Annotated in this window: 56 protein-coding genes; 30 read left to right on the forward strand and 26 right to left on the reverse strand. The window is 62.2% G+C overall.

Annotated features, from left to right (window positions below):
* The 3 genes from VJ698_RS11810 to VJ698_RS11820 all read right to left on the reverse strand — a co-directional run.
* On the reverse strand, positions 1 to 714 hold a 714-nt coding region (locus tag VJ698_RS11810), incomplete at its 3' end, for an acyl-CoA dehydrogenase family protein (protein WP_324102959.1).
* Positions 715 to 730: 16 nt separating this feature from the next.
* Positions 731 to 1,933: a 3-oxoadipyl-CoA thiolase gene (locus VJ698_RS11815; protein ID WP_324102960.1), complete on the reverse strand. Its 1,203-nt coding sequence runs from the start codon at positions 1,931 to 1,933 to the stop codon at positions 731 to 733.
* Between the two features lie 3 nt (positions 1,934 to 1,936).
* On the reverse strand, positions 1,937 to 3,478 hold the full coding sequence (locus VJ698_RS11820; protein WP_324102961.1) for a 3-hydroxyacyl-CoA dehydrogenase: 1,542 nt from the start codon (positions 3,476 to 3,478) through the stop codon (positions 1,937 to 1,939).
* A 361-nt stretch (positions 3,479 to 3,839) separates the two neighbouring features.
* On the opposite strand from VJ698_RS11820, the gene VJ698_RS11825 reads away from it, so the two are divergent.
* From VJ698_RS11825 to VJ698_RS11875, 11 genes are all read left to right on the forward strand, one after another.
* Positions 3,840 to 5,393, forward strand: coding sequence for a class I adenylate-forming enzyme family protein (locus VJ698_RS11825; protein WP_324102962.1), 1,554 nt, complete (start codon positions 3,840 to 3,842; stop codon positions 5,391 to 5,393).
* A gap of 31 nt (positions 5,394 to 5,424) precedes the next feature.
* A complete protein-coding gene (locus VJ698_RS11830) occupies positions 5,425 to 6,594 on the forward strand; it encodes an ABC transporter substrate-binding protein (RefSeq protein ID WP_324102963.1) in 1,170 nt (389 codons plus the stop codon).
* Positions 6,595 to 6,856: 262 nt separating this feature from the next.
* Positions 6,857 to 7,729 carry a branched-chain amino acid ABC transporter permease gene (locus VJ698_RS11835; RefSeq protein ID WP_324102964.1) on the forward strand — a complete coding sequence of 291 codons (873 nt, stop codon included), beginning with the start codon at positions 6,857 to 6,859 and terminating at the stop codon, positions 7,727 to 7,729.
* Positions 7,730 to 7,733: 4 nt separating this feature from the next.
* The gene (locus VJ698_RS11840; protein WP_324102965.1) at positions 7,734 to 8,678 is read left to right on the forward strand and encodes a branched-chain amino acid ABC transporter permease; all 945 of its coding nucleotides are present in this window, start codon (positions 7,734 to 7,736) and stop codon (positions 8,676 to 8,678) included.
* Positions 8,671 to 9,384 carry an ABC transporter ATP-binding protein gene (locus VJ698_RS11845; protein ID WP_324102966.1) on the forward strand — a complete coding sequence of 238 codons (714 nt, stop codon included), beginning with the start codon at positions 8,671 to 8,673 and terminating at the stop codon, positions 9,382 to 9,384. Before VJ698_RS11840 ends, VJ698_RS11845 begins: the two co-directional genes overlap by 8 nt.
* Positions 9,377 to 10,084, forward strand: a complete 708-nt coding sequence (locus VJ698_RS11850; RefSeq protein WP_324102967.1) for an ABC transporter ATP-binding protein — start codon at positions 9,377 to 9,379, stop codon at positions 10,082 to 10,084. Before VJ698_RS11845 ends, VJ698_RS11850 begins: the two co-directional genes overlap by 8 nt.
* 79 nt (positions 10,085 to 10,163) lie before the next feature.
* Positions 10,164 to 10,967 carry an IclR family transcriptional regulator gene (locus VJ698_RS11855; RefSeq protein ID WP_324103194.1) on the forward strand — a complete coding sequence of 268 codons (804 nt, stop codon included), beginning with the start codon at positions 10,164 to 10,166 and terminating at the stop codon, positions 10,965 to 10,967.
* Between the two features lie 187 nt (positions 10,968 to 11,154).
* Complete coding sequence (locus VJ698_RS11860) at positions 11,155 to 12,813, forward strand: methyl-accepting chemotaxis protein (RefSeq protein ID WP_324102968.1); 1,659 nt, start codon at positions 11,155 to 11,157, stop codon at positions 12,811 to 12,813.
* Between the two features lie 421 nt (positions 12,814 to 13,234).
* Complete coding sequence (locus tag VJ698_RS11865; RefSeq protein ID WP_324102969.1) at positions 13,235 to 14,410, forward strand: acetyl-CoA C-acetyltransferase; 1,176 nt, start codon at positions 13,235 to 13,237, stop codon at positions 14,408 to 14,410.
* A 176-nt stretch (positions 14,411 to 14,586) separates the two neighbouring features.
* Entirely contained in the window at positions 14,587 to 15,327 is a 741-nt protein-coding gene (gene phbB, locus VJ698_RS11870; protein WP_324102970.1) for an acetoacetyl-CoA reductase, read from the forward strand.
* Positions 15,328 to 15,524: 197 nt separating this feature from the next.
* Positions 15,525 to 15,737, forward strand: coding sequence for a hypothetical protein (locus tag VJ698_RS11875; RefSeq protein ID WP_324102971.1), 213 nt, complete (start codon positions 15,525 to 15,527; stop codon positions 15,735 to 15,737).
* Positions 15,738 to 15,870: 133 nt separating this feature from the next.
* Here the strand turns inward: VJ698_RS11875 and VJ698_RS11880 are convergent, their stop codons facing one another.
* Positions 15,871 to 16,527: a DsbA family protein gene (locus VJ698_RS11880; protein ID WP_324102972.1), complete on the reverse strand. Its 657-nt coding sequence runs from the start codon at positions 16,525 to 16,527 to the stop codon at positions 15,871 to 15,873.
* A gap of 270 nt (positions 16,528 to 16,797) precedes the next feature.
* Here VJ698_RS11880 and VJ698_RS11885 point away from each other — a divergent pair, with 270 nt between their 5' ends.
* Complete coding sequence (locus VJ698_RS11885; RefSeq protein ID WP_324102973.1) at positions 16,798 to 17,508, forward strand: hypothetical protein; 711 nt, start codon at positions 16,798 to 16,800, stop codon at positions 17,506 to 17,508.
* A 94-nt stretch (positions 17,509 to 17,602) separates the two neighbouring features.
* Here VJ698_RS11885 and VJ698_RS11890 read toward each other — a convergent pair whose 3' ends face one another.
* A complete protein-coding gene (locus VJ698_RS11890) occupies positions 17,603 to 18,607 on the reverse strand; it encodes a hypothetical protein (protein WP_324102974.1) in 1,005 nt (334 codons plus the stop codon).
* 347 nt (positions 18,608 to 18,954) lie between these two features.
* Here VJ698_RS11890 and VJ698_RS11895 point away from each other — a divergent pair, with 347 nt between their 5' ends.
* Positions 18,955 to 19,506: a phasin family protein gene (locus tag VJ698_RS11895; RefSeq protein ID WP_324102975.1), complete on the forward strand. Its 552-nt coding sequence runs from the start codon at positions 18,955 to 18,957 to the stop codon at positions 19,504 to 19,506.
* 170 nt (positions 19,507 to 19,676) lie between these two features.
* Complete coding sequence (locus tag VJ698_RS11900) at positions 19,677 to 20,033, forward strand: helix-turn-helix domain-containing protein (protein WP_324102976.1); 357 nt, start codon at positions 19,677 to 19,679, stop codon at positions 20,031 to 20,033.
* Positions 20,034 to 20,037: 4 nt separating this feature from the next.
* On the opposite strand, the gene VJ698_RS11905 is transcribed toward VJ698_RS11900, so the two are convergent.
* From VJ698_RS11905 to VJ698_RS11935, 7 genes are all read right to left on the reverse strand, one after another.
* Positions 20,038 to 21,369, reverse strand: a complete 1,332-nt coding sequence (locus VJ698_RS11905; RefSeq protein ID WP_324102977.1) for an exonuclease domain-containing protein — start codon at positions 21,367 to 21,369, stop codon at positions 20,038 to 20,040.
* Positions 21,370 to 21,492: 123 nt separating this feature from the next.
* Positions 21,493 to 21,711, reverse strand: a complete 219-nt coding sequence (locus VJ698_RS11910) for an RNA-binding S4 domain-containing protein (protein ID WP_324102978.1) — start codon at positions 21,709 to 21,711, stop codon at positions 21,493 to 21,495.
* A 44-nt stretch (positions 21,712 to 21,755) separates the two neighbouring features.
* Positions 21,756 to 22,628: a KPN_02809 family neutral zinc metallopeptidase gene (gene ypfJ / locus VJ698_RS11915; RefSeq protein WP_324102979.1), complete on the reverse strand. Its 873-nt coding sequence runs from the start codon at positions 22,626 to 22,628 to the stop codon at positions 21,756 to 21,758.
* A 73-nt stretch (positions 22,629 to 22,701) separates the two neighbouring features.
* On the reverse strand, positions 22,702 to 24,066 hold the full coding sequence (yegQ, locus tag VJ698_RS11920) for a tRNA 5-hydroxyuridine modification protein YegQ (RefSeq protein ID WP_324102980.1): 1,365 nt from the start codon (positions 24,064 to 24,066) through the stop codon (positions 22,702 to 22,704).
* A gap of 148 nt (positions 24,067 to 24,214) precedes the next feature.
* Positions 24,215 to 25,186 (reverse strand): GGDEF domain-containing protein, encoded by a 972-nt coding sequence (locus tag VJ698_RS11925; protein ID WP_324102981.1) that lies wholly within the window; start codon positions 25,184 to 25,186, stop codon positions 24,215 to 24,217.
* Positions 25,187 to 25,233: 47 nt separating this feature from the next.
* Positions 25,234 to 25,611 (reverse strand): SirB2 family protein, encoded by a 378-nt coding sequence (locus VJ698_RS11930; RefSeq protein WP_324102982.1) that lies wholly within the window; start codon positions 25,609 to 25,611, stop codon positions 25,234 to 25,236.
* 153 nt (positions 25,612 to 25,764) lie between these two features.
* The gene (locus VJ698_RS11935; protein ID WP_324102983.1) at positions 25,765 to 26,166 is read right to left on the reverse strand and encodes a hypothetical protein; all 402 of its coding nucleotides are present in this window, start codon (positions 26,164 to 26,166) and stop codon (positions 25,765 to 25,767) included.
* 366 nt (positions 26,167 to 26,532) lie between these two features.
* On the opposite strand from VJ698_RS11935, the gene VJ698_RS11940 reads away from it, so the two are divergent.
* Positions 26,533 to 26,784 (forward strand): hypothetical protein, encoded by a 252-nt coding sequence (locus VJ698_RS11940; RefSeq protein WP_324102984.1) that lies wholly within the window; start codon positions 26,533 to 26,535, stop codon positions 26,782 to 26,784.
* Between the two features lie 91 nt (positions 26,785 to 26,875).
* On the opposite strand, the gene VJ698_RS11945 is transcribed toward VJ698_RS11940, so the two are convergent.
* The 4 genes from VJ698_RS11945 to VJ698_RS11960 all read right to left on the reverse strand — a co-directional run bounded on the left by VJ698_RS11945 (position 26,876) and on the right by VJ698_RS11960 (position 28,990).
* Entirely contained in the window at positions 26,876 to 27,505 is a 630-nt protein-coding gene (locus VJ698_RS11945) for an alpha-ketoglutarate-dependent dioxygenase AlkB family protein (RefSeq protein WP_324102985.1), read from the reverse strand.
* Positions 27,506 to 27,578: 73 nt separating this feature from the next.
* A complete protein-coding gene (locus tag VJ698_RS11950) occupies positions 27,579 to 27,998 on the reverse strand; it encodes a PaaI family thioesterase (RefSeq protein WP_324102986.1) in 420 nt (139 codons plus the stop codon).
* A 49-nt stretch (positions 27,999 to 28,047) separates the two neighbouring features.
* Positions 28,048 to 28,512 carry a cupin domain-containing protein gene (locus VJ698_RS11955; RefSeq protein WP_324102987.1) on the reverse strand — a complete coding sequence of 155 codons (465 nt, stop codon included), beginning with the start codon at positions 28,510 to 28,512 and terminating at the stop codon, positions 28,048 to 28,050.
* A gap of 52 nt (positions 28,513 to 28,564) precedes the next feature.
* Positions 28,565 to 28,990, reverse strand: coding sequence for a MarR family winged helix-turn-helix transcriptional regulator (locus VJ698_RS11960; RefSeq protein ID WP_324102988.1), 426 nt, complete (start codon positions 28,988 to 28,990; stop codon positions 28,565 to 28,567).
* Between the two features lie 178 nt (positions 28,991 to 29,168).
* On the opposite strand from VJ698_RS11960, the gene VJ698_RS11965 reads away from it, so the two are divergent.
* Positions 29,169 to 30,221 carry an alpha/beta hydrolase gene (locus VJ698_RS11965; protein ID WP_324102989.1) on the forward strand — a complete coding sequence of 351 codons (1,053 nt, stop codon included), beginning with the start codon at positions 29,169 to 29,171 and terminating at the stop codon, positions 30,219 to 30,221.
* A gap of 14 nt (positions 30,222 to 30,235) precedes the next feature.
* Here the strand turns inward: VJ698_RS11965 and VJ698_RS11970 are convergent, their stop codons facing one another.
* Positions 30,236 to 30,934 carry a general secretion pathway protein GspB gene (locus VJ698_RS11970; protein ID WP_324102990.1) on the reverse strand — a complete coding sequence of 233 codons (699 nt, stop codon included), beginning with the start codon at positions 30,932 to 30,934 and terminating at the stop codon, positions 30,236 to 30,238.
* Between the two features lie 3 nt (positions 30,935 to 30,937).
* Positions 30,938 to 32,656: an ExeA family protein gene (locus VJ698_RS11975; protein ID WP_324102991.1), complete on the reverse strand. Its 1,719-nt coding sequence runs from the start codon at positions 32,654 to 32,656 to the stop codon at positions 30,938 to 30,940.
* Positions 32,657 to 32,863: 207 nt separating this feature from the next.
* Here VJ698_RS11975 and VJ698_RS11980 point away from each other — a divergent pair, with 207 nt between their 5' ends.
* Together VJ698_RS11980 and VJ698_RS11985 are read left to right on the forward strand one after the other, a co-directional pair.
* Positions 32,864 to 33,397, forward strand: coding sequence for a DUF3617 domain-containing protein (locus VJ698_RS11980; RefSeq protein ID WP_324102992.1), 534 nt, complete (start codon positions 32,864 to 32,866; stop codon positions 33,395 to 33,397).
* A gap of 25 nt (positions 33,398 to 33,422) precedes the next feature.
* Positions 33,423 to 33,749, forward strand: a complete 327-nt coding sequence (locus VJ698_RS11985; RefSeq protein ID WP_324102993.1) for a hypothetical protein — start codon at positions 33,423 to 33,425, stop codon at positions 33,747 to 33,749.
* On the opposite strand, the gene VJ698_RS11990 is transcribed toward VJ698_RS11985, so the two are convergent.
* Positions 33,750 to 34,955, reverse strand: a complete 1,206-nt coding sequence (locus tag VJ698_RS11990; RefSeq protein ID WP_324102994.1) for a CHRD domain-containing protein — start codon at positions 34,953 to 34,955, stop codon at positions 33,750 to 33,752.
* A gap of 200 nt (positions 34,956 to 35,155) precedes the next feature.
* Between VJ698_RS11990 and VJ698_RS11995 the strand changes: the two genes are divergently transcribed.
* The 3 genes from VJ698_RS11995 to VJ698_RS12005 all read left to right on the forward strand — a co-directional run bounded on the left by VJ698_RS11995 (position 35,156) and on the right by VJ698_RS12005 (position 38,616).
* Complete coding sequence (locus VJ698_RS11995) at positions 35,156 to 36,349, forward strand: YbfB/YjiJ family MFS transporter (protein ID WP_324102995.1); 1,194 nt, start codon at positions 35,156 to 35,158, stop codon at positions 36,347 to 36,349.
* Positions 36,350 to 36,533: 184 nt separating this feature from the next.
* Positions 36,534 to 36,896, forward strand: a complete 363-nt coding sequence (locus VJ698_RS12000) for a hypothetical protein (protein WP_324102996.1) — start codon at positions 36,534 to 36,536, stop codon at positions 36,894 to 36,896.
* 487 nt (positions 36,897 to 37,383) lie between these two features.
* Positions 37,384 to 38,616, forward strand: coding sequence for a malic enzyme-like NAD(P)-binding protein (locus VJ698_RS12005; RefSeq protein ID WP_414691150.1), 1,233 nt, complete (start codon positions 37,384 to 37,386; stop codon positions 38,614 to 38,616).
* Here the strand turns inward: VJ698_RS12005 and VJ698_RS12010 are convergent.
* Entirely contained in the window at positions 38,613 to 39,761 is a 1,149-nt protein-coding gene (locus VJ698_RS12010) for a GGDEF domain-containing protein (protein WP_324102997.1), read from the reverse strand. The genes VJ698_RS12005 and VJ698_RS12010 overlap by 4 nt on opposite strands.
* A gap of 103 nt (positions 39,762 to 39,864) precedes the next feature.
* A complete protein-coding gene (locus tag VJ698_RS12015) occupies positions 39,865 to 40,485 on the reverse strand; it encodes a class I SAM-dependent methyltransferase (RefSeq protein ID WP_324102998.1) in 621 nt (206 codons plus the stop codon).
* A gap of 255 nt (positions 40,486 to 40,740) precedes the next feature.
* On the opposite strand from VJ698_RS12015, the gene VJ698_RS12020 reads away from it, so the two are divergent.
* The 3 genes from VJ698_RS12020 (at position 40,741) to folE (ending at position 42,677) form a co-directional block, all read left to right on the forward strand.
* On the forward strand, positions 40,741 to 41,148 hold the full coding sequence (locus VJ698_RS12020; protein ID WP_324102999.1) for a hypothetical protein: 408 nt from the start codon (positions 40,741 to 40,743) through the stop codon (positions 41,146 to 41,148).
* A 74-nt stretch (positions 41,149 to 41,222) separates the two neighbouring features.
* Entirely contained in the window at positions 41,223 to 41,930 is a 708-nt protein-coding gene (locus VJ698_RS12025; protein WP_324103000.1) for an RNA polymerase sigma factor, read from the forward strand.
* Positions 41,931 to 42,107: 177 nt separating this feature from the next.
* Positions 42,108 to 42,677 (forward strand): GTP cyclohydrolase I FolE, encoded by a 570-nt coding sequence (gene folE / locus VJ698_RS12030; protein WP_324103001.1) that lies wholly within the window; start codon positions 42,108 to 42,110, stop codon positions 42,675 to 42,677.
* A 91-nt stretch (positions 42,678 to 42,768) separates the two neighbouring features.
* Here the strand turns inward: folE and VJ698_RS12035 are convergent, their stop codons facing one another.
* The 4 genes from VJ698_RS12035 to VJ698_RS12050 all read right to left on the reverse strand — a co-directional run bounded on the left by VJ698_RS12035 (position 42,769) and on the right by VJ698_RS12050 (position 45,631).
* Entirely contained in the window at positions 42,769 to 43,239 is a 471-nt protein-coding gene (locus tag VJ698_RS12035) for a hypothetical protein (RefSeq protein ID WP_324103002.1), read from the reverse strand.
* Between the two features lies 1 nt (position 43,240).
* The gene (locus VJ698_RS12040) at positions 43,241 to 44,143 is read right to left on the reverse strand and encodes a DUF6160 family protein (protein ID WP_324103003.1); all 903 of its coding nucleotides are present in this window, start codon (positions 44,141 to 44,143) and stop codon (positions 43,241 to 43,243) included.
* Positions 44,144 to 44,155: 12 nt separating this feature from the next.
* The gene (locus tag VJ698_RS12045; protein WP_324103004.1) at positions 44,156 to 44,836 is read right to left on the reverse strand and encodes a hypothetical protein; all 681 of its coding nucleotides are present in this window, start codon (positions 44,834 to 44,836) and stop codon (positions 44,156 to 44,158) included.
* A gap of 294 nt (positions 44,837 to 45,130) precedes the next feature.
* The gene (locus tag VJ698_RS12050; RefSeq protein WP_324103005.1) at positions 45,131 to 45,631 is read right to left on the reverse strand and encodes a DUF6160 family protein; all 501 of its coding nucleotides are present in this window, start codon (positions 45,629 to 45,631) and stop codon (positions 45,131 to 45,133) included.
* Positions 45,632 to 46,180: 549 nt separating this feature from the next.
* Here VJ698_RS12050 and VJ698_RS12055 point away from each other — a divergent pair.
* From VJ698_RS12055 to VJ698_RS12080, 6 genes are all read left to right on the forward strand, one after another.
* Positions 46,181 to 48,985: a LuxR C-terminal-related transcriptional regulator gene (locus VJ698_RS12055; RefSeq protein WP_324103006.1), complete on the forward strand. Its 2,805-nt coding sequence runs from the start codon at positions 46,181 to 46,183 to the stop codon at positions 48,983 to 48,985.
* A 375-nt stretch (positions 48,986 to 49,360) separates the two neighbouring features.
* Entirely contained in the window at positions 49,361 to 50,125 is a 765-nt protein-coding gene (locus VJ698_RS12060) for a C39 family peptidase (RefSeq protein ID WP_324103007.1), read from the forward strand.
* A 49-nt stretch (positions 50,126 to 50,174) separates the two neighbouring features.
* Positions 50,175 to 51,194: a transporter gene (locus tag VJ698_RS12065; protein ID WP_324103008.1), complete on the forward strand. Its 1,020-nt coding sequence runs from the start codon at positions 50,175 to 50,177 to the stop codon at positions 51,192 to 51,194.
* Between the two features lie 46 nt (positions 51,195 to 51,240).
* Positions 51,241 to 52,848 carry an OmpP1/FadL family transporter gene (locus tag VJ698_RS12070; protein ID WP_324103009.1) on the forward strand — a complete coding sequence of 536 codons (1,608 nt, stop codon included), beginning with the start codon at positions 51,241 to 51,243 and terminating at the stop codon, positions 52,846 to 52,848.
* A gap of 46 nt (positions 52,849 to 52,894) precedes the next feature.
* Entirely contained in the window at positions 52,895 to 53,449 is a 555-nt protein-coding gene (locus VJ698_RS12075; protein ID WP_324103010.1) for a DUF2059 domain-containing protein, read from the forward strand.
* Positions 53,450 to 53,552: 103 nt separating this feature from the next.
* Entirely contained in the window at positions 53,553 to 54,722 is a 1,170-nt protein-coding gene (locus VJ698_RS12080) for an AraC family transcriptional regulator (protein ID WP_324103012.1), read from the forward strand.
* A gap of 7 nt (positions 54,723 to 54,729) precedes the next feature.
* Here the strand turns inward: VJ698_RS12080 and VJ698_RS12085 are convergent, their stop codons facing one another.
* On the reverse strand, positions 54,730 to 55,581 hold the full coding sequence (locus VJ698_RS12085; protein WP_324103013.1) for an SMP-30/gluconolactonase/LRE family protein: 852 nt from the start codon (positions 55,579 to 55,581) through the stop codon (positions 54,730 to 54,732).
* Between the last annotated feature and the right edge of the window lie 223 nt (positions 55,582 to 55,804).

Below are 55,804 nucleotides of genomic sequence, written 5' to 3' on the forward strand. Positions count from 1 at the left end.
CACCTCCGGGAAGGCATTTTCTTCGGGGCAGAACACTTCATCCATCACGATCTCGCCTGTGATCGATGCGCGCAGGCCCACCTTGCCGTGGATCGCCGGTGCGGATAATCCCTTCCAGCCTTTTTCCAGCACGAAGCCGCGGATCGCTCCTTCGTCATCCTTGGCCCACACCACGAACACGTCGGCGATCGGGGAATTGGAAATCCACATCTTGCTGCCGCTCAGGCTGTAGCCGCCCGCCACTTTCTTCGCGCGGGTGACCATCGAGCCGGGGTCGGAGCCGTGGTTGGGCTCGGTCAGGCCGAAGCAGCCGATCCATTCGCCGGTGGCGAGCTTCGGAAGATACTTCTGCTTCGTCTGTTCATTGCCGAATTCAAAGATCGGCACCATGACCAGCGAGGACTGCACGCTCATCATCGAGCGGTAGCCGGAATCGACGCGCTCGACTTCGCGCGCGATCAGGCCGTAGCTGACATAGTTCAGGCCGGGGCCGCCGTACTGTTCGGGAATGGTGGGGCCGAGCAGGCCGAGCGCGCCCATTTCACGGAAGATGGCAGGGTCGGTCTTTTCATGGCGGAATGCTTCGAGCACGCGCGGCTGCAATCTTTCCTGGCAGTAGGCGTTGGCGGCATCGCGCACCATGCGCTCGTCGTCGGTGAGTTGCTGGTCCAGCAGCAAGGGATCGTCCCATTGGAATTGCGCTTTGTGCTTCATGGATGTGTCTCCGGTTTCAGATTCGTTCGAGGACGACGGCCAGTCCCTGGCCAACGCCGATGCACAGGCTGACGACGGCATAGCGGCCGTTGCGGCGCGCAAGTTCGCGGCTTGCAGTCAGCGCGAGGCGCGCGCCGGATGCGCCGAGCGGGTGGCCGAGGGCGATCGCGCCGCCATTCGGATTCACGCGCGAGTCGGTGCCCGAGACGCCAAGCAGCTTGAGGCAGCTCAGCACCTGGCTGGCGAAGGCTTCGTTGATTTCGATGATGTCCATGTCGGTCAGCGACAGGTTGGCGCGTGCGAGTGCCTTGCGGATCGCATCGACCGGGCCGATGCCCATGATGCGCGGCTCGACACCGGCAGCGGCTGCCGACAGGATGCGCACGATCGGTGCCTTGCCAGCCTTCTCGCCGGCAGCGCGGCTGCCGATAAGCAGCGCGGCGGCGCCGTCGTTGATGCCGGAAGCATTTCCCGCGGTGACCACGCCGCCTTCGAACAAGGGCTTGAGCTTTTCGAGCGTTGCCATGGTGGTTTCGGGACGCGGATGCTCGTCCTTGTCGACCAGCACCGGCGGCGTCTTGCGCCCGGTCGGCACGCTGATCGCATGGATCTCGCCGGCGAAGAAGCCGTCCTGCAACGCTGCGTAATATTTCATCTGCGATGCGAGCGCGAATGTGTCTGCTTCTTCGCGGCTGATGCCGAACTGCTTTGCGACGTTGTCGCCGGTCTGGGGCATGGTGTCGGCGCCATACTCCTTCGTCACTTTCGGATTGGGAAAGCGCGCGCCGATGGTGGAATCGAATACCTTGAAGTCGCGGCCGAACGCGGCTTCCGACTTGGCCACCACGAAGGGTGCGCGGCTCATGCTTTCGACGCCGCCTGCGAGATAAAGATCGCCTTCGCCGCAGGTGATCGCACGCGCCGCATCCGCGATGGCTGCGAGGCCGCTCGCGCACAGGCGGTTGACCGTCTGGCCCGGCACCGTGTACGGCAATCCGGCGGCAAGCAGCGCGTTGCGTGCGACGTTGCGTGCATCCTCGCCCGCCTGGTTGGTATCGCCGAGAATCACATCCTCGATCTCTTCCGCCTTCCACGGATTGCGCGCGACGAGGGCGCGCATGACTTCCGCGACGAGGTCATCGGGGCGCACCGGGGCCAGCGCACCGGCATGGCGCCCGAAGGGGGAACGCAAGCCGTCGTAAATATAGGCGTCGAGCATGAATCAGATCTCCTTGTGAAGTAGGGACAGGCCGAGCAATGCGCGGCGCTGCAGCCAGGGGCTGGGGCGGTAGCGCGGATCGCCGGTTTGTTGTGCGAGGTTGTTGAGAATGGCGAGAACGATGTTCGGGCCGAGCGCATCGCCCCAGGCAAGCGGACCGAGTGGGTAGCCCAGCCCCAGCGTGACGGCGCGGTCGATGTCGGCCGGCTCGGCGATCTCCTGCTGCGCGATTTCGCAGGCGATGTTGATGATGTGCGTGACCACGCGCTGTGTGACCAGCCCCGCGCTGTCGCGGATGACACTGACCGGAATGCCGGTGGCGCCGAACACGCCGCAGGCCATCGCGAGATAGTCGGCCGTCGTGGCCGGCGTGGTCATCACTACGCGGCGACGGCTTGCGTCGAACAGGCTTTCGATCGCCACGGTGCGACGCCCGTCGAGGTTTTCGCGCACGCAGCAGGTGGTCGCATCCTCGCCCAACGGCGTGACGATGCACAGCGCGCTATCACTCGGGCGCGCCGAGGTTTCAATCGGGATGCCGGCAGCGACGATGAGCGATGCAATCCGCTCGGCCAGCTCTGGGCGCTCGCGGCTGAGCCAGACCGTGGAGGGCAGTTGCGTCGCATGCACTGGTTCGGGAATCGCTTCTTTCTTGCCGTCGGCGCCATAACGGTAGAAGCCGTGACCGGTCTTGCGGCCGAGTGCACCGGCGGTGAGCATCTGCCGAGTATTCACCTGCGGGCGGAAACGCGGCTCTTCGTAATACTGGTGGTAGATCGATTCCATCACCGGGTGCGACACGTCCAGCCCGGTCAGGTCCAGTAACTCGCACGGACCGAGGCGGAAACCGGCGGTGTCGCGCAAGATGTTGTCCAGCACCGGTACCGAGGCGATGCCTTCGGCCAGCACGCGCAGGCCTTCCGTGCCGTAGCCGCGCCCCGCGTGGTTGACGATGAAGCCCGGCGTGTCCTTGGCGCGCACGGCGTTGTGGCCCCAATGGCGGCCGAGCGCCAGCAGGTAATCGGCGACTTCCGGCGTCGTCAGGAAACCGCCGATGACTTCGACGATCTTCATCAGCGGCACCGGATTGAAGAAATGGAAGCCGACCACACGTTCCGGATGCCGGAGCCCCGCGGCGATGGCGGTGACCGGAAGCGAAGAGGTATTGGTCGCCAGGATCGTATCCGGGCCGGCAATGTCTTCCAGCGAAGTGAACAGGGCTTTCTTGACGGCGAGGTCTTCGACGATCGCCTCGACGATCACATGGCAGCCGGCCAAATCCTGCAATTGCGCGCCGACCTGAAGGCGGTCGGCGGCTGCATCGGCGGCGGCCTTGTCCAGCTTGCCTTTTTCCACCAGCTTGCCGAAGGTCGCGAGCAATTCCTGGCGCGCTGCAGCCGCCGCGCCTTCCCGGCTGTCGTTCAGGTGCACCTGCGCGCCGGCCAGCGCAGCAATCTGTGCAATGCCTCGCCCCATGACGCCGCATCCGACCAGGCCGACCACCACGTCCCGGGAATTTGGCGGTGGAAGAAAGCTGTTCTGCATGCGCGGCTCCTGACGGGTTGGAAAATTTCTGAAATTTCTACAGTTCTGCAATGCAGAAGAGAAGGCATTAAAACGGAACTCTATTGCTTTTTCGGCGGCGCTGTCAAGAATTCATTTGTTATTGAGGGCAAATGCCGGAAGATGATGGAAAGATAGCTGCAAGCTAGCGCTATCCTGTCGTTTGCCTGTTTGATAACAGTACTGCTATGCAGAACTCAATTCTGCAAAAACCGTTGCAATTCCGTTTTGAATATGCCAGTATCTGCACCCTGAATTTGGAAACATTTCTGGCGGGTCCGGATCCTGCGAAGCCACGCTTTGCCTGCTTTCGGCTCTGACCTTTTGCAACAAAGGAGACGGGATGACCCAAGCAGTGCCATCGGCTGCCGCGCCGCGCCGCATTCATGAAGCATTTGCGTCCTGGACGGAAACCTGCGCCGACAAGGCCGCGCTGGTCGATGACATGTGCTCCGTGACCTACGACGCCCTCGGCGGTGTGGTCGAGGCGGTCGCGCAATCCATGCGGGATGCCGGCATCCGTGCCGGCGACCGCGTCCTGCTGGTCGGTGAAAACTGCGTCGCGCTCTCCATCTGCATCCTTGCCGTCAGTCGCCTCGACGCCTGGTCGGCCTCGGTCAATGCGCGCCTTTCCGCGCGCGAGATTGACAATTTCCTGTCCCATTCCGGCGCACGCCGCACCCTGTATTTCAGCGAGATCTCGCCGCAGGCGAAGGCGCACGGCGAGCAGCGCGGCGCGCAGGCTGTTGATTGGCCGGTGATCGGCGAGTTGCTGCTCGGCACGCTGAATGAAGACACGGTCCCCGAGCCGGTCGAACAGGATGCGGCGCAGCAGGTCGCGGCCATGGTCTACACCTCCGGGACGACCGGCGCGCCGAAAGCCGTGATGCTGACGCACGCGAACCTGCTGTTCGTCGGCGCCAACAGCTGCCGGATGCGCCGCATCACGCCAAGCGACGTGGTCTATGGCGTATTGCCCTTGTCGCACGTGTATGGACTGTCTTCGCTGCTGGTCGCCGCCTTGCTGGGTGGCGCCACATTGCGACTGGTCGCGCGCTACCAGCCCGAAGCGCTGGCGCATGCGCTGGCGGAGCAGGGCATTACAGTGATGCACGGCGCGCCCGCGATGTACGCCAAGCTGCTGGAATGGAGCGAAAAGAGCGGCACGCCCTTGCGCGCGCCGCAATTGCGCGTGGCGCAGTCCGGTGGCGCGCCGCTCACCATGCCGCTCAAGCAAGGCTTCGAAAAGACATTCGGCATTACCCTGCATAACGGTTACGGCATGACTGAGGCATCGCCCTCGATCTGCCAGACGCGCATGGACGCGCCGCGCACCGACTGCTCGGTCGGGCAGCCGATTCCCGGCATCGAAATTCAATTGCATGGCGCCGAACAAAGCGAGGAAGGCGTCGGCGAATTGTGGGTGCGCGGGCCGAACGTGATGAAGGGTTACTACCGCGCGCCGGAACTGACCGCACAGGCCGTCAGCGAAGATGGCTGGCTACGCACCGGCGACCTCGCGCGGCGCGACGCCGACGGCGCGATCACCATCGCCGGTCGCAGCAAGGAATTGATCATCCGCTCCGGCTTCAACGTCTATCCGGTCGAAGTCGAGCAGGTTCTCAATGCGTATCCCGACGTCGTGCAGTCCGCCGTGGTCGGACGCGAGGTCGAAGGCAATGAAGAGGTAGTCGCCTTCGTCGAAGTGTCGCAAGCGGCGTCATTCGCGCTCGATGTCTTGCGCGCGCACCTGAAAGCCAATTTGTCCCCTTACAAGATTCCTTCAGAAATCGTCGTTCTCGACCACTTGCCGGCTGCTGCGACCGGCAAGATTCTGAAGAAAGAACTGCAGCGACTCGCTGCGCAGCGCCCGCTGGCCGGGCAGCAGCAAACCTGAACCAAGCGTTTTTCATACGAGAGGAAGAGACATGAAATTTCAACTAAGCAGTGTCGCGAAGCTGGGTGTTGCCCTGAGCGTCGCCTTGACCGTCGCCGCCAGCGCTGACGAAATCAAGGTCGGCGCGCACATGCCGCTGACCGGCACGCTGGCGCGCTCGGGTGCCGGCTTCAATGAAGGCATCCAGGCCGCGGTCGAGATGTTCAACAAATCCAACGGCAAGCACACCATCAAGATGGTCACCATCGACGATGAATCGGCGCCGGCGAAGGCGGTGGCTGCCGTCGAGAAGCTGGCTTCCGAAGGTGTGGTCGCGGTGATCGGCGGCTATGGTTCCAACATCATCGGCCCGGCCTCCGATGCGACCAATCGTCACAACCTGACCTACATCACGGCCGGCGGCGTGAGCGACGACCTGACCAAGCGCGGCTACAAGACCTTCTTCCGCATCAACAATACGCGCGGCTACGAGATCGCGATCGAGAACCTTCTGCAGGAAATGAAGGCGAAATCGATTTCCATCGTGTACTCCACGAAGGAAGCGACGACCGACCTCGCCAAGAGCATCGAGAAGGATCTCGGCGGCAAGGGCTTCAAGGTCACCACGCATGCCTTCGATCCGGCCATCACCGACTTCAAGCCGATCATCAACAAGATCAAGCTGCAGGACAAGTCGGACGTGCTGCTGATGAGCGGCTACGAGAACGACTACGTCGGCATCATCCGCGCCGCCAAGGTCCTGAAACCGCCGGTCAAGTCGGTGGTCGGCGTGTGGTCGCTCGCCACCTCGAAGATGGCCTCCGACTTCCCGGACCTGATGCCCAACGTGATCGGTACCGCACTGCTGCCGTACCCGGTGGAGTACAAGACGCCGGAAGGCAAGCAGTTTGCCGATACCTACAAGAAGATGTTCAACAAGGACGTCGATTACCTCGCGCAGTTTGGCTACGTGAAGGCCTCCCTGCTGTTTGAAGCCATCGCCCGCGCAGCGGACAACGGCACGCTGAAGAAGGGCGGCCTGTCCGATGAACTGCGCAAGACCAATCGCGAGACGCTGATCGGCAAGGTGACCTTCAATGCCGCTGGCGACAATCCCAACTTCCAGCATCGCATGGGCCAGCACCAGAACGGCAAGATCGTGATCGTCTCGCCGTCCTACCAGGCGACCGGTCCGCTGAAGTATCCGGCAGTACCGTGGTAATGCGTGGATTGGACGTCTGACGACGTCCGACCCCCACAGTACAGCTCCTTCCCCCTTTGAGGGGGAAGGTTGGGATGGGGGTAGGGTGGTAGTACTTCGTATGTCGACGGTTCAACCACTCTACCTCCCCCCTACGCCGGGCGCCCCTAACCCTCCCCCTGCAAGCGGGAGGGGATGCACCTGCGGAAATGCAAGCAAATGAGATCCTGATCCGTTCGCCTGCCGCTCCCACTCCGGACCCCATCCGTTTCCCGAACAAGCCATGTCCGAACTCATCCTGCAATCCCTTTACTCCGGCATGCTGGTCGGCGGCGTCTACGCGCTCATTGCGCTGGGACTGACGCTCGCCTTCGGCACCATGCGCATCATCAACCTCGCGCATGGCGAGCTGGTCCTGCTGGCCGCCTATATCGCCTATACGGTGGAGAGCCGCTTCGGCGTCAATCCGATGCTGTCGTTGCCGATAGCGCTGGTCGTCGTCTGCGCCTGCTCCGCCATCGTTTACTTCCTCGTCTCGCGCATCAAGCGCAACCGGGAACTCAATTCGCTGATGCTGACCTTTGCGCTCGGCATGATCCTCACCAACGCAGTGCTGCTGTTCTGGAAGAGCGACATCCGCTCCACCGCGAACGCAACGCTGCAGGACGCGGTGCAGATCGGCAGCGTCTACAGCATGTTGAGCGAACTGCTGTTCTTCGCCGTGAGCATCGGCGTGGCCGTCGTGCTCGGCTGGTGGCTGTCGCGCAGCTGGTACGGCCGTGCGGTGCGTGCGGTATCGTCGAACCGTGATGCAGCCAAGCTGATGGGCATCAATCCGGCCAAGGTCGAATTGGCGTCCTTCCTCGTGGCCGGCGTGCTGGCCACGATTGCCGGCATCGCCATCTTTTCCAGCAGCGTGATCTCGCCGCCGCTCGGACATTCGCTGACGGTCAAAGCCTTCATCATCACGGTGCTGGCCGGCGTCGGCTCGGTGCCGGGCGTGGTGCTGGCGGCCTTCCTGCTCGGCATTACCGAAGCGATGACGGTCACGCTGCTCAGCTCCGCCTTGCAGGAAATGGCAGGCATGCTGCTGTTCCTGATTGTGCTGTTCATCCTGCCCAACGGCCTGTTCGGCGCCAGGAAGCGCCGGGGATAAGACCATGAAAAAATACTCCTGGGCGGCCATCGCTCTTCTCTATCTCGTCGTGCCCTTCTTCCTGAAGGACAACAGTTACATCCTCAGCCTGACGGTGTCCTCGCTGATCGTGGCCGGCATCGCCGTGCCCTGGGCGCTGCTCGGCAACCTCGGCGGCATGGTCAGTTTCGGCCACGCGGCCTTCTTCGGCCTCGGCGCCTATGCATCGGCATTGCTGAGCATGAAGGTCGGCCTGCCAGTACTGCTGGCAATCCCGGCGGGCGGCCTGTTCGCCTGCATCGCCTCGCTGGCGATGCTGCCGGCGCTGCGCCTGTCCGGCCCGTACTTTGCGCTGGCCATCCTGGCCTATGCCCACATCTTCAAGATCCTCGCCACCGAAATGAGTTCGGTCACCGGCGGCTCCGCGGGCATCTCGTCGATCCCCGGCCTGCCGGACCTGGTGAAGGCAGATTTCGTCTCCGGACTCGGGCCATACTTTCTTGGCCTCTCCATCGTGCTGCTGTTCTGCGTGATCTATGCGTGGGTGCGGCGCAGCCATTACGGCATCGCCTTGCGTGCCATGCATGAAAGCGAGGACGCCACCCGCGTGGTAGGCGTCAACAGCGTGCTGCTGAAGTCCTGGATGCTGCTGCTGTCGGCCTTCATGACCGGCACCATCGGTGCCTTCAACGCGCACGTCATCAACTTCCTCGAACCCGATTACGCGTTCAACAGTTCCTGGAGCGTGCTGCCCATCGTCGCCGCGATCTTCGGCGGCTACCGTACCATCACCGGCCCGATGGTCGGCGCGATCGTGATCTACCTGGTCGACCAGCTGATCTTCAAGGAAGTGCTGTCCTCCGGCCACCAGATCGTGCTCGGCGTCGTGCTTGCCGCCATGATCCTCTTTGCGCCGGACGGCTTGCTCTCGCTCTTCAGGAAACGCAACGCAGGAGGCCAGCATGCTTAAGCTTGACCGCATCACGATCCAGTTCGGCGGCCTCACCGCGCTGAAGGACGTGAGTTTCTCCATGGGTGCGGACCAGGTGGTCGGCCTCGTCGGCCCGAACGGCGCCGGCAAGACCACCTTGTTCAACGCGATTTCCGGCCTGGTCAGGCCGACTGCGGGCAGCGTGTCCTTCGACGGCATCGACATCACTCGCCAGCCGCTGCACATGCGTGCGCGCGTCGGTATTGGCCGCACCTTCCAGATTCCGCAGCCCATGCACGAGCTGACCGTGCGCGAAAACCTGATCGTTGCGCAGCGCTTTGGCAATGGCAAGGTCGATCACAAGCGCATTGAAGAGATCCTCGCATTCATGGACCTGACGGCGAAGGCGGAAAGCGACGCCGCCACTAGCCTCGCGCTGCAGGAACTCAAGCGCCTCGAAGTTGCGAAGGCACTTGCGACCGAGCCGAAGCTGCTGCTGCTCGACGAAGTGCTGGCCGGCCTGGAGACCAACGGCAAGCGCTATTTCACCGCCAAGCTGGAAGACATGCACAAGAAGTTTGGGATTGGCATCCTGATCATCGAGCACGATATTGAAACCGTCTCCACATTATGCGACCGCGTGGTGGTGCTGAATTTCGGCAAGGTGATCGCCGACGGCGTGCCGGACGCCGTGTTCCGCGACCCCGAAGTCATCAAGAGTTACACAGGAGAGGCCCATGCTTGAGATCCGCAAGCTGCGCGCCGGCTATGGCGCCATCAATGTGCTGTGGGACGTGGATCTGTCCTTCGCCGAGAAGCAACTGACGACCATCGTCGGCCCCAACGGCGCCGGCAAGTCGACCTTGCTGAAGACCATCATGGGCCTGGTGCCGCCGAGCCAGGGCGAGATCACGCTGCGCGGCCAGTCGCTGGCGCAATACCGCACCTGGGACATGGCGGAGCAGGGCGTCGTGCTGGTGCCGGAAGGCCGTCTCGTTTTCCGCGACATGAGTGTCGAGGAAAACCTGATCATGGGTGCGTTTCCAAAACAGAAACGCGGTGCGATGACACGCAACATCGAGCGCGCTTACGAACTCTTTCCGCGCCTGAAGGAGCGCCGCAAACAGCTCGCCGGCTCGCTTTCCGGCGGCGAAGCGCAGATGGTGGCGATGGCGCGCGGCATGATGGCCGAGCCGCGTGTGCTCCTGATCGACGAACCCTCGCTCGGGCTGGCGCCGGTGATCGTGCAGGAAATTTTCAACATCCTGCGCAAGCTCAAGAACGAGGGCGTGACCATCGTGCTGGTCGAGCAGAATACGCACATGGCGCTGTCGGTGGCCGAGCGTGTCTACATGATGCGCAGCGGCAGGGTCGTGATGGACAAGCCGGCGGCCGAGGTGGACGTGACAAAGTTGCATGACCTGTACTTTGCGCTCGAAGGCTAGGATAATGCCGCTGCACCCCCACAACGAGCCGTTCGCCCCGGAATGGGACGAAGCCGCCCTGGAAAGCCTGAACGCCATGATGGACCACGCAAGCGAAAACCGCGCGCCCGAAGCGAAGAAATCCAACGTGAAGGAGGATCGTCACTTCGTCACGGCACTCGCACGCGGGCTGGATGTGCTGTCGTCGTTCCGTTCCGGCGAGAAGCTGCTGGGTAACCAGGAACTGGCGGAGCGCACGAAGCTGCCGAAATCCACCGTGTCGCGCCTGACCTATACACTCACCAAGCTCGGCTACCTGCAGTATGTCGACGAAGTCGGAAAGTACCGCCTAGGCACGGCCAGCCTCGCGCTCGGCAGCGCGATGCTGTCCAAGCTCGACATCCGCCAGTTCGCGCGTCCCTACATGCAGGAGCTGGCCGATTTCTCGCATTCCACCGTGTCGATGGGCATGCGCGACCGGCTCAGCATGATCTACGTGGAAAACTGCCGCAGCCAGGCGGCGCTGACGCTGCGCCTTGATGTCGGCGCGCGCATTCCGATCGCGCTCACCGCAATGGGCCGCGCTTACCTCGCCGAAACAACCAGCGCCGAGCGCAACGAGATCCTGGAGCGGGTGCGCGAATATGACGAAACCAAATGGCCGGCCATCCGCGACGGCGTGATGCGGTCACTGGAAGAGTACAAGACCATCGGCTGCTGCACCTCGTTCGGCGACTGGCAGCCGGACGTGAACGCCATCGCGGTCGCCTTCCGCCCCGCCAACGGATCATCCATCCTCAGCATCAACTGCGGCGGCCCTGTCTACACGATCTCCCGCGAATTCCTGCTCGACGAAGTCAAGCCGCGCCTGCTGGAACTCGTCGATCGCCTCAAGCGCGCCTAAACATCCTCAATCACTCTGAAGCGCCCTGAAGCGGGGCGAATCCTGTCGATCACCATCGCCGAATATTTGTCGGAACTCCGGCCAATATTCGGTTTTTTGTCTTGCCTTACCGCTGGTACATTGCGCACACGTACGAATTTTTTCCGATGCTGGACTACGACGGCATCGGGACCGCGGGAGGGAGATCATGGATTTTCGCAGCTTGCGTATCGGCACACGGCTTGCCATTGGCTTTGGCATCATCCTCGCGATGCTGATCATGGTGCTCGCTGCCGACAACATGGTCAGTACCCGCAACCGCGAGGCGATGATCGCCGGCCTTGAAGTCAGCAATGCCAAGAGCAGCCTGGCGGGCGCCATCAAGAGTGCCTTGCTGGAAGGCGGCATTGCCATGCGCAACATCGGCCTGCAGACCGACATCGACGCGATGAAGCGCGAAGAGCAAAAGGTCAAGGCCCTGCGCCAGCGATTCGCGGAAGCGCGCGACAAGCTGGCCGCGCTCGGCCTGACGGAGACGGAAAAGAAACTGCTCGCCGACGTCACCCATCTCGAGCAGCAAACCGAAGCGCCGTTCACGGAATCAATCCGCCTGATCGGCGCCTTCAACAGCGAAGAGGCGATCAAGCTGATCTCCAGCAAGATCGATCCGCTCAACCAGCAGGCGCTGGCAGACATCAACCGCCTGGTCGATATCCAGCAGGCGGCCGCGCACCAGGTGCTGGATGCGACCGTGGCATCAGGCAGGCAGTTGATGAATGTGCTGTTTGCCATGGGTGCCGTCGCGCTGGTCGCCGGCGGCCTTCTTGCCTGGGCAACGACACGCAGCATCATTTCGCCGTTGCGCGATGCCGTGCAGGTGGCGCGTCGCGTCGCGGCTGGAGAACTGGCGTCGCAGGTCGCGGTGTCCGGCAAGGATGAGGTCGGCGAACTGCTGCAAGCGCTGCGCGAGATGAACGGTAGCCTGCACAGGATCGTGCGCGATGTGCGTCTTAGTACCGATTCGATTGCCGTCGCGTCGCGCGAAATCGCCACCGGCAATGCCGATCTTTCCTCGCGCACCGAAATGCAGGCGAGCGCCTTGCAGGAGACAGCCGGATCGATGACGCAGCTAACTGCGATCGTGCGCCAGAATGCGTCGAATGCAAAGGAAGCGAACCGCCTCGTGGTGTCGGCTTCCGATGTGGCCGTCAAGGGCGGGCAGGTCGTCGGTGAAGTGGTCGGCACGATGGGTTCGATCAAGAACAGCTCGCGCAAGATCGTCGACATCATCAGCGTGATCGACAGCATTGCTTTCCAGACCAACATCCTTGCGCTCAATGCGGCCGTCGAAGCCGCGCGTGCCGGTGAACAGGGGCGCGGCTTCGCGGTGGTGGCATCGGAAGTGCGCGGCCTGGCGCAGCGCTCGGCTGCGGCCGCAAGGGAAATCAAGGAACTGATCAACGATTCGGTCGAGAAAGTCGAAGCCGGTGGCAACCTGGTCGACCAGGCTGGCAGGACCATGGATGACATCGTCCAGTCCGTGATGCATGTCGCGAGCATCATGCGCGAGATCGCGGCGGCCAGTGAGGAGCAGAGCGCCGACATCGAGGAAGTGAATCGCTCGATCGCGCACATGGATGAAATGACGCAGCAGAACGCCGCGCTGGTCGAGCAGGCCGCCGCCGCTGCGCAGAGCATGCAAGACCAGGCCGGCACGCTCGGCACGGCCGTGGCGGCATTCAAGATGGACGGCGTGCAGACAAACTGCACAGTCGCGACGTCCTCCTTCACGCGGCTCGCGGGCCAGGTACCGTCCGTTATTCGCCGGGATATCAACGCGCTACGGCAGCAGATCGCGCAACGATAGCCGGGGCAGCACAGCGCCTTCATGACGCGCGCCATGAGGCCGCTCCTGCACCTCGTGCCTCCCTCTGCTGCAGCGGGCCTCCATGTTCCGCATCGCCCCCTTCACATTCCTGTCATTTTTCGCAGGCATGCTCACGCTGAATTCCAGCACTCGCGATTTCCTGATGCCGGTTTGAATCTTGTTATAGTGCGCTCTTGCAGGTGCCGTTTTCGTGCGCCATTTTCGTGTGCTCGTACGACCGTTCGTACTTTTTACGGCATCTTCGCTCTTGAGTCAGATCAAATGGCATCGCAGGATCGAACGTTATGATAGAAAGCTAATTTTTTTCAGTTAGAGTCCTGGTTACCCGCGGGTGACACCCGGTCAACACACCACGCAATGCTTGTCTTCACCTTCTTCGTTGCCTTCTAGGGAGTTTGAAATGAATGATGTAGTCATCGTCGCTGCAGGCCGTACCGCCGTCGGAAAATTCGGCGGGACCTTGGGCAAGATTGCCGCTGCCGATCTCGGCGCGCATGTGATCAAGAACCTGCTCGCCAAAACCGGCATTGCGCCTGACCAGGTGAGCGAGGTGATCATGGGCCAGGTCCTGACCGCCGGTGTCGGACAGAATCCTGCACGACAGGCGGTGATCCGTGCCGGCCTGCCGGACATGGTCCCCGGAATGACGATCAACATGGTGTGCGGCAGCGGGCTGCGCGCGACCCATCTCGCCGCCCAGGCGATCAAGGCCGGCGATGCAGAGATCGTGATCGCGGGCGGCCAGGAAAACATGAGCGCATCGCCGCATGTGCTGAACGGTTCGCGCGATGGCTTCCGTATGGGCGACGCCAAGCTGGTCGATACGATGATCGTTGATGGCCTGTGGGACGTTTACAACCAGTACCACATGGGCGTGACCGCCGAGAACGTCGCGAAGAAGTTCGGCATCTCGCGCCAGGAACAGGACGAGTTCGCCACCGCTTCACAGAACAAGGCGGAAGCTGGGCAGAAGGCGGGCAAGTTCAAGGATGAGATCATCCCGCTGGAGATTCCTTCGAAGAAGGGCACGGTCATCTTCGACACTGACGAGTTCATCAAGCCGGGCGTCACGCTCGAATCGCTGGCCAGCCTGCGTCCCGCGTTTGCCAAGGACGGCACCGTCACCGCCGGCAATGCCTCCGGCATCAACGACGGCGCCGCTGCAGTGATCATGATGTCGGCGAAGAAGGCCGACCAGCTCGGTCTTAAACCGCTGGCGCGCATCAAGGCTTATTCCTCGGCAGGCGTCGATCCGAGCATCATGGGCATGGGGCCGGTTCCCGCAAGCCAGCTTTGCCTGAAGAAGGCCGGCTGGACGCACAATGACCTGGACCTCATGGAAATCAACGAAGCCTTCGCCGCGCAGGCGATCGGCGTCAACAGGGAGATGGGCTGGGATACCAGCAAGATCAACGTGAACGGTGGTGCCATCGCGATCGGCCATCCGATCGGTGCATCGGGCTGCCGCATCCTGGTCACCCTGCTGCATGAAATGATCCGCCGCGACGCCAAGCGCGGGCTGGCCAGCCTGTGCATCGGCGGTGGCATGGGGGTTGCATTGGCTGTCGAGCGGTAATCAGCGCACGTAGGCAGCGCATGTAGGCAGATTAAGCAGGGCTGGGCAACAAGGGGAAATTGGCACGGATCTGGTGCGTCGCTTCCGGCGCCGCTGCCGGATGGTGCATGTGCATAGCCGTTTCCTCGGTTGCTGGCTGTTTTATTTCATCGCAATCGTTATAGAGAGAAACGAACATGGCAAGAGTCGCATTAGTCACAGGTGGTATGGGTGGTCTCGGCGAAGCAATCTGCATCAAGATGGCTGCGCTTGGCTACCAGGTGGTCACGACTTATTCTCCCGGTAACACCCGGGCCGCAGAGTGGCTGAACTCCATGGAGCAGCAAGGCTTCAAGTTCCGCGCCTTTCCGTGTGACGTCGCGGACTACGCCTCCGCGCAGGAGTGCATCGACACCATCACCGGGGAAATCGGTCCGGTCGACGTGCTGGTCAACAATGCCGGCATCACGCGCGACATGACCTTCAAGAAGATGGACAAGACCAACTGGGATGCAGTGATCCGCACCAATCTCGATTCCGTCTTCAACATGACCAAACCGGTTTGCGATGGCATGACTGATCGCGGCTGGGGACGCATCATCAACATCTCGTCGGTCAACGGACAGAAGGGCGCCTTTGGCCAGACCAACTACTCGGCTGCGAAGGCTGGCATGCACGGCTTCACCAAGGCGCTGGCGCTGGAAGTCGCGCGCAAGGGCGTGACCGTCAACACGATTTCGCCCGGCTATATCGGCACCAAAATGGTGATGGCCATCCCCACCGAAGTCCTGGAAAGCAAGATCATTCCGCAAATTCCGATGGGACGCCTGGGCAAGCCGGAAGAAGTGGCCGGCCTGGTTGCTTATCTGGCTTCCGACGAAGCCGCCTTCCTGACCGGCGCCAACATCGCCATCAACGGCGGGCAGCACATGTATTGATCCTGGCTGCGCGCATTCCAGGTCGCCATCGGCGTGGCTCCGGACCCGACGGTCTGGGTCGCGCCGTTTTTCTTGCTGTGATTCAGTCAACTTTCGGGCGCAAAAAAAAGTTCGAATTTCCCGTCAACAAAATTTGCGCGGTTGCGTTATTGGAAGGGTAGAGCTTGTCTACACTCAACCGAAAAAGGATTCCGAACATGAAAAAACTGATCGCTGCCCTGATCGCTGCTGCGTTCGCCGCCGGCACCGCTTTCGCACAAGCCCCCGCAGCACCGGCCGCTCCGGCTGCCCCGGCTGCCGCTTCGGCCGACGCTGCTGCCCCGGCTGCCAAGCCGGCCAAGAAGGCCAAGAAGGCTAAGAAAGCCAAGAAGGCACGTCACCACAAGGCGAAGAAGGCCGCTGCAAAGTAAGCAGCCACTACGTCAGCAGCGGCCTTTGAAGGTCGCTGTGCAGTACCCAACAAAAAACCCGACGTCGTAGTTTCGACGCCGGGTTTTTTGCATGGAGCTTCCTGTTTGCCGCCTCGGTTGCGCCAGCGGAAATTCAGCTCGGCGACGTGGCCTGCTCGCGGTCCACGATCTCCTGCAGCAGGCCGATCAGCTTCGGCATCTGCACAAAGCCCGAGGTGACCAGGTCCAGCTTTCCGTTGTGTTCGAGAACCAGGGTCGGGAAGCCCGTGATTCCCCAGCGTTCCGCCTGCAGGAAGTCATCCCGCGTGGCCGTGATGGCGGCGTCGGAATTCCACACCGTGAGGAAGGTCGCGGCATCGGTCGGATGGCCGGCTTCGGTCAGCGCGGCGGAAACGATCTCGGCCAGCACATTGCCTTGGGTCACATCCTGGCCTTCCGCGTAGAACGCCCGCTGCAGCGCATGGAACACGAACAGCGAGAGCTGCGGTGCCAGCATGCGCGCTGCGACAACGGCGCGGCATGCCGGTTCGGTGTTGTACACGAAGCCGTCACGCGACAGTGCGTCGTAGTCGAACGGCAGGCCGGTCTGGCCGGAGACCTTGCGCCAGTGCTCCAGCAGCGATGCCTTCAGCGCCGCGTCCATCGGCTTCGTCGTATAGGGGCGCAATCCGCCGACCATGATCTCGAGCGGCATGCCGCCGGGGAGGCCCTCCAGCAGGGCAGCCAGTTCCGGCCCGAAGCCATAGCACCAGGAACACATCGGATCGGCAATGTAAATGAGGCTCGGCATAGGGCTCTTTCGTCGATGGTTGGGGGATTCTATGTCTATCCTACCTCGGCAGGTAGCACTTCCTTGGGTCGAGCATCGCCCGAAATCCCGGCCTTTTCCGCGAAATGACGCCAAAGGCCGCAGAAGCATGAACTAACGCATCGGACCGATGATCTACCCGCAAGAGGTGCAGGATTGCGCGCACTCAAGCCCTGCCTGCCGGCCTCCCCCTGTTTTTTTGGGAAATGGGTTCTACACTGAATTATTTGGACGCGACTCTTGGAGAGGTATATGCGGAGCGATTACATCCAGCGATTTGGCACCGAAATTGATGATGCGCATGAAAAGGCGCGCAGGGAGGTCATGAAGACGATCGAATCCCACGGCAACCGGCCGATTTCGGAACTGGCCGAGATGACGGACGGGGAGCGGGTGAAGTGGTTTTTCTGGAACCTGCACGAAAACCTCGATGAATTCCGCAAACTGGAACCCACGCTGATCGGGCAGATCACCTGCACCCAGCTGACGATCGCCGACGGCCTCTCGATGGCGACCGAAAAAGTGGGCATGGAAAAGAACATTACCCTGACCTGCCGCTGGCACCTGCGCGTGGCTTATGCCACCTTCCAGAATGAAGAAGCATTCCCGATCGGCGAGGGATCGGTGGAACTGTCAGTGTCGAATACCCTGCCGGAGCAGCCACCTCTGCAGAAGAACCAGAAAGGCTATCTCGAGTCGGACAGCTCACTGTATCCGCACCAGCTTTACCTCTATGGCTGGGTGACCGAACCGGTCTGGAATGAAATCAAGCAGCACCTCTACAGCCCGACGCCTAATTGCCAAGCCGACCTGATGTTGCGCGACAACTGCTTGTTCCCGGTGAAGCAGGGCTTTGGTTTTGTCGCCGGTCCGCCCGGTGCGGTCGGTATCACCAATCTCGAATTCCGCATCTCGTCGCATTCTGCCGATCGCAGGACGAACCGGCGGTCCGAAACCCTGTAACGAAGCGCTCGCCGGGCCCGCAGCGGCCCGGTCCGGCGACCATCAATTTCCTCGCCAGCCAGTGGGCGAGCGAAAACCGTCTCCGCCAGAATTTTTATTGTGGCAGCAGCTTGCCCTGCGCCAGCAGCGCGATGGTGCGCACGGCAAGGAATGCGATGGCGGCCGATGCAAGCAGCAGCGCGATGATGCCGATCCACAGCGGCCATCTCCCGCGGTGTATCACTTCGATCGTCACGCTCGCGAAAACGGCGAGCGGAAAGGAGAAGGACCAGAAGCCGATCGAGAAGGGAACACTGCTCCACCATGGATAGCGCGCCGCGACGCCGACGAATGGTGCGACGGCCATGCCGAGGCCAATCACCAGCACATCACCCGGTAGCGCGGGCCAGAGGCTTGCCGCAGCCAGGGTGGCAATGGCCGGTGGCGCCAACTCCACCCCAATGGTCGGGCGCAGGGGATCCGGCATCGGACCCTGGAACAGGCTGCTGAGCACGCGTGCTTCCAGCAGCGCCCAGCCGGAAATGCCGGTACCGAACAGCATCGCACCCCATCCGGGATACCCGAGCGTGGCAAGCGTCATCGCGCCGATCAGCGCGCCGCCGACAATCGGCAGATAGAGCGCAGGAGAGACCGCATTCAAAGGCATTTGCGCGGTGGCGAGCATGGACACCACGCGCGCAGAAATGACCAGGATCAAACCGAGCGCCATCATGGCGAGCACCAGCCAGATGTCCTGATCGGGGTGACCGAACTGGATGACAGCCAGGAGCAACGACAAGGGAATCAGGGCAAGCAGCGATCCCTGTACGGGGTGCCGGTATTCGACCATCACGGCTTGCGGATAAAACCTGCACTTGAGGCCATACAACACCAGTGATGCGATCCAGATCACTGTCACCGGCCAGGCCATCAGTTCGCTGACTTGCGCAGCGAACGCCCAACCGTAGACGCCTGCGCGTCGCCATGCGCCATTCAGTCCGAACAATCCGACCGATATGCCAAACAAGCCGGCTGGCAAACGTTCCAGCCAAGAAGACCTTTGGGGGCTGCTCGCGCCAAAAAGATAATAGAGGCGGGCGCGGTGATTTTCGTTATTCATCGTTGCCTATCCCTTGTATTCCGATTTCGGGATGCTGCTCGGCGAATCAAACTGCGTTCGACTTTATATTAGTCTTATTTTGGGCGGTGTGTGGTGAAATGCGGCGAGGAGGCGCATGGCGAACAAGACCAGTGCATGTTTGATCAGGAAAACGGGTCGGTGTTGTGCTTCACGCATTGAAGATTGTCAGTGAGGCCAGAAAGGAAATGAGTAATCGTGCATCGCACAAAAAGAAGCTTGTTCTGCGTGAGTTTCGTCTCTAGAATATTCCATGTTGCTGCGCAACATATTTTGACAACGTTTTCGCCGTGCCTGGCTCGCGTTCCGCACCTGTTACTGGAGTTTTCATGTTCCCGATTCAAGACCAAATTTCCGTTGCCACCAAGGCCAACCTCGAAGCCAATCTCGCGCTCTGCACTTCACTGACGAATAAGACGCTGGAGAGCATCGAGAAGCTGCTCAACCTGAACATCGCTGCGATCCGTGCATCGATGGAAGACGCGACAGCGGCAACCCGCCAGATGCTGACCGCAAGGGATCCGCAGGAATTCATGTCGATCATCAGCGCGCATTCCACGCCGAACGTCGAAAAGGCCATCGCCTACGGCAACCACCTCATCAGCATTGCAGGTGCGACGCAGGCTGAATTCACCAAGGTCGCTGAAGCGCAGATCGCGCAGTTCAGCACTACGGTCACTGGCTTCATCGAAGACGCGGCACGCAAGGCGCCGGTCGGCTCCGACAACATGGTCACCATCGTCAAGACGGCGATCGGCAGTGCCAACAACGGCTACGAGCAATTGACGAAGACGGCCAGGCAGGCCGTCGAAGTGATGGAATCCAATCTGACGACGGCGGTGAACAGCCTGTCGCAAGCGACTGCAGTTGCCAAGAGCTGATGCGCTGAAATGATTTGATCGACGAGCGGGCCGCATTTGCGGCCCGTTTTCTTTTTCACTCCAGGTTGTTGAGCAGTGAGGAATCGCTGGGACGCTGGTGCGCATCGCCTCTGCACGGACAGACAGATGTCATGCAGTAAAATTACTACATTTTTCGTAGCGGAGGATGAATGTCTTTGCCAAGCCCAGGGACAAGCGTGCGTGGATCGCGCAGCGGACGTCCGATCATGATGCTGCTCGATTTGCTTGGGCGGCGATGGGTGTTGCGCATTCTGTGGGAGCTGCGCGACGGACCGCTGACCTTTCGCGAATTGCGCGAGCATTGCGACGACATGTCGCCCACGGTGCTCAACCAGCGCTTGCGCGACTTGCGCGAAGCGGACATTGTGCTGCTGGAAGAGCCGAGCGGTTATGGCCTCACCGGGCCGGGCCGGCAATTGCTGAAATCGCTCACGCCCTTGCATCACTGGGCGGAGCAATGGCAGAAAAGGCAAACGGCCAGGGCCGCGAAGCTGCGCGCCGGATGAAGGACTATCGCACCGATGGTACAGAGTGTGCGGCGTGCAGCGGCCGCGCCTGCACCTTGCCGAGCTTCAGCGCGCGCGACAGGATCCTGTAGCTATCGACGTCGAAGGAAGAGCGGGCCGGAGCGCGATCCAGCAGTTGCCGGATTTCCCATGCGTCATGCGCGATGCCAAGGCTGACCCAGTTATCGACCACGTGCACATCGGACCGCCCATCCACGCCGGTTTCGACAATCGCGACCGGACCGTCGTAGGGCCATGCCTGGATGCTGATCGATGACAGCGCCGCGAGCAGGAACTCTTGCTGATTCTCGGCGCTGTTGTTGGGGTGCTTTTCCATCAGCGCGTGCAGGGCCGCCTGCGCTTTTTCGCGTGACGTGAACAGGCCATGCAAACCCGTCGCCCTGCCGAAGTCGATCTCGCTCGCAAACACCAGCGCCGGGCGCAGCACACCGGACGCATCGGGACGCAGCTGCCATGAGCACAACGTGGACTCGTGCGCACCCGGAAGTGTCGGCTTCTGTCGCTTCATCAACTGCGCCTGCAACAGTTGCGCGCCAACCTCACCTGCGGTTTCGTGCCATTCCAGCCGGCGCATCTGGCGCGCAAGGCGCATGTCCCTGTACGAGGGGTGTTCGGCATGAAAATGCGTGAGGATGCGCTGGCGCAGGTGCGCCGCCTTGCCGACATGCAGCGGCATATCATGTTCGCCGTAAAACACATAGACGCCCGGGCCATCGGGCAGGTCGTCGAGCAGATCCGGGTCCAGGTGCGTCGGCAGATTGGGACGATGCAGCAGTTGCCGGATCGCCTCGAGCATGGTGTCGGCCGGCAGCGTCGCTTCCAGCTTGCGCCAGAACTGCCACAGCAGGTCGGCGTCGGCCAACGCACGATGGCGCGTATGCGCGGACAGCTTGTGGCGCTCGACCAATGCATCGAGGCTGTGCCTGGCCTCTTCCGGAAACAGCTTGCGCGACAGCTTCACCGTGCAGAGCACTTCGCATCGCAGGTTCGCGCCGAAGCGTCTGAATGCGTGGCGCAGGAAGCCGTAGTCGAAGCGCGCATTGTGCGCGATGAACAGGCTACCGCGGAGGCGTTCCAGCAATTCCTCCTGCACCGTATCGAAGGTGGGCGCGTCGCGCACCATGTCATCGCTGATGCCGGTGAGCTGCTGGATGAAGGGCGGGATCGGCATCTCCGGATTGACCAGCGTGGACCAGCGCTGCACGCCCGCAGCCGAGACTTCAACGAGCCCGATTTCGGTGATGTGGTCGCACAGGGGATTCGGCCCGGTGGTTTCCAGGTCGATGAAAATCAGTTTGCCGTAGCGGTTCAGCATGGCATCGCCATTCTGCAGTGATGCTGGCGACGCGCAGCGGCGGACACAGCAAGGGGTGAAGGGACTTCCCGCGCTTGCCGCAGGAAGCATAACCTTGCATTGACTGTGCCGTACGGGGAAAGTTCAGCCGGCAAGAACCCGGATGCGCACATCGCCCAGTGTAACGACCTGTCCTGCACGGATCTTTGCGGTCTTGCGCAGTTCCACCTTGCCGTCCACGGAGACATCGCCGCCTGCGACGATCGCCTTGCCGGCGCCGCCGCTATCGCAGAGGCCAGTCAGCTTCAGCAACTGGTTGAGTTCGACGTGGTCGCCGTGCAGGCGGAATTCGAGGGATTGCATGGTTGTCCTTGTTATTGCGCTACTGGGTGAAGGGCCTTATGGCTTCACAGTTGTCGTGCCTGGAAGGTGTTGCACGCGCTGATCTTGCCGGTTTCGATGCCGCGCTTGAACCAGCGCACGCGCTGCGCAGAGGTACCGTGCGTAAACGAGTCCGGCACCACTTCGCCGCGCGCCTGGCGCTGCAGAGCGTCGTCGCCGATCGCGCTGGCTGCATTGAGCGCAGTCTCGACGTCGCCGTTCTCGAGGATGTTCCGCGCCTGGTTCGCATGGTTGGCCCAGACGCCGGCAAAACAGTCGGCCTGCAGTTCGAGCCGCACCGACAGCGCATTGGCCTGTCGCTCCGACATGCCGCGGCGCGCATTGTCGAACTTCTCGGTGATGCCCATCAGGTTCTGCACATGGTGGCCGACCTCGTGCGCGATCACATAGGCCTGCGCGAATTCGCCCGATACACCGAAGCGCTCGCGCATCAGGCGGTAGAAGCTGAGATCGATATAGATCTTCTGGTCACCGGGGCAGTAGAAGGGGCCGGTGGCCGTCACGCCCATGCCGCAGGCGGTCGGCGTGCGGCCGGAAAACAGGACCAGGTGCGGATCGACGTAGGTCGCGCCGCGCTCACGGAACAGCGCGGTCCAGGTGTCTTCGGTATCGGCCAGCACGGTTTTCACGAAGTGCGTGCTTCGGTCATTGGCGGGCGGTTGATGCGCAGGCTGGACTTGCGCCACCTGTCCCGAGCCGCCGCTGAGCATGCTGAGGATGGACAGCGGGTTGACGCCGAACAGCAGGCCTGCGACCACCGCGATGACCACGGTGCCGATGCCGAGCGAGCCGCCGCCCAGGCCGATGCCGAATCCGCCACCGCCTTCACCGCGACGGTCTTCCACGTTTTCGCTTTCGCGATTGCCTTCCCATTTCATGACATGTCTCCTGCGGTTGTGCGCACCGGAAATGGATTGACAACAAATACAGGCACAAGTGCCGTCATGCCCGTCACAGCAGGCGCGCCAGCAGTGCCTTGTCGTAACGCGCATCCAGCGGGATGCGCACGCGATGCCCGCTGCCGGCGGCGACCTTGATGGGCTCACCTTCCTGGGTCAGCATGGTCTCGAGCGTCACGACCTGGTTGCCGCTCGGGTGTATGACTTCCAGTCGATCTCCGACGGAGAAGCGGTTCTTCACTTCAACATCCGCCCAGCCGTCCGCCACCGATTGCACATCGCCAACATAATGGCTGCGGTGGACTTCCGACACGCCGCTCATGTAGTTCTGGTATTCCTCGGTGTGGTGGCGCTGGTAGAAGCCGTCGGTGTAGCCGCGGTTGGCGAGCCCCTGCAGTTCGCCGAGCAGGTTCTCGTTGAAGGGGCGTCCTGCCGCCGCGTCGTCGATGGCGCGGCGGTAGACCTGCGCCGTGCGCGCAACGTAGTACAGCGACTTGGTGCGGCCCTCGATCTTCAGTGAGTCGACGCCGATCTTCACCAGGCGCTCGACGTGCTCGACCGCGCGCAGGTCCTTCGAATTCATGATGTAGGTGCCGTGTTCGTCTTCCAGGATCGGCATGTGCTGGCCGGGGCGGCCCGCTTCCTCGATCAGGTAGGGGCGATCCGCGAGCGGATGGCGCGGCGTATCGCCCAGCGCGGCGAAGGACTGGTTCGCGTCCTCCAGCGCCTGCTGGTAGTTGAACTGGATTTTTTCCACGGGCACGCGCGCGATGTCGCCAGTGGCATCCTCGGAGGCGTTCATCACCTTGTAATCCCAGCGGCAGGAGTTGGTGCAGGTGCCCTGGTTGGGGTCGCGATGGTTGAAGTAGCCGGACAGCAGGCAGCGGCCGGAGTAGGCGATGCACAAGGCGCCATGCACGAAGACTTCGAGCTCCATGTCAGGACATTGCTGGCGGATCTCCTCGACCTCGTCGAGCGACAGTTCGCGCGACAGGATCACGCGCGTGAGGCCCATGCGCTGCCAGAATTTCACGTCGGCCCAGTTCACCGCATTGGCCTGCACCGACAGGTGGATCGGCAGCTCCGGCCACTTGTCGCGCACCATCATGATCAGGCCGGGATCGGCCATGATCAGCGCGTCCGGCTTCATGGCGATCACCGGTTCCATGTCGCGCAGGTAGGTTTTCAGCTTGGCGTTGTGCGCAAAGATGTTGCTGGCGACGAAGAACAGCTTGCCGCGTGCGTGCGCTTCGTTGATGCCGGCGGCGAGCGTGTCGAGCGTCGAGAATTCATTGTTGCGGGCGCGCAGGCTGTAGCGCGGCTGGCCGGCATAGACGGCGTCGGCACCGAAGTCGAAGGCGGCGTGCATCTTGGCGAGCGAGCCGGCGGGCAGGAGCAGTTCGGGGGAGCGGAGCATGATGGTGTTGTGTTGCGCGGATGCGGAACCCGACATTATACCGGGCGGGAGGAACGGCTTACTGCCGCCGTCAGCATGGCAATGCATGACTGGGAACGCTGCAAACGATGTCGAACTGCTATCGGAAATGCGCCGCTGCCACGCTGTTTCAGAGCGCCACGCGGTCCCGGCCGTCTTCCTTGGCGCGATACAGTGCTGCATCGGCCGCGGAAACCAGTTCTTCGGCATGCTGCCCGGGCTCGAGCGTCGCAACGCCGAAGGAGGCGGTGATGTGCGGCAGTGGGCGGCGCATTTCGCTGAAGACGACCGACTGGCGGACGCTGTCGCGCAGCCGCTGCGCCACGAGCAGGGCGGTCTTCTGGCTGGAGGAGGGCAGGATGACGAGTAGTTCCTCGCCACCGAAACGTGCGGCGAAATCGGTCGGGCGCAGGCAGGACCGAATGGCCTTCGCCGCGATCTGCAGCGCATGGTCGCCCGTGACATGGCCGTGCTCGTCGTTGAATCGCTTGAAGTGGTCGATGTCGATCATGATGAGCGACATCGGGCTGCTGGCCGCATGCGCGTTCTCGACGATGCTGGGCAGATTGTCGTTCAGCCAGGCACGATTGTGCAGGCCGGTCAGGCCGTCGACCATCGACAGCTGGCGGTAAAACTCGCCGACCTTCTGGCGCCGACGGAGCTGGGCGTTCGCGGCGCGGATACGGAAGGATAGCAGTCGCAGCAGATTGCGCGCCACGCCGTTCGACTCGTCGACCAGCTTCCACAGCGTGTCGGCGGGGATCACCAGCACATCCGAATCTTGCAGCGCATGGATGTGGTCGGAACTGGCCTCGCCGTCGAGAACGGACAGTTCGCCCGCGCATTCACCGGGCAGGATACTGGTGGCGGCATCCGTCTGCCCCGCGTGCAGATCGGCATGCGTGACGTTGAGCGCTCCGCGCAGCACGATGTACAGGCATGCACCGTTCTCGCGCTGGCCGAGCACTGGCTGGCCGGCAGTCACGCACATGACCTCGCAGGGTGCGAGCAGTGCGGCGACCTGCGCCAGGGCTGTGCCCTGGAACAGTTGGATGTCGTCGACCGGATATGCCGAAGCGCCGAAAGTTGTGAATGGTTCCAAGCTTGTTCCGTTATCCGTATCGAAAACCGTGGCGCTTTCGTGGCGCTTTACCACCACCATACCTGCCGCGTCAGCGCCACCTTCACGATATAGCCGAACAGCAGCAGAGCGATGACGAATGCAGCCGTGCGGATGCCCTTGGTCTTGCCACGCTTGATGGCGACGCTGCCGACCACGATATAGGCGATCAGGGCGAGCACCTTGGCAGTCAGCCAGGGTTGCACGAAGGGATACTGGTGGCTCCAGAAGACCATGATCAGCGCGCTGGTCAACAGCACCGTGTCGATCAGGTGCGGAAGGATCTTCATGGGGCGGCGCTGCAGCAGCGGTGAGTCGGCCAGCATCAGCATGCCGCGGAAGAAAAAGAGGCTGCCGCTCAGCGCGGCGCAGGTCATGTGCAGGTATTTGATCGCCAGGTAGGTCATCGTCGCGTCCGTTGTGTCGCATATGCAAGACGGGCACCATTCTATCAATGTCCGGCGCGGCGGACGAATTCGACCCATGCAAAACGGGCGGATGCTTTCGCACCCGCCCGTTCACATTCTTGTTTGCATTCTTGCTGGCGCATCACTGCAGATTCAGTCCCGGTGGTGGTGATGCCCGCGTTCGCCATGGCCGTGCCGCTCGCGCCACGGACGTCCGTAGGTTTCCTCCACATAGGCGTGCTGGACATAGGGACGGTTCGAGGCAAGCATGACTTGCACGCCGGAGCCTGTCGAGACGCGGTACTGCATGGGCAGGTTGACACCGAACTGCCAGTTCCTGCCATTCATCCAGAACCACATGTTCTGCTCGGGCGCGTAGTACACCTGCTGTGCCGGATAGTAGACATAGCGGTATTCGCGCACGACTTGCGCTTCTTCCTGATGTGCACGGTGGCCGTGCGCCGGCGCCCAGGGCGGCGGGCCGGCATGGGCGGGCGTTGCTGCAATCAGGGCGAGCGCGGCGGAGGCAAGGATTGCTTCGCCGGTATTTTTCATGATGGTTCTCCAGGGTGATGGCAGGGTGGCAACCAGGTGCCGTGTTTTCCTGCCGTGAATCGTCATGCTTCATGTTCGCAGCAAACCGCGTGTGCCGGGGAATATTGTTGTAGAGGAATGTAACGGGCTCTCGCGATTCCCCATGAATTCAGGCGGTTATCGTTGTGCCCGTTACAAGAGGTTGCAAATTTCCGGCGAGGAGTGCGGCGCGAGCAAATCATTGTGCAAGCGGCATCCGTCCTTTGGTCTTGTCAATTTCCGTATTCACGAAATGGATATCTGATATGGGTAATCGCAATTGGATTTATCTCTGTTGCACCCATACACTGCAATCAAGCAATAGACTTTTCTGAAGAGGTAAGCATCATGTCCACGCTGACATACGGTTCACATGCCCCGGCGAACGCCGGTCTCTCCTATACACAGAACGTTGGTCGTGCCGCCCGCGCGCTGCTCGCCGCGTTGCTCGCCGTCCCCGTCCGCAAGGATGGCGCATCCGTAACGGTACGCCGCCACGAGTATGAATTCGCCGACGCCGAGCTGATTGCCGCGCGTTACGAGTCCGTCATGCCCAATCTGGCGCAGGAACTGCGGGTGATGGCCGCGCGCCGCGACTGATCGATATTGGCTCCTGGCGGCAAGCGGCGGTTGCTGCCAGCCGTTTGCACGTCACCTTGAACGGCATCGCATGCAATGCGGTGCCGTTTTTTTATTTCTGGTGCTGGATGGTGCGGAAGGTCAGGTTGATCCTCGGCAGGCGCGCATCCTTTTCCTTCATGACGGCGTGTTGCCAGAACCGTTGCGTCGTCCCTTCCATCAGCAGCAGGCTGCCGTCGGTCAGTGCGATCGAGACTTGTTGCACCTCTTTCCTTTTCCTGTGCCGCAGGCGGAACATGCGCGTGTCGCCGAGGCTGAGCGAGGCGATCGCGGGCGCATTGCTGAGTTCGGGTTCGGCGTCGCTGTGCCAGCCAACGCTGTCATGCTCGTTACGATAGAGATTCAGCAAGACGCTGTTGAAGTGATGCCCCGTCGCGTTTTCGATGTCGCGCCGGATGCGGAGCAGCGTGTCGCTCCAGGGATGCGGATCAAGCATCACGCCGGAGTACGTGTAGCGGCTGCCTGCGTCGCCATACCAGGCCGAGAGGCGAGGCTGCAGATGCTCCTTGCCCCACAGGATGATGGTTTCCTGGCGCCAGCATATCTCGCTCAGCAGGCGTTCCATCAGTTCGCCGGAAAGTGGCTGACGGTAGAACGCCTGCATGAAGCGTACTTGCGCATCCTGCATCGGGATCGTTTCAGGCGTGCTGCTGCCGCTGAACAGGGAAAGGCTGTCGTTCATGGATGGTTCACCGGGTCGGAACAATCATGGTACCGACCCGCGCACCATCGTGCCAGTTGCGGTGAACAAACTCTTATTTTGGCCAGAGAATCATCTGCGTGCAGCGGAAGGTTGCGATCAGCTTGCCGGTATCGCGGTGGCGCACCTGTGCGTCCCACACTTGGGTGTTGCGGCCGGTGTGGACCGCTTTCGCCTCGCACTCAATCACGCCTTCGCGCGCCGTGCCGATGAAATTGCTCTTGAGTTCGATCGTGGTGAAGCTGCTCGCACCTTCCGGCAGGTTGACGATGCAGGCATAGCCGCACGCGGTATCCGCCAGCGTGACGACACTGCCTGCATGCAGATAGCCGTTCGGCGCCAGGTGCGATTGCTGTACGGTCAGTTCCGCGTTCAGGGTTTCTTTTCCGACGCCGGTGACGACGATGCCGAGCAGGCCCGGAAGGAAGGGTTTGCCGCGCTGGTTGAAGGATTCGAGAGTGTTGAGGTTTTGCATTGCTTGCCTTTGCATCAGTGAATGGAGGTGCGGACAGCGTGATCCTGCTTCATGCCGGCCAGTCGACCTTCTCCGGCAGTACCATGCCGTCCTCGATGCCCTTGGCCTGCATGCTGCCGGCCTTTGCCTGCACGACGATGTAGTAGAGGTCTTCCTGCGAATGATTGCGCCAGGTTCGCACGCCTTCCGGCGCGACGCGGATCACGGTGCCTTCACGCACCTCGATCACCTTGCCGTCGATCAGGAACTGTCCGCTGCCTTTGAGGAAAATGTACAGCTCCTCATGTTCGCGATGCTGATGATAAAACGGAACGCCTTGCCCTGCTGGCAGCTTGTTCAGCGACACTTCCATGCCCGTCATCTGCAGCGGCTCCTGCAGGAACAGCTTGCCGGGGAAGCCGCGTCCCTTGCCGAGCGGATGATAGAACTGGTAGTTGTGCAGATCCGTCAGTTCGCCGACCTGCGCTCCCGAAAAATTCCTGCCTTGCACCACGTCCAGGTTTGCGTTGTCCATCGCTTTCTCCTTTTGAGGTAGATGTATATACACATAAACGGCTAAAAAAATTTCAGGCCGCCGTTTTCTGCACCAGATGAAACACGGCCCGTGTCAGGCCATCGAGATCGACGTCGGAGGCAAGTTGCGCGAATTCCTTTTGCGCCTGTTTCCACAAGGGCAGCGCCTGCTGCACACGTTCCTCTCCAGCACGCGTGAGGGTCCAGTGGCGCTCACGCCTGTCCTCGCCGGCTGTTGCCGCGATCCAGCCGTTTTCTTCAATGATCTTCAGGGTGCGCGTCAGTGTGGTGCTGTCCATCACAAGCGCGCTTGCCATCGCCCCGGTCGTCAGCCCCGGTTGGACGCTTAGCAGGCGCAGGATGCCGAACTGCGTGATCTTCACACCGGACGGCTTGAGTGCCTGGTCGTACATCTGCGTCACGATGCGTGAGGCCTGGCGGATCGAGCCGGCATAGCAGGGCATTCTGAACGGTTTCACGGTCTTCCGCAGACAGGAATGAGGATGGAGTGACGATATATGCATATACATCCAATGTCAACCCGCCCTGGACGTTGCCGGCGCGACAGCAGTTTGACGCAGGCAAAACAACATGGTTGAACTTCAGGCAGCAATACGCCTTCCAACAGGGACATCCAACTTGTCAGGAGTGCAAAGAATGGTTCAGCTGTCGAACAACGAAGGCGTCATCGGAGAATCTGCAGCAAGCTCATCGGGTACGCGCAATGCGCTGCTGATCGCGGCCGCCGCGGCACTGGTCGCATCGGCCGTGGTGGTGCGCAGCCGTACACAGGAAGCCGAGCGCGACAATCCGCCGCTGGGCAGCTTCATCGAAGTCGAGGGAGTCCGGCTGCATTACGTCGAGCGCGGCGAGGGGCAGCCGCTCGTGCTTCTGCACGGCGACGGCAGCATGATCCAGGATTTTGCACTGAGCGGATTGATCGATCTCGCGGCGAAGAAGTATCGCGTGATCGCATTCGACCGCCCGGGATACGGCTACAGCGATCGGCCGCGCACTACCGTCTGGACGCCCCAGGCGCAGGCGGAATTGCTCCATCTCGCCTTGCACCGCCTCGGCATCGAGCGACCCATCGTGCTCGGGCATTCCCTGGGCACGCTGGTCGCGATTTCACTTGCGCTGCAGGCGCCAGATTACGTGAAGAGCCTTGTGCTGCTGTCGGGTTATTACTATCCCACCGCGCGGCTCGACGTCCCATTGCTGTCACCGCCGGCGATACCGGTCATCGGTGATCTGCTGCGTTATACCATCTCGCCGCTGCTCGGGCGCATGATCTGGCCCGCCATGCGTCGCCGCCTCTTCGGCCCGGCTCCTGTACCTGAGAAGTTCATGGATGAATTCCCGGTGTGGATGACCTTGCGTCCCAAGCAGTTGCGCGCGTCGGCGGGGGATGCGGCAATGATGATCCCTGCGGCTTATGCGCTGCACGATCGTTACCGCGAACTCGCGATGCCGGTCGTGATCATGGCGGGTGACAGCGACAGGTACGCCGACATGCATGTGCATTCCGAGGCGCTGCACCAGGATATCCGGCACAGCACGTTGCACATTGTTGGTGGCGCCGGCCATATGGTCCATCATTTCGCACCGGAGGAAGTGATGAATGCCATCGACGAAGCGGCGCAGGCGGCAAGCGTTGAACGCCGTGTGACGGGACGCGCCGCGTTCCCGGCGGCGGTCCAGCTTGGCTGAAACGATATGGGCGATCAGTAGGGCATCCGGTAACGGTGCCCCTTGAAGTTCAGCACCATCCCGTTTGACATCAGCGTTTCGAGCCGTAGGCCGGGCGCCACTTCATCACCTTCGCGAAGCAGTTTCGTATTGATGAGCACGGTGCGGTCCGCCTTGTTGCCGGAGTAGAGGTAACCCCCAATGGCAAGCGGCGGGATCTCCCGCTGGATAGCCTCCGGCAGTTCGCGCAGTCCCGGCACGCGCGGCTCCTCGGCCGCGACCGGACGCGGCGCCGGCTTTCGCTCGGCTGCCGTCACGCGTGGCTTCTTGTCGGGTGCCTTGTGCCTGACACTTTCCTTCGGCGGCTGTGCTTGTTCCGGTTCCGCTTTCTGCACGGATGGCGTTGCAGCGATTGCAGGAGGCGCCGTGTTTTCCGGAGCTGGCGCCACCTTTTCCGCGACAGGAGCAACCGGCTGCGGTTGCGGCGGCGCGCTGGGTGTCGTCGCCGGCGCGGTTGCGGTCACGGCCGGTGTTTTCGTCTGGGAGGCGCCGAACCATACGCCGCCTGCGGCGGCCGCGGCGACCGCCGGCAATAACAGCCACCAGATCCGGGCCGGCCGCTGCGGCGCGCGATCAAACTGCGCACCGAGCACAGTTGATGCCTGTGATGTGGCCGACGCACCGATGCGACGCTCCGCCTCGGCCTTTCTCAGTGCATCGAGGATATACGACATGGCTTACTCTCCTGATGCATGAACCTCGTGCAGGCGCGGTTCGGCCACGCCCACGAGGCGATTGATGAACATGACCGTCACCGGGCCTGCGACGCCGTCGACGAACAGGCCGTGGGCGCGCTGGAACAGGCGCACCTGTTTCTGCAGTTCCTGGCCGGATAGTGGATCAGCGGCCGCATCCAGGCCGTTGATCTTCGCAAGCTGTGCCGCAATCCAGCCGCCGGACACTGCAGCGCCGGCCGGACCGTCGGGTACGCGCCAGAGGGTCACAAACTCGCCGCGGAAGAAACGGGTCAGGTCGACCAGCCGCACACTCTGCATCGTTCCCTCTGCACGCAGGCTCGCCGCAGTGTCGCCAAGCGCGGTCAGCACGGCGTAACGCGGCTTGTTGCCGGCGTCATACAACTTGAGGACGGCAGGGCGGTCCAGCTTGCGCAGCTCGGCAAATCCGCCACTGCTGCGATGACAGCGGACCAGCGGGTTCGCGCTGCTGTCGCAGGGATCGTTGCCTGCCAGCGCCACGTTCCACAGCGACGCGAGTTCGCGCACCGCTTCCGCCTCGCCGGCAAAGGCGCCCGCCATGTTTCCATCCTGCGCCGAGATGATGGCTTCCACTTCCTTGTCTTTCACCGCTTCCGTCACGGGAGCAGACGCCTGCGCAGCTGGCGCTTCCCGCGGTTTTTCCTCTGCTGCGCTCGCAGGGGCGGAGGCTGGTACTTCATGCACATTATGTCCATCATGCGCGACGAGCTTGACGCGCTCGACGCTGGAAGGCGAACTCCACGCCGCATAGATCGCAGGCAGTCGGGAAAGATCGCCGAGGCTCCACACGGCAGCGCCGGCCAGCGCCGCGGCCAGCATGCCAAGCGCCGCGATCTTCCATTGGCTGCGCCGACCGTGCATTCGGTTGTGCTGGTTGATGAACAGCTCGCTCGCCGCGCACTCGATCGTGGCGTGGTCCACTTCATGTGCGCCGTTGGCGAAGGCGCCGAGCATGGCGCGGTCGCACAGCAGGTTGATGCGGCGCGGGACGCCGCCGGTCAGCCGGTGGATCAGCTTCATCTGCGGCTGCTGGAAGGGCGATGCGCCGGTCAGCCCGGCGGTCGCGAGCCGGTGCTGGATGTAGCTGGCGGTTTCCTCTTCGGACAGCGCGCTCAGGTGATAGTGCGCAATGACGCGCTGGGCCAGTTGCTCCAGCTCGGGCTTGTGCAGCATCGCGCGCAGTTCTGGCTGACCGATCAGGATGATCTGCAACAGCTTGCGTTCGTTGGTTTCCAGGTTGGTCAACAGGCGCAATTGCTCAAGCACGTCGGCCGACAGGTTCTGCGCCTCGTCGATGATCAGCACATTGTTGCGCCGCTCGGCGTGCGCGGCCAGCAGGAAGCGGTTGAGCGCATCGACGTAATCCTTGACGCCCATGCCGGGCTTTGCGTCGATGTGGAATTCCTCGCAGACGGCCTGCAGCAGCTCGATGACATTCAGCTTGGGATTGAAGATGTACGCCAGGTTGCAGCTTGCGGGCGCCTGCTCGAGAAAGCAGCGACAGATGGTGGTCTTCCCGGTTCCGATGTCTCCGGTGAGCAGCACGACGCCGCCGCCCGCGTCGACGCCGTACAGGAGATGCGCCAGCGCCTCACGATGACGCTCGCTCATGAACAGGTAACGCGGATCCGGCGAAATCGAGAACGGAGTCTGTTTCAGCCTGAAGAACTGGGTATACATGACGTCTCGAAAGGAGTCGAGTGAGAGCGCCTGAAAAATGCTTCATTGCAGCGCGTTCCGTGAAGGCTACCACAAGTGAGCAAAAGGGAAACTGCGCCCGGGCAAATTCCCGTTCGCGTGGAATGGTTTTGATAGAATGCAAACCATGTCCAGGGTGCTTGCCCGGCCCTCGTGCCATCCGTCCACCTTATCGCTCCAGGAGACTTCATGCGTACACTCACTACCTCGCTGCTGCTCTGTTCCATGCTGTCTGTTTCCGCGCACGCATTGGCCGCTGGTCAGATGAAACCCGGCCTCTGGGAAATGACGATGAAGTCGGATGCCATGAAGAACATGCCGAAGATTCCACCGGAGCAGATGGAGCAGATGCGCAAGATGGGCGTGAATGTGCCGCAGTTTCAGGACGGCGCGATGGTGACCAAAGTGTGCATCACCAAACAGATGGCCGAGGCCGACCAGCCGCCCGGCATCGATGAAAAGGAAACCGGCTGCCAGACGAAGAACTACCAGCGCAGCGGCAACACCTACAGTGTCGACATCGTCTGCAACGGTGACCAGATGAAAGGCGAGGGCAAGGCGAAGGGCAGCTTCGCGGGCAGTGAAAGCTTTACGTCCACCTACGATTTCAAGGGCACGATGCATGGCCAGCCGGTGAACCAGCACCAGGAGACCAGCGGCAAATGGCTGGCCGCCGACTGCGGCGCGGTGAAGCCGGTGACCGGCATGATGCCGAAGAAGTGAGCTGACGCCTTAGCAGCCGAAGAACATGGCACGCCGCTACCACTACCACGTGTACGTGGTCGAGCTTTCACGCGACGTGCTGTACGAGGCGCGCTTCAGGAAATCCAATCCCGATTATGTCGAGGGCAAGCCCTGCGTGTACGTGGGCATGACAGGCCTTGACCCCGATATCCGTTTCGACAAACACAAGGCCGGCATCCAAGCCAACCGTTTCGTGCAGGAGTTCGGACTGCGCCTGCTGCCCGAACTCTATGAGATGTACAACCCGATGCCCTACCAGGGCGCGCGCGAGATGGAAGTCGAGCTTGCGATCGGCCTGCGTGAAGCCGGTTATGGCGTGTGGCAGGCGTAGTCAGAAGCCCATAATGCCCGCACTGCCGCCGGCGCTTGTTCCTGTTCCTGTTCCTGTCCCACTTGTCCCGGTCATCGCTCCCGGAATGCTGATGGTGCCGGTGGTGCTGCCGGTCGGGCCGAAGTCCGAAGGCGTCGTGGATGTGCTGCCGGATGCGTTGTTCGTTCCGATATTGAGCGGGTTGGAGAGCTTGCTGAAATCACTGTTGGCCGCCTGATTCAGCGCCGCGAGGGACTGCTGCTGCGGCAGGATCTGGCCGCGAATTTCACCGTTCGGGAAAGCAACGCTGCGCACATCGAAGTAGAGGTTGCCTGCACGTAGCGCATCGTATTGTGCCGCGGTAAGCGTGGTGCGTGCCAGCCACACGTTGCTGCCGGGCCCGGATGACACCAGCGGCACAATGACCGGCCCGGCGACACCGGGCGCTTCCTGCAGGAGATTGGCCGAGGTGCCGGCGATGCCGGTTGTGCTCACCGCGGCAACCATCTGCCGGGTGTTTGGATCGATCACGATGCTTCCCGAGCCTTGCGCGGTGCTTGGATTCGCCGGCACTTCCTGTGAGCCACGCAGCGCGGCGAGGAAACTGGTGATCGACGGAATCGCTCCCGGAACACTGGCGGTGCCGGTCGAAGTGCTGCCTGATGTGCTGCCTGTATTGACGCTGGCCGACCTGTTCGCGTTGGGATCTTCCGTCAGGATCTGGCCACGGATTTCGCCGTTCAGAAATGCCGCGCTGCGCACGTTGAAGTAATAGTTGCCCGACCGCAGGACGTTGGCCTGATCTTTCGTCAGCGTCGCACGGGTGGCCCAGATGCCGCTGCCGGCAATGCTTTCGGCGAGTGGAAACACGAGCGGCCCGGCGGTCCCGGGCGATCCCTGGCTGATTTCCGCTGAAGTGCCGGTCATGCCGGTCGTGGTCACGATGGCTGACATCTCGCGCGTGGTCGCGTTCAGCACGATGGTGCCGGCGCCCTGTGCCGCGCTGCCAGTCGGCGGCGCCTCCTGCGGTCCGCTCAGCGTCGCGGCAAAGGCGTTGACCAGTTCGCGTTCGGCGGCTTGCAGCGAGGTGGAACTTGTCGTGGTATTCGTGGTGACACCGGCGCTGCCGCCACCGCCGCCACAGGAAGCCAGGATGAGCGCCGCGATGAGCCCTGTCAGGGCAGCGGGCCAGGCAGGAACGGGGCTTCTTGTGCCGGGAGATTCCATCACATTGCCTCCTGCAAGTGCGCCGAAGCACGCCCTGTGCATGCCATGCAGCATGTCCGTGCGTGGACAGGGACCAGATATGTCTGAGAGTTGTTCGTGCACCCGGAGTTCAGGAGGAGATGCAGGTAACTGCGGGTGCGCAACAAGCGGGCATTCACTGCTTCTCCGCACGCATCGGGCATCCAAGGTAGACTGTCGCGATGCCGAATGAAAAAGATACGCTGCTCGACAGGCCCGTTGCCGGCCTGATTTCTCCGCCGTTTGCAAAGGCATTCGCAGGGCTTGCCGCCCTCGCGGTGGCCATGGGTATCGGGCGGTTCGCATTCACTCCGATTCTGCCGATGATGCTGCAGGACGCCGGCCTCTCGATTACCGAAGGCGGATGGCTGGCTTCGGCGAATTACGTCGGATACCTGCTCGGTGCGCTGAGCGCCATGGCCGTTCGCATCCGCCCGGAACATGCGATCCGCGCAGGCTTGCTGTCCATCGGCCTGCTGACCCTCGCGATGGGCTGGCGGCTTCCACTTGCCGCATGGATGCTGCTGCGGCTGCTGGCGGGCATGGCAAGCGCATGGGTGCTGATTTCGGTGTCGGCATGGTGCATGGAAACGCTGGCCGTCTATCAACGCCCCTTTCTGAACAGCCTCGTGTTCGCAGGCGTTGGCACCGGCATCGCCAGCGCCGGCTTGCTGTGCATCGCGCTGATCCATGCCGCAGCCCATTCCGGCCGTGCCTGGGTCTTGCTCGGCCTGCTTTCCCTGCTCGTCTCGGCAGCAACCTGGCGCTTCTTCCGGCCGCATGATGGGCATGCCGCAAGTGCCAGGCCTACGCATTCACGCTATCGCTGGAACGCCGATGCAATCCGCCTGGTGTGCTGCTACGGCATTTTCGGATTCGGCTACATCATCCCGGCGACCTTCCTGCCGGTGATGGCGAAGAGCGCCTTGCACGGATCCCCGCTGTTCGCATGGTCCTGGCCGGTGTTCGGGCTGGCGGCGGCGTTGTCGACTCTCGCGGTGTCGCGACTGGCGCGACGCTCCGGCAATCGGCGCGTGTGGATGGCGAGCCATGTCGTGATGGCGGCAGGTATTGTGCTGCCCGCGTTGTGGCCGGGCCTTGCGACGATCCTTGCCGCGGCCCTGTGCGTGGGCGGCACGTTCATGATCATCACGCTGGTGGCGCTGCAGGAGGCCAAGCGCATCGCGGGACGGGATGCCACCGTCCTGCTGGCTGCCATGACATCGGCATTCGCCGCAGGGCAGATCATCGGTCCATTGACGGTTTCAGCCGGCTCCGGCGGCAGCAGCGATTTCGCGCCGGCGCTGTTGTTCGCAGCCATCCTGCTCGCGGCCGGCACGCTGCTTCTCGCGAAGAAAGGCGACGGCACAGCGTGATCGATCTCGTCACCCGGTTAACGCTCATCAGAATACGAATTGTTGTCGAATGGTCACGATAAAGCCGGCGTGAGCGAGCGACCGGGATGCCAGGCAATTGATGGAGCAGCCGTTTAGTGGCATATTGCTCTAGAGCAGCTTATTGCTTGCGAAAGTTGCAGGAGACAAGGGAAAAGGGGAGCAGATGCTATTTCTCAAGAGTACGTCGTTGCCGGTTGCACCCGGTGTGTATGTGGTGGACGTGGCTGCCAAGCCGCCAGGAAAAACCTACATGATCTATGCCGCGCTGGATGCCGGCGACCCGCCCGCCGAATTCATCAAGGCCATGGAGGGGATGGGATTCAGGCAGGTGTTCTCCAAGCCTTACACGCACCACGACGGAAAGAAGATCATCGACCTGCATTTCCAGAAACCCGGTACGGACATCTTTGAAGGATGGACCAATGACGAGCGCGAGGCCAACCTGAAAAGGATGGAGGAAGTGCTCGCCGGTTTCGGTATCACCGTCCAGCCACGCGTGATGTCCCTCGCCGAAGCTTTCCACTGACGATGCTGTTGCATGGCTATCACATAAAAAATGCCATGCGGACTGTAATGTGCTAGGCTATACGTCCTCGCGGCAGCGCCCTTGTCCATGACGGGCGGTGCCGCAGGAAATGCTGTTTGCCTCTCCTCCCTTATCAACGGGAGAGACCAGGCAGTGCCGCAACGTACATTGCGGCATGACGCCTGTCCACGGAACGCCAAAGACTACCCGCCTTTGTGCACACCGCAAACGATGGCAAGAACGTTTGCACGAGAGATCCCCTGTGTTGTGTCACCGCTTCGCCGCTGCGCGAGCGGATGTTCTTTGCCATCCAGAGTACCGGCCAGGAATGTGCCCGCATCATCATGAAACCCGGTCCGCGCGACGCGGATGGTGATGCATTCGCATTCACGGAAGCTGTTCGAATGCCGCCACGCAGCGCGCGGCCGGACGTGCGCCGACCCGGCCAGCAGAAAACCGACGATCAACATCTACCTATAACGACAATATGAACACGCTGGACAAACAAGCTCTTGAATATCATTCCGCGGGCCGGCACGGCAAGCTCGCGATCCAGGTCACCAAACCGGTCGGCACCCAGGCTGACCTGGCGCTGGCCTATTCACCAGGCGTCGCTGCGCCCTGCATCGAAATCAACAAGGATCCGGCCAAGGCCTATGAATACACCGCCAAGGGCAACCTGGTGGGTGTCATCAGCAACGGCACTGCGGTGCTCGGCCTGGGCGACATCGGCCCCCTGGCCGGCAAGCCCGTCATGGAAGGCAAGGCGGTGCTGTTCAAGAAGTTTGCAGGCATCGATTCCTTCGACATCGAGGTCGATGAGACCGACCCGGACAAGCTGGTCGACATCGTCGCAGCCCTGCATCCGACCTTCGGCGGCATCAACCTCGAAGACATCAAGGCACCGGAGTGCTTTTACATCGAGCGCCGGCTGCGCGAACGCCTCTCGATCCCGGTTTTTCATGATGACCAGCACGGTACGGCGATTGTGGTCGGCGCCGGCTTCCTGAATGCGGTGCAACTGACCGGACGCGAGATCTCGAAAGTGAAGGTGGTGTGTTCCGGTGCGGGTGCGGCGGCGATGGCCTGCCTCGACATGCTGCTTGATCTTGGCGTGCAACGCGAAAACGTCTATGTCTGCGACAGCCGTGGCGTGATCACGACTGCTCGTGAGCTGACGGTGGAAAAGCGTGCCTGGGCACAGGACACGACGGCGAAAACGCTTTCTGACGTGATCGGCATGGCCGATGTCTTCCTCGGCCTGTCCGGTTCTGGCCTGCTCAGTCCGGATGATGTGCGGAAGATGGCCGCGCAGCCGATCGTCTTCACGCTCGCCAATCCCGAGCCGGAGCTGCGGCCGGAACTGGTGCGCGAAGCAGCGCCCGACGCGATCATTGCCACCGGCCGTTCCGACTTTCCGAACCAGATCAACAACGCGCTCTGCTTCCCTTATCTGTTCCGCGCCGCGCTCGACTCGGCCGCGACGACGATCAACCAGGAAATGAAGCGCGCCTGCGTGCTGGCACTGGCGGCCATGGCGCGCAGCGACGAACAGTTCGGCAAGGAATACATCGTCCCGACCCTGCTCGACAAGCGCCTGCTGACGGGCGTCACGCCGCTGATTGCGGCAGCCGCCTTCGAGAGCGGCGTGGCCCGCAGGCAGCTCGACGCACAGGCGTACCGCGTACAGCTGGAAGCACTGGCGCAGACGCTGATCTAGGCGGAAACGACCCGGTCGCGCCCACCCTGCTTGGCGCGGTACATGCGCTGGTCGGCGAGCTCGACCAGCGCTTTCCATTCGGCACTCCCGTCGGCCATGCGTTCGGCAACGCCGATGCTGGCCGTGATGGGTGTGTGGTCCGGGCGCATGCCGAAGCCGATTCCACGCAGGCGGGCCAGCGCCGCTTCGGCCTGCGGCAGGTCGGTATTCGGCATGATCACCAGGAACTCTTCACCGCCCCAACGGGCCAGCGTGTCGCCGGCGCGCAAGTTGGCACCCACGATGTCCGTCATCGTCATCAGGACCTGGTCGCCGGCATCATGGCCGAACGTGTCGTTGATGCTCTTGAAGTGGTCGAGGTCGATGAACGCGACAGCCAATGGCGCATTGCCCCGGCTGGCGATATTGAACTGCAGCTCCAGCATCTCCTCGCCGGTCTTGCGCGCGATGACGCCGGTCAGCGGATCGCGGTTTGCCTGCCGCACCAGCGCGATCATGAACGCGAGCTGGCTGATGCCGGCCAGCAGCGACACGCCCGTGATCAGGATCAGCAGCCACAAGGTGGCGGCGAACGACCAGTCGGATGCCGACCAGTGCAGGTAACCGGTAATGCTGTGCGCCAGAAGGATGGGGATCGCGATCGTCAGGTTCTCCGCGATCGTGAGAGGAAAGATCGACAGGCCGGCCAGCAGCACGAAGGGAAGGAAGGCATAACCTGCCCCGATGGCGGCGGGAAAGCCGGCCAGACGGTAGGTCGTCAGCAAGGTGTCCGAGCTGAGGTAGAACATCGCCGGAATGAAGAACAGCAGCGCGAGCGCCCGGTAGGCGTTCGGCAGCCTGCCGCTCGGCGGATAACGGGCCAGCAGGGCAAGCAGTCCGCTTGACACGACAAAGCGCATGACCGCCAGCCTGAGCCACAGCGGAAACGGGAAAACGAGGAAATCGACGGCGCTCCATAACGGGGTCAGCACCGCGAACAGGAATGCAAAGAGGCGCACACGATTGATGATCAGCAGGGCGCGTCTGCGCGTGAGCAGAGGCGTATGTGCGCGCGACAATGCCAGCCACGCCAGTTCGGGTTGATTCAGTTCCCCCGGCATGATGCCGGTAAGGCGATGCCACAGGAGATCGATGATCTGCTTCATTCTTGTCAGGGGTGGCGCGCGGAAACGGGAAAGCTATCCTCCTGTCTCGGGGACTCCGGGCATGTGCGGGGAAGGGCGTCCGCGATGAAGCAGCCTTGGTGGGTCAGGTATTGCGTATCACCACCAATCTGGACAAGCCGAGGAAATTGACTTTCTTCACTGACATGATTTCCCAGTTGTATTTCATGATCTGCTCGTCATAGCAGAAGTCGGAGCGAAAGCCGATCTTGTTGGAGAGAGGGCGCACCATGCGTTCGAGGAACCACCAGAAGCGGCTGCCGCTGAAGTGGTTCAGGATCAGGATCGTGCCGTTCTTGCGGCAGACCCGGCGGATCTCCGCGACCATGCGCTCGGGATGCGGCGTCACCGACAGCACGTAGGGAATCGCCACGCAGTCGAAACAGCCGTCCGGAAAATCCATCGCCTCGGCATTCATCGCGGCCAGGTGGATACTTCGTCCCTTCAGTGCCGCTGCGCGTTCGCGCGCAATATCGAGCATGTCGTCAGAGATGTCGATGCCGACCACGGTCGAGCTGGCCGGGTAACGCGAGAGGGTGAGGCCGGTGCCGACGCCGACCTCGAGTATCGACGACGGCCGCATGGCGGACACGGCCTGGGTGAGGGCGCGCCTTCCGGGTTCGAGGACCGCGCCGAACAGGCGGTCATAGTGAGGGGCGTAGAAACGGTATGCGTTGACGACGTTGTCGACGGAGATCGGGTTCATGGGCCGCTGCATCCGGTTGGTTGTGATTGTCGAATTGGAATGTAAGACCATTGGATAGCAGAAAGTTCACGATAGTTGCACGTGGTTTGCTTGCGGCCAATGCCAGTACACAAATCGATGTCAAACGGCAACACGTGTGGCCGGGCGCGCGGTTCGCTGCGCTCAGCAGAACCCGGTTTGTTATGGGAAACTACGCGGAAATCGCCGCCGGGACGCGGAACGCCGTTTCCCGCCGGCACATTACCGAGGTGGAAGATGCACGACAAGGAAAGTGTCCAGAATGATAACCAGGGCGCGGAGCGGCCATGGATCGATTTGAAAACGACCTATGATGTGGAAGCCTGGATCGACAACTACAACCGGGAGCTGCAGCGCACGATTGAAAAGGCGAACCCGGCCGGCCAGGGCATCTGCTTCCGTCTCGAACACGGCGGCGAGATTTTCATGCACACCACCGCCGACGGCGACATCCTGCTCGATGTGACGCCGGAAGCGGAGTGGGTCGCACCCGTTATCACCGCGGCGACCAACGTGCCGGCCCCGCAGGGCCAGTTCTGGGCCTTGCCCGGTACGACGCTGACGCAGTTCGTGCTTGGCCTGAGCAGCCTGATCGGATCGACCGCGATCGTGCTGCAGCATGATTTCAGGCTCAGGAAGTATTGAGGTCCTGAGCGGGAACGCGGCAAAGATTGCCGTCATCTAATGTCCTGAATTCACTGGAAAACGGGAGGAAGGCCATGCAACAGCCAGCCAGGACGACAATGGACAAGGACATGCCGGATGCAGAGCTCGCGCGCCGTATTGCGGGCGGAGACCAGCAGGCATTCGAGATCCTCATGCGGCGCTACAACCGCGTCTTGTACCGCACCGCGCGCAGCGTGCTGAAGGATGATGCCGAAGCGGAAGACGTGCTGCAGGATGCCTATCTGCTTGCCTATCGGCGCATCGAGCAGTTTCGCGGCGACGCCCGGCTTTCCACCTGGCTGACGCGCATTGTGGTAAACGAAGCGATTGCTCGTTCCCGCAAACGCAGCCGCCGGGCCCAGATCATCAGCCTGGATGGCGACATCGAATGGGATAGCGAGGCGGCAGAGGCGAGCATGAGCGAATCGACACCGGAACAACCTGAACGCGCGGCGTTGCGCGGCGAAGCGCGCCGCCTGCTGGAAAAGAAGATCGACGAGTTGCCGGATGCATTCCGTACCGTCTTCATGCTGCGCGCGCTGGAAGAATTGAGCGTGGAGGAAACCGCTTCCTGCCTCGGCATCCCCGAAGCCACCGTGCGCACGCGCTTTTTCCGCGCGAGAGGCCTGCTGCGCGAATCGCTTTCACGCGAAATCGATTTCGCTTTCGAAGAGGCGTTCTCCTTCGACGGCGCGCGCTGCGACCGCATCGTCAACGGTGTGCTGGCGCGGCTCGGGGATGCGCCGCGCGACGACGCGTGACACGCCATGACGCTGCGCTGGGGAGTGACGCGGCGAGTGCTATCATCTGCGCATCAGCAGTGGCAATGCGAGCTGTTCCAGCCACTGCCGCAGCGGCAGCGCTCCACTTGGGTCAAGGTGAGCCAAAGTACTGCGCCCGCCGCCTGCAATACACAACAGACACAAAGGGAACCCGACATGGATGAAGACAATTTTTCCGAAAGCGACTGGCGCCGCCTGTTGCGTCACCTCGGCGAAGACCCGAGCCGCCAGGGACTGCGCGACACGCCCAAGCGCGTCGACAAGGCATGGCGGGACTGGACTTCCGGCTACGACAAGGACCCGGCCGAGATCCTGAAGGTGTTTGAAGACGGCGCCGAACAGTACAACGAACTCATCGTCGTGCGCGGCATTCCCGTCTACAGCCACTGCGAGCATCATCTCGCGCCGTTCTTCGGCACGGCGACGGTCGGATACACGCCGAACGGGAGGATCGTCGGGCTCTCCAAACTGACGCGCCTGGTGGAATGCTTCTCCAAGCGCCTGCAGGTGCAGGAGCGGCTGACGATACAGATCGCGGAAGCGCTGATGACGCATGTGCAGCCGCTGTCGGTGGGCGTGGTGATCCGCTGCCGCCACATGTGTATGGAGAGCCGCGGCATCCAGACGCCGGGCGAGGAAACGGTGACGTCGGCGCTGCTGGGCGAGATGCGCACCAACCTTGGCCTGCGGACCGAATTCCTTTCTCTGGCGAGGGAAAAGGACTGAGGGACTGAGCGGCGGCGGAGGTATTCCTCTCCGCGATCATGCAGGGCGCGCCACGGCGCGCCCTTTCTCATTCACGCATTCATCCGCGCGTTCACTTCGCCCACATCCGCAATTCCCCCTGCATGGACAGCGTGCCGTTGATACTGGCGCTGCCGAGATTGCCGCTGACCGGCGCCAGCGGATTGGTCTGCACGCTGAGTGAGTCATAGCCGAAGTTCGTGTATTTCACGGTGCCGGGCAAACCGATCGCCAGGTAATCCCCGCCGCCGTCAGGCCGCGGATGGGCGCTGACGTTGACCATTCCCATGTCGACCACGCCGTGCAGGTTCTTGACGACGACGTAGTTGGTCTGGCCGTCGACCGTGAAGCCCATGGAAATGCGGCTGTCGGTGGACGGGTTGGGCAGGGTCGGATCGTTGAGCGAGAGATGGATCGCAAAGCCGACGCCGTCGGCGCCGCTGACTTGCGACAGCGCGGCATCGTCGAGCGGCACCGGCGCCTGGGCGAAAGCCATGCCTGCGCAGCCGAGGACGGCCAATGCGGCGAGCAACGTCTTTCTCATCTCAGGGCCTCATCTTGATATCAAGGTACTGGATCTGCATCGAACCGATGCGGCTGGAGCCGAGATCCAAGTTCCCGGTGACGTCGCTGCGGAAGGAGACGTTGTCAACCTTCAGCCCGCCCAGCGCAGCGCCGCTCGCATCAGGCCAGTCGATGCCGATATGCAGTCGCGGATTGCCGTCGGTATCGGTGACCGCGTTGAAGACGCCGGGCTGTGTCGCGGCATCGGCGATGCGCCACGGCGTGTTCAGGAAGTTGCCGTTGCTGTCCACCGCGCCGATATGCACGCCACGGATATTCATCTGCTCCGCAACGGTGGATGGCTCGGCCTGGGTGATGTCGCCGCGTCCGCGCGGGCGCAGCAGGACGTTGCCAATGTCGGTGCGCAGCGACATGCCGAAGGCGATGCCGTCGCTGCTGCGCGGCGTGGTCCATTGCATGCCGCCGCCGTAGAACACCGCATCCTTGAATACCATGGCGCCGCCGTCGAAGGCGATGCCGCCGGCATTCACGCCCCAGTCGAATGCGGCCTGCCAGACCTTCGCGCCATTGGCATTGAGCGGATTCATGAAGTTGATGACGTCGGCGAGGCCGGAAGCCCCTTTCACCACTTCCACGTGATACGGATCGCCGAACGGGCTGGCCGTATCGTCGGAGCGCAACAGGTAAGGATTGGCGATATAGGCGCTGGCCGTCGAGGGCGCCGGTGCGAAGTAGGTATAGCGCGCATCGCCCGAGAGCGCGAAGTTGGACAGGTCGAAATTCAGCCCGTCGCGGCCGGTGACGGACGACAGCGTCGCGTCGTTGAGCGGCTGCAGCGCATATGCGCCTGCGCCCGCGGTCGCGCAGCACAGCGCGAGCACTCCACGAGTGATCGTTCGAGCGGAAAAGGGTTTGGCTGCCATATCGGATGCACCTCAGTGCGGATACGGCAGGTTGGGAGGTGGCGTGCCGGTGGTGTTGATGGCGGCGAGGCGGTCGCGCCAGTTCATCCAGAACCCGGCCTGCGCCTGTTGCGGCGCTGCAAGGCCGGCGGGCGGCTGGAATTGCACGGCGGTCTTGAGCACTGACATCCAGAAATCGCGGCTTGCGCCGTTGACGTCGCCGGCGCGTACGCCACCGAGTTGTGCCAGCGTGAGACAGGGCGCGGCGCAGCTGCCGTCCCAGCGCTTGCCGCCGCCCGGATCGGTATTCGAGTCGAGCATGCCGGCTGTGCCGCCGTCGACCAGCATCGAGCCGCTCAGCGTGTTCAGCGTGAGCCCGAGATCGCCCTTGATGCCGTCGAAGCCGAAGCGGATGCCGACGACTTCGCGCTGGGCGACATTGGCCGCGTTGCGATAGATGAATTCGAGATACGGATTGGTGATCTGCACCAGGCGCTGGTCATAGGTGCCATCGCTGCGGCCGAATTGCAGCAGCGGCATGTCGATGTCGGCGCCAGTGCCGTTGCGCGCGGCGTAGTTGTATTCGCCCAGGCGAATGTTGCGGAAGTTGGCGTTCAGCGTGACGTCCGCACCCAGCGTGATGCGGGTGAAATCGAAGCCGCCGAAACTGCTGTTGTCGAGCAGCAGAAGCCCCTGTGCGTGCGTCGAGGACATTTCCTGATCCGACATGGCATGCATTTGCGCCGATGCGGACCCGGCGCAGAGCAGCGTGCTGACGGCTGCGCTCAACAAAACAGGACGAAAACGATTCACGCTCATGGTTTCGAAGGCGACGGTGGGCAGGTGGCGGACGGGTCAGTCACGCCGGGCGGTTTGCCGGATGAGTGCTTTCCGCCGACCCTTTAGCCAACCTTCGGGGCCGACGGAAAGCACTGCCTGGAATGCCCCCGGCGCGAGGCCGGGGGAGGGCGCTGAATCAGGCCGGTCGCTGTTGCCAGCGGCGGCTGATTAGTGTGCCCACATGTACACGTTGGTGCCGCGGATGTCGATGCCGTTCATGGCGAACTTGCCGAACGACGTGCCGGCCAGGCTGCCGCCCATGGTGACGGAATCAACCGACACGCTCAGCAGCTTGGTTGCATCGATGCCGATCGAAGCCGGCAGGGAGATGCGAACCACGTCGCCACCGCCGTAGAAGCTGGTCGGAGCGGTGATGCCGTTCGGGACAACGAATTCGGTCGCGAACGTGGTCTGGTTGATCACGTCGATCGCTGCAGCGATCACGCCCTTGGCCTGGATGTTGTTGAAGCTGACGGACGCGTTTTCAGTCGTGTTGGTATAGACGAAGGAACCGATCTTCAGGTTCAGGTCTGCAGCGATGGACACACCGTCCTGGCCGGAAACCTGGCTCAGGCTTTCATCCTGCATCGGGGTCATTGCCGAAGCGGCGACGGCAACAACAGACAGAGCGGCGGCAATGGCAGTCTTCTTGATGAGTTCCAGTTTCATATATAGTCTCCAATTCGATAAAAAAATTTATTCACAAGGTTTTTTTCTTCATATGCCGCGAACGCTGGCTCCCTGTTTCTTGTGGAAACATTCTTGCGCTGCCAGGTCGACGGATTGCGCCGCCGGCCGAACTTTGAAATCCAGCGCCGTACACAGCTCTTAATATTTCAACAATACTAAGAGCCTTCATAGTAGGGCAAGCCGATACCAAAACGGCGGACGGCACCCTTACCGTCGAAGCCAAAACATTGGCCGCGAGAGCCACGCGGAAAAAATTTTTCCCCTTCGACAGAAAACGCAAGCGGCAGGGCGTGGCAAGCCGATTTTTCACACAGCCGCGCATGGTGTGATCCCTATTCCTGTCTAAATGCGTATGCTGCAACGCAAGAAAAAGCACGACCGATCGAGGATTAGAGGAAAGACTCTATGGCCTGAAGGACAATCTTCGGTAATCTCACGTTTTCTTTACATCATCAATCTGCGTTCGCGCGTCCTGCCGCGAGGGCAGCACTGCCGATGTCTTAGCGTCCACATGTTCGGGTGACCTGAATGGCAGCAAGTCCTGATACGCCTTGGGAAAAACCGCCGGTTCCGCGCTCGCCGCCATCCAAGTTCCGTCCGCCGACGGTGGGCGCGCCGTTCGTCGCACGCGATCGCCTGACCGAGCGCATCCGCCAGGCCACCGGCGCAAAACTGGTCCTGGTGCAGGCGCCGGCCGGCTTCGGCACGACTACCTTGCTGCGCGACATTTACGACCTGTTCACCGCCGTCGGTTATGCGATCGTCTGGCTGACGCTCGACACCGGGGACAATGACCTCGACCGCTTCATGAGCTGCCTGAGCCAAGCCTTCGCACAGCTCGGTCACGCGCAGTCTGCGCTGGCGGGCGGGTTGGCCAGGCGCGAGGGCGATGGCTTCGACCTGATGGATGCCATCGTCTCGACGCCCTTGCCATTCATGCTGATCCTCGACGGCTTCGAGCATCTGCAGAATCCCGCCGCGGTCTCGGTCGTGCAACAACTGACTGAACTGCTCGGTCCGCAGCAGAAGCTCGTCATCGGTTCGCGCGAACAGACGATGCTCAGCGTCGGACGCCTGCGGGCCCGCCAGCAGCTCCTCGAAATCGACGCGTCACAATTGCGGTTCACGCAGGAAGAAACGCGCCAGTTCCTGTGCGACAAGCGCGGCCTGCGGCTCGACAGCCAGGATGTCGAACGCTTGCACCAGGTCACCGGCGGCTGGGCGGCCGCGCTGTGGCTGGCCTCCCTCGCGCTGGAAAGCAGCGACGATCCGAAGCGTTTCATCCGGACCTTTTCCGGCTCCAATACGGTCGTCGCTTCTTATCTCGCGGAGGATGTGCTGGCGCAGAAGCCCAGACATCTCCAGGACTTCATCCTGCAGACCAGCATCCTGCAAAAATTCAATGCGGAGAGCTGCAATGCTGTGACGGGCCGCAGCGACAGCAGGGAGATGCTCCAGGAAATCGAGCGCTCCAACATGTTCATTACCGCGCTGGACGAACAGTGCAACTGGTACAGCTACCATCCGCTGTTCGCGGGATTTCTGCATGCCCAGCTGGAGCGGCAGTGTCCGGGCCTCGCGCCCGTGCTGCATCGCCGTGCGGCAAGCTGGTACATGGAACAGGGCAGGGCGACGCATGCGATCGACCACGCCATGGCGTCCGGCGACAAGGAACTCGTGCTGCAGCTGCTCGAACAGCATGCCGAATCCCTGTTCCTCCAGGGGCGGGTGCGCCTGCTGGTGCGCTGGTGCGATGCGCTCGACCGCTCCAGCATGGCAAGGCATCCGAAACTGATGTCGGTCTATGCATGGGCGCTGATCCACATCAATCGCAGCGCCGAGGCATTGACGTTGCTGGAAACCGTGACCAATCCGGACGGCGCTTCACCCTTGCCGCATCCCACCTATCATGTGCTGCGCACCTTCAGTCTCGTCATGATGGACCGCATCCAGGAAACCGCGCCGATGTGGGACGATCCGCACATTCTTGGCAGCGCCGCGCAGGAACCCTTGCTGCGCAGCATGCTGATGATCGGCTGCGCGTATTACTACGCCACCATCGGCCGCTTCCAGGATGCGCGCCTGCTGCTTGATCAGGCGACACAGGAGCAGCCGGCGGTCGGCCCGCTGTTCGGCATCGCGGTGGCAGGCTACGTGCGCAGCATGCTGGACCTGGCGCAAGGCAAACTGCGCGCCGCGATTGCGCGCCTGCTGGCGCTGATCGGTGACGAATCGCAATTGCGCATGCGCGCCGCCAGCGCGCGCTACAGCGCCCTGGTTGGTTTCGGCGGCGACCTGCCCGAGCCGCGGCATGGTGCCGACAGCGGCTTCGCCAGCCTGTACCTCGCTGAAGTGCTGTATGAAATGGATTCGCTGGGCGAAGCGCGGCGCCTGCTCAAGCAATACCTGCCGCTGGTCAAGGACGCCGGCATTCCGGACCAGCTCATCGCAAGTCACCTCATTCACGCACGCATATTGCGCGCCGAAGGTAACGCAACCGACGCGTTGCAGACGCTGCTTGAACTGGAGCATCTTGGCATGGCGCGCATGCTGCCGCGCATCGTTGACATGGCGCGCCTGGAACAAGCACGCCTGGCCATCCTCGACGACAACATGGAATCCGCGCGGGCGCTGCTTGCGCTGGTTGGCAACGCGCCGGCATGGCAGCGGCGCAGCTTGCAGATGATCGCGGACGATATCGAAACGCCGTTCCTTGGCGGCGCGCGCCTGCAGATCCATTCCGGGCAGGCGACCAGCGTGTTGCCGTTGCTTAAGGAACATCTGCAGGATGCCTACGGCCGCGGACGGCTGCGCTATGCCTTGCGCGTCAAGGTCCTGTATGCGCTCGCCCTGTCTCTTTCGGGACAACGCAACCCGGCCTTGCGCGCCATCCGCGAAACCCTGCAGGACGCGATGGCGGAAGGTTTCGTGCGCGTCTTCAAGGACGAGGGGCCGACGCTGCTGGCGCTGGTGCGCGACATGCTGGAAGGCACGAAGGATGTGGCCAATGCAGAGAACCTGGCCTTGCTCGCCTTCGCCGAGAGGATCCTGCGCACTCCGCAGCAAGGCATGCGCTCGCCGCTCGTTCCCCAGCCTGTTGCGGCCGGCGCCCCGGCCAAGGCGCATCTTGCCGCGGAAACCGAACTGACCAGTCGCGAACTGGATGTGCTGATGCTGCTGGCGCAAGGCAATGGCAACCAGATGATCGCGGAAAAACTTTTCGTTTCGGTCACGACCGTGAAAACACATTTGCGCAACATCAACCTCAAGCTCGGCGCGCATAACCGTACCGAAGCTATCTCTCTCGCACGCAAGCTTTGCATCATTTCGTAACCGCGCAGTTCCTCGGCAGTCGCTGATCCTCTTCGCTGACATTTCCTGCGGTCATTTTCCTGGCGTCGCAAAGGCAAGCGATTGCCATGCAAATGGCCGCGAAGTCATGCTTTTGGGCATGCAAAATCATTTCTCGCCAGAATTAATCAAGGTCCACACGGCAATCAAATGAGTACCGCTTGATGCCGCGCAAGAACGTCTCGTCCGATCGGATGAGTTCGCGACAGCAAGTCCCTCGTACATTAATCCCACTTCGCAAGCCTGCCGGGAATCAAAAAATTTTCAAGCCGTGCAGCAGCAGTTGCGGCGAACGCGAGGGACATCGCGACGCCACGCTTTCCACACTCAAGGAGTAGACATGAAGGGGACAGCTACATGTTCATGATCGTGCTTGGCGCCATCGCCTATCTGATCGCAGGTGCCGGCGCGACGTCGCGCTTCGAACCCGCGGACCGTCCGAAGGAGCAGTTCGAGCTGCCGCTCTCTGCCGTTGGTGCCGGCCCGCTTACCGAGTCTGTCAGGCTCGAACCCTTCTCCGAATTGAAGTACCGCCACATCGTGCGCCAGGCGTTCGACTACAGCTGCGGCTCGGCGGCGCTGGTCACCATCCTCAACTATCACCTCGGCCTGAAGGTGAACGAGCAGCAGGCGATGGAAGGCATGCTCGAACGCGGCGAAAAGGAGAAGATCATCGAGCGCCGCGGCTTCTCGCTGCTCGACATGAAACGCTATGTCGCTTCGCTGGGCGTCAACAGTGCCGGCTTTCGCGCCGAAATCAAGGACCTGCGCGAGCTCGACCATCCGGCCATCGTGCCGATCGATTACGCCGGTTCCAAGCACTTTGTCGTCTTGCGCGGCATTCGCGGCGAGCTCGTCTACATCGCCGATCCGTCGGCCGGGAACATCGTGTTCAACGTGGACGAATTCGCGTCGCTGTGGGACCGCAACACACTCTTTATCCTGTATCCCCCCAAGGACCGGCCGCCGGTCGCTCAACTCGCCCTGACCGATCAGGAACTGGGCGTGATCGACACGGACCGCGTACGGGATGTCGCCAGCCTCCAGCCGTTCGGCCCTACCCATATGCTCGAACGTGCTCTCAATTCCGGCATGGGCGGTACCTACCTGCGCAGACAGTAACAGCCAGGACCCGCGCCCTGCCATTACATCCATCTCTAAGGGAGTTGTCATGAAGATTCATTCGCTATTGGGCTTGATTGCCGCCGCTCTGGTATTGCCCGCACAAGCGCAGCAAAGCTCTTCTTCGCCGGCCAGCGATGCACCGGGCACGGCGGCGGCCCGCGAAGCGCTCAAGCAGAAGGAGGGGGACGCGGACCAGACCACGCTGCTCAAGCAGACGCTCACCGCGGTGGACAAGCAGTACTCGCTGATCCGGCGCGGACAGGTGCAGACGACGTATGACTTCAACTACACCTACATCGGCCAGGAAAAGATCAACGCCAATTTCGCCGACGGCTCGCTCACCCTCTTCAACATCGAGAACGACAGTTCGCACATCATCACCAATACGCTGTCGGTCGACTACGGCGTGCGCGACAACCTTACCGCCAGCCTCAGCCTGCCGCTGGTCAGCAAGTATTCCGAGACGCCGGCGAGCTCCGGCCTGTCGCATTCACTGGGCGACATGGGCATCGGCGCGCGCTTCCAGCCATGGGAAGCGCATCGCGGACGGCCGTCGATGACATTCACCGGCAACGTGCGCCTGCCGACCGGGCGCAGCCCGTTCAAGGTCGATCCGAACCAGGGGCTGGCCACCGGCTCCGGCGTGACCACGCTGACCGCCGGCGTGAACGTCAACCACATCGTCGATCCCGTCGCACTGTTCGGCTCGCTGAACGCGTCCTACAGCACGGCGGCCAAGCATCTGTCGCAGCGCCGCGACGGCAACCTCGTGCTCAATCGCGTCGATCCGGGCGCGAGCATCAGCTTCGGCCTCGGCTTCGCCTATGCGCTGTCCTACGGCATTTCAACCTCGGTATCGGTGCAGGAAACGATTTCGCGCGGCACCAAGCTGCACTTCGACAACGGCAGCGAGTTCCGCACCAAGACGCAGACGGCCGGTGTGCTGAGCCTCGGGCTCGGTTACCGCATATCGCCGAAGACCACGCTCAACTTCACGGCGGGCATCGGCCTGACGGCGGACTCCCCCAACTTCAGCCTCGGCATGAGCATGCCGTTGTCCTTCTGAGCGGGGTGACGCAGCGATGAAGACTCGCCTGATAAGGGTGACAAGGGTGACAAGGCGCCGCACGCGCGCCGGGCTTCTGACTGCCGCCTGCCTGCTGGGCGGATTGCCCCCAGCCCATGCGGCGCTCACGGACAACCTCGCGACAGGTGTCGTCGCCATGTCGCTCGGCAATGCCGTGGTCGCCGATCCGCCGGGCATTGAGTCGATCCATTTCAATCCCGCCGGCCTGGCACGGCTCAAGGGCGAGCAGCATACGCAGAGCCTGTTCGTGGCATCGATCCGCACGCACGCATCGTTCCATCAGCCCGATGATTTCGACATCGGCGGCTGGAAGCAGGACCCGGTGAACGGCACGCACACCGGCGAGGAAAAGCAGCGGCTGTACGTTCCCGGCATCGGCCTGCTCGGCGCGCGCCTGCCGGCGGCGGTGGCCGGCGGGCCAGGCATTTCCTACAACAAGGAGGGTTCGCCCTTCACGTTCGGCACGAACACTTACGTGTCGCAGGCGATGAGCATCACCCGCACCGATCCGAACGACCCAGGCAACTTCGACGGCAAGGTCACCCACATCCAGCGTTTCGTGCTCGCATCGCCGGCGGTCGGCTGGAAAGTGTCGGATACCTTGAGTGTCGGTGTTGCGGTACCGATCGCGCATGCCGCCTTCGTGCTGAACACCGACATGCGCATGCCGAACACGCTGATCGGCATCACCGGCCAGGTGCAGAACGGCTGGTGCCCGAAGGACGGGGGAAACCTGCTCGACACGCTCGGCCCTGGCCTGTGCAGTGGCGGCAATGAAGGACGCCTCAGCCCGTTCAAGCGCGCGGCCAACTTCCAGTTCGACATGACCGCGCCGCTCGATCCGACCATCAACCTCGGCGTGCTGTGGGAGCCGAAGGACTGGTTCGCGCTCGGCGTGGCTTACCAGGGCGGTTCGAAGACGCGCTACAGCGGCCGTTATGAATTCAAGACCGATCCGATGATCCGCCGCTTCGTCGAGGGCCTGTACGCCAGCCTGATGGGGCCGATCATCGCGGCGACGCTCGGCATGCCGCAGTCGATTCCCGCGATCCAGAACGGCAACGTGACGGCCACCATTCCTTTTCCGTCGCACCTGCAGGTCGGCTTCAAGCTCAAGCCGACCGAACGGCTGCAGTTCAACGTCGATGCGAACTACACCGACTGGGGCAGCTGGGATGCGATCACGCTCAAGTTTGACCAGAGCATCAAGCTGCTCGAAGTGGCGCGCATGTTCGGCATCACCGATTCCACCCAGCTGCGCATGCCGCGCGGCTACAAGAGCGTGATCCACTGGGGCTTCGGCATGCAGACCAAGGTCAGCGACAAGCTGCTGCTGCGCTTTGGCTACGAGCCGCGCAAGAGCTCGATCCCGGCCGACAAGATCGACCTCGTCGCGCCGCTGCCCGACACCAAGCTCTACAGCGTGGGCATGAACTACAAGATCAACAAGGATACCGACATCAACCTGACGGCCAGTTACATGAAGGGCGATTTCAACGCGCCGGCCGGCACCAGCTGCAACCTGAACTGCACGAATTTTTTCAACATTGTCTACAACCCCTACGCGGGATTGGATGTGGCCGGCGGCATTCGCGTCCGGTACCTGGGCTTCAGCTTCACCAAGCGTTTCTAGTGTCGTATTCATCATGAACGCGACCGATCTTTAAAGGAGTGTTTACATGTTCAAATCCATCATCGCCATCACCGTCATGATCGCCGCGAGCGCGGCCAGTGCAGCCACCGCCGGTAACGCCGACGCCGCCATTGCGCCGGCAAAAAAGGAACTCGTGCACAAAGTACTGCAGCTATGGCAGGTCGACGCGCTCGGCGAATCCATGCTGGAGCGCCCGGTCGCGGAAGCCGTGGCGCAGGCACGCGCCGTGCTGCAGGGGCGCGTGCCGCAGGACAAGCAGGATGCCGCGATGAAGGACATCACGGCGGAAGCAAGGAAATTCCTCGAAGCCAATGGACCCCTGGTGCGCGACAACACGAACAAGATCGTGCCATCCACCATCGAGCCGATGCTGGCGGAAAAATTCAGCGAGGACGAGCTGCGCCAGATCATCAGCATCTTCGAATCGCCGGTGAAGCGCAAGTTCGAGGCGATGGTGCCCGACATGCAGAAGGCGCTGGGCGAAAAGCTCGCCGCCGAAACGCGTTCGCAGATCGATCCGAAGCTGGAAGACCTGCGTCAGCGCATTGCCTCGCGCCTGCGCGCGGCGGCGATGCCTTGAACGGTCTTCAGCGCCGTCTCCAGCGGATCTCTGGTCAGGACATGGATGACCGGGCACAAGAACCCGGCAGCATGAGGATTGCATCTTCAGTGAGGGAAGCAGCATGACATACTCGTCGGCGATTGATTTGGTACGTGGTATCAAGTCCCGTCTCGCAACGCGCGGATTCGACATCGACGCGCTGTGCCGCCAGGTGGGGCTTGATGATGGCGAATGCATGACGGATGACGCGTTGACGCTATCGGACAAGCTCAGCCACCTGTGGGGCCTTGTGGTGCAGGTGTCGGGTGATCCCTTGCTGGGCCTGAAGGTGGCGCTGCCGCAGTCGCTCGACCGTTCGGGGCTGATGGGACACATCATGCGCGCATCGCCGGACGTGAGGACTGCGATCGAGAACATGGTCCGCTACACGCCGCTGGTGTCGCCGGCCGTCAACAGTACCATCGAGTACCTCGACGGACGGATCAGGGTGAGCCTCCAGTTGCCCGGAGGGCAGCGCAAGGTGCCGCAGCAGCACTACGACTTCGTGTGGTGCCTGGTGCTACGCACTTTGCAGACGGCGGCGGGACGCGACGATGTGCGGCCCGTGCTGGTCAACTATGTCTTCCCGAGGCCGGAGAACGAGCAGGCTTACCGCGAAGCCTACGGTTGCGAGGTGCGCTTCGACGCGCCGACCAACAGCATGGAATTCGAGGAGGCCGGCCTTACCGCGACCATTCCGACGGCGCATCCGATGGCGGCTGACTGGGCGTTGCGCATGCTGGCCGAACTGGCGCAGTCGCAACGCAACTGGACGCTGCGCATGCTCGCCCGGCTGGAGCAGGCACCGCAGCCCTCCAACAGCTTCAGCACTAAAGTGCAGGCACTGCTGGCCGACATGCTGCCCGACGGCGAGCCGCAGCGCGAACAGGTGGCGAGGCAGCTCATGATGAGCGAGCGCACCCTGCAGCGCCGCCTGGCGGAAGAGGGCACCAACTTTACGCGGCTGGTCGACGACACGCGACGCGAGATCGCGCAGCAGTATCTCAGCAAGGGCGAGCTGTCGCTCAAGAAGCTCAGCTTCCAGCTCGGTTTCTCCGATCCGAGCGCGTTCTGCCGTGCCTGCAAGCGCTGGTTCGGGCGTTCACCCAAACAGCTGCAGGGCGGCCGCGTCTCCTTCCAGTCGATCATGGGTCAGGCCGCGTCACAGGCCACGACGCACGCCACCATGCACGCCATGTCGCTGGAACAGCCCGGCAATGCGGCTAGCTATTATTCCTTCAAGCCGGGGTGATCCGGCCCTAGGGCAGGCCGGCACCCGGCACGCGTACCCGCACCGCCTCAATGCGCCCGCTGCGCTCCGCCAGCGCGCGCGGCGCGCGTGACACACGTCCGATCACCATGTACAAGCTGCGGCGGTCTTCGCCGCCCAGCGCGCAGGCAATCGCCTGGCTGCTCACGCCGATCCGCTCGCTGATCGTGCCGCCTTCCTGTACGCGCAGGAATTCCGCGGTCGGCGGCGAAGCCACCCACACCGCTCCCTCCGCATCGAGGCAGATCCCGTCCGGCGATGCCTTGCCAAGCTCTGCCCATACGCGCCGCCCTGAAAGAGAGCCATCCTCGCTGATGTCGAAAGCGGTCAGGCGATTACCGAAGGTTTCGGCGACGATCAGCGTCTTTCCGTCCGGCGTGATCACGCAGCCGTTGGGAAAGAGCAGGTCATCGGCCACGACGCGCGCCGCGCCATCAGGCGTGACGAGGATCAATACGGTCGGCCGCACCGGCTCCTTGATCATCATGTCGAAGCCGAAGTTGCCGATGTAGGCGCGGCCGCGGCTGTCGACGACCATGTCATTGCAGTGCGAAGGCGCCAGTGCTTCGAGATTGGCAACCACAGTCATGCCATGCGGCTCCTGCCGCAGCAGGAGCCGGTCGTTCATCGATACCACGAGCAGCCGTCCGTCTGGCGTCCATCCCAGCCCGGAGGGTTGGCCCGGCACCTCGGCGATGGTTTCCATCCTGCCGCTGGCATCGATGCGGTTTACCTTGTGCGTGTAGAAGTCGGAGAACCACAGCGCGCCGTCATGCCAGCGCGGTGCTTCCGCAAATGCGAGACCGTCAACGATGAGCTTGCCTTGTCCGGTGGAATTCAACGCTGCCTCCCTGGAAGTTGCGGGGGAGGGAGAGAGGATGAAAGCGCATGTCTGCATTCATCCTGTACCTTCCCCGATTTCGGCATTGTATCAATGCAGAAAGAAATGTTCCCGACGGTCATGCGCTTGCTACGCGTCATTGCTTTTCCTCATTGCTTTCGGCCTTAATGCCGACGTGAAATGCGTTCGCTTATCTGCAGAAGACGCGTGGTAACAAGCTTGC

The organism is Noviherbaspirillum sp., assembly GCF_035254685.1.
GTDB lineage: Bacteria > Pseudomonadota > Gammaproteobacteria > Burkholderiales > Burkholderiaceae_D > Noviherbaspirillum.

Coding starts and splice junctions, on each gene's coding strand:
- VJ698_RS11995 (WP_324102995.1), top strand. CDS start 35,156: ATGCCGAATGAAAAAGATACGCTGCTCGACAGGCCCGTTGCCGGCCTG.
- VJ698_RS11930 (WP_324102982.1), bottom strand. CDS start 25,611: ATGACCTACCTGGCGATCAAATACCTGCACATGACCTGCGCCGCGCTG.
- VJ698_RS12005 (WP_414691150.1), top strand. CDS start 37,384: ATGAACACGCTGGACAAACAAGCTCTTGAATATCATTCCGCGGGCCGG.
- VJ698_RS12060 (WP_324103007.1), top strand. CDS start 49,361: ATGTTCATGATCGTGCTTGGCGCCATCGCCTATCTGATCGCAGGTGCC.
- VJ698_RS11910 (WP_324102978.1), bottom strand. CDS start 21,711: ATGCAATCCCTCGAATTCCGCCTGCACGGCGACCACGTCGAACTCAAC.
- VJ698_RS12025 (WP_324103000.1), top strand. CDS start 41,223: ATGCAACAGCCAGCCAGGACGACAATGGACAAGGACATGCCGGATGCA.
- VJ698_RS11880 (WP_324102972.1), bottom strand. CDS start 16,527: ATGCCGAGCCTCATTTACATTGCCGATCCGATGTGTTCCTGGTGCTAT.
- VJ698_RS11950 (WP_324102986.1), bottom strand. CDS start 27,998: ATGCAAAACCTCAACACTCTCGAATCCTTCAACCAGCGCGGCAAACCC.
- VJ698_RS12000 (WP_324102996.1), top strand. CDS start 36,534: ATGCTATTTCTCAAGAGTACGTCGTTGCCGGTTGCACCCGGTGTGTAT.
- VJ698_RS11970 (WP_324102990.1), bottom strand. CDS start 30,934: ATGTCGTATATCCTCGATGCACTGAGAAAGGCCGAGGCGGAGCGTCGC.
- VJ698_RS11940 (WP_324102984.1), top strand. CDS start 26,533: ATGTCCACGCTGACATACGGTTCACATGCCCCGGCGAACGCCGGTCTC.
- VJ698_RS12065 (WP_324103008.1), top strand. CDS start 50,175: ATGAAGATTCATTCGCTATTGGGCTTGATTGCCGCCGCTCTGGTATTG.
- ypfJ (WP_324102979.1), bottom strand. CDS start 22,628: ATGAAATGGGAAGGCAATCGCGAAAGCGAAAACGTGGAAGACCGTCGC.
- VJ698_RS11985 (WP_324102993.1), top strand. CDS start 33,423: ATGGCACGCCGCTACCACTACCACGTGTACGTGGTCGAGCTTTCACGC.
- VJ698_RS11890 (WP_324102974.1), bottom strand. CDS start 18,607: ATGAATAACGAAAATCACCGCGCCCGCCTCTATTATCTTTTTGGCGCG.
- VJ698_RS11845 (WP_324102966.1), top strand. CDS start 8,671: ATGCTTAAGCTTGACCGCATCACGATCCAGTTCGGCGGCCTCACCGCG.
- VJ698_RS11875 (WP_324102971.1), top strand. CDS start 15,525: ATGAAAAAACTGATCGCTGCCCTGATCGCTGCTGCGTTCGCCGCCGGC.
- VJ698_RS11885 (WP_324102973.1), top strand. CDS start 16,798: ATGCGGAGCGATTACATCCAGCGATTTGGCACCGAAATTGATGATGCG.
- VJ698_RS11905 (WP_324102977.1), bottom strand. CDS start 21,369: ATGCTGAACCGCTACGGCAAACTGATTTTCATCGACCTGGAAACCACC.
- VJ698_RS12015 (WP_324102998.1), bottom strand. CDS start 40,485: ATGAACCCGATCTCCGTCGACAACGTCGTCAACGCATACCGTTTCTAC.
- VJ698_RS12020 (WP_324102999.1), top strand. CDS start 40,741: ATGCACGACAAGGAAAGTGTCCAGAATGATAACCAGGGCGCGGAGCGG.
- VJ698_RS12075 (WP_324103010.1), top strand. CDS start 52,895: ATGTTCAAATCCATCATCGCCATCACCGTCATGATCGCCGCGAGCGCG.
- VJ698_RS11835 (WP_324102964.1), top strand. CDS start 6,857: ATGTCCGAACTCATCCTGCAATCCCTTTACTCCGGCATGCTGGTCGGC.
- VJ698_RS11865 (WP_324102969.1), top strand. CDS start 13,235: ATGAATGATGTAGTCATCGTCGCTGCAGGCCGTACCGCCGTCGGAAAA.
- VJ698_RS11855 (WP_324103194.1), top strand. CDS start 10,164: ATGGACCACGCAAGCGAAAACCGCGCGCCCGAAGCGAAGAAATCCAAC.
- VJ698_RS11895 (WP_324102975.1), top strand. CDS start 18,955: ATGTTCCCGATTCAAGACCAAATTTCCGTTGCCACCAAGGCCAACCTC.
- VJ698_RS11980 (WP_324102992.1), top strand. CDS start 32,864: ATGCGTACACTCACTACCTCGCTGCTGCTCTGTTCCATGCTGTCTGTT.
- VJ698_RS11935 (WP_324102983.1), bottom strand. CDS start 26,166: ATGAAAAATACCGGCGAAGCAATCCTTGCCTCCGCCGCGCTCGCCCTG.
- VJ698_RS12035 (WP_324103002.1), bottom strand. CDS start 43,239: ATGAGAAAGACGTTGCTCGCCGCATTGGCCGTCCTCGGCTGCGCAGGC.
- folE (WP_324103001.1), top strand. CDS start 42,108: ATGGATGAAGACAATTTTTCCGAAAGCGACTGGCGCCGCCTGTTGCGT.
- VJ698_RS11955 (WP_324102987.1), bottom strand. CDS start 28,512: ATGGACAACGCAAACCTGGACGTGGTGCAAGGCAGGAATTTTTCGGGA.
- VJ698_RS12040 (WP_324103003.1), bottom strand. CDS start 44,143: ATGGCAGCCAAACCCTTTTCCGCTCGAACGATCACTCGTGGAGTGCTC.
- phbB (WP_324102970.1), top strand. CDS start 14,587: ATGGCAAGAGTCGCATTAGTCACAGGTGGTATGGGTGGTCTCGGCGAA.
- VJ698_RS12050 (WP_324103005.1), bottom strand. CDS start 45,631: ATGAAACTGGAACTCATCAAGAAGACTGCCATTGCCGCCGCTCTGTCT.
- yegQ (WP_324102980.1), bottom strand. CDS start 24,066: ATGCTCCGCTCCCCCGAACTGCTCCTGCCCGCCGGCTCGCTCGCCAAG.
- VJ698_RS11975 (WP_324102991.1), bottom strand. CDS start 32,656: ATGTATACCCAGTTCTTCAGGCTGAAACAGACTCCGTTCTCGATTTCG.
- VJ698_RS11830 (WP_324102963.1), top strand. CDS start 5,425: ATGAAATTTCAACTAAGCAGTGTCGCGAAGCTGGGTGTTGCCCTGAGC.
- VJ698_RS11860 (WP_324102968.1), top strand. CDS start 11,155: ATGGATTTTCGCAGCTTGCGTATCGGCACACGGCTTGCCATTGGCTTT.
- VJ698_RS12010 (WP_324102997.1), bottom strand. CDS start 39,761: ATGAAGCAGATCATCGATCTCCTGTGGCATCGCCTTACCGGCATCATG.
- VJ698_RS11815 (WP_324102960.1), bottom strand. CDS start 1,933: ATGCTCGACGCCTATATTTACGACGGCTTGCGTTCCCCCTTCGGGCGC.
- VJ698_RS11965 (WP_324102989.1), top strand. CDS start 29,169: ATGGTTCAGCTGTCGAACAACGAAGGCGTCATCGGAGAATCTGCAGCA.
- VJ698_RS11825 (WP_324102962.1), top strand. CDS start 3,840: ATGACCCAAGCAGTGCCATCGGCTGCCGCGCCGCGCCGCATTCATGAA.
- VJ698_RS11850 (WP_324102967.1), top strand. CDS start 9,377: ATGCTTGAGATCCGCAAGCTGCGCGCCGGCTATGGCGCCATCAATGTG.
- VJ698_RS11840 (WP_324102965.1), top strand. CDS start 7,734: ATGAAAAAATACTCCTGGGCGGCCATCGCTCTTCTCTATCTCGTCGTG.
- VJ698_RS11945 (WP_324102985.1), bottom strand. CDS start 27,505: ATGAACGACAGCCTTTCCCTGTTCAGCGGCAGCAGCACGCCTGAAACG.
- VJ698_RS12055 (WP_324103006.1), top strand. CDS start 46,181: ATGGCAGCAAGTCCTGATACGCCTTGGGAAAAACCGCCGGTTCCGCGC.
- VJ698_RS12045 (WP_324103004.1), bottom strand. CDS start 44,836: ATGTCCTCGACGCACGCACAGGGGCTTCTGCTGCTCGACAACAGCAGT.
- VJ698_RS12080 (WP_324103012.1), top strand. CDS start 53,553: ATGACATACTCGTCGGCGATTGATTTGGTACGTGGTATCAAGTCCCGT.
- VJ698_RS11900 (WP_324102976.1), top strand. CDS start 19,677: ATGTCTTTGCCAAGCCCAGGGACAAGCGTGCGTGGATCGCGCAGCGGA.
- VJ698_RS11990 (WP_324102994.1), bottom strand. CDS start 34,955: ATGGAATCTCCCGGCACAAGAAGCCCCGTTCCTGCCTGGCCCGCTGCC.
- VJ698_RS11820 (WP_324102961.1), bottom strand. CDS start 3,478: ATGCAGAACAGCTTTCTTCCACCGCCAAATTCCCGGGACGTGGTGGTC.